The 57,064-nt window shown below is 42.1% G+C and carries 63 protein-coding genes and 5 tRNA genes (2 of these 68 only partly in view); 35 read left to right on the top strand and 33 right to left on the bottom strand.

What is annotated here, in order from left to right; genetic code table 11:
- From rplK to FG28_RS11905, 22 genes are all read right to left on the bottom strand, one after another.
- On the bottom strand, nt 1-264 hold the 5' portion of the coding sequence (gene rplK / locus FG28_RS12010) for a 50S ribosomal protein L11 (protein WP_036383136.1). The gene continues 174 nt to the left of window position 1, outside the view; 264 of the gene's 438 nt are visible here — the first part of the coding sequence; it begins with the start codon at nt 262-264; its stop codon lies off the left edge, out of view.
- Nucleotides 265-408: 144 nt separating this feature from the next.
- On the bottom strand, nt 409-960 hold the full coding sequence (gene nusG / locus FG28_RS12005; protein WP_036383134.1) for a transcription termination/antitermination protein NusG: 552 nt from the start codon (nt 958-960) through the stop codon (nt 409-411).
- Between the two features lie 5 nt (nt 961-965).
- A complete protein-coding gene (secE, locus tag FG28_RS12000; RefSeq protein WP_036386528.1) occupies nt 966-1,154 on the bottom strand; it encodes a preprotein translocase subunit SecE in 189 nt (62 codons plus the stop codon).
- 167 nt (nt 1,155-1,321) lie between these two features.
- Nucleotides 1,322-1,394 (bottom strand) — tRNA-Trp (locus FG28_RS11995).
- A gap of 69 nt (nt 1,395-1,463) precedes the next feature.
- The gene (tuf, locus tag FG28_RS11990) at nt 1,464-2,651 is read right to left on the bottom strand and encodes an elongation factor Tu (protein ID WP_036383132.1); all 1,188 of its coding nucleotides are present in this window, start codon (nt 2,649-2,651) and stop codon (nt 1,464-1,466) included.
- A 48-nt stretch (nt 2,652-2,699) separates the two neighbouring features.
- Nucleotides 2,700-2,771 (bottom strand) — tRNA-Thr (locus tag FG28_RS11985).
- Between the two features lie 87 nt (nt 2,772-2,858).
- Nucleotides 2,859-2,931 (bottom strand) — tRNA-Gly (locus tag FG28_RS11980).
- 81 nt (nt 2,932-3,012) lie between these two features.
- A tRNA-Tyr gene (locus FG28_RS11975) sits at nt 3,013-3,095 on the bottom strand.
- 22 nt (nt 3,096-3,117) lie between these two features.
- Nucleotides 3,118-3,191: transfer RNA gene (locus FG28_RS11970), tRNA-Thr, on the bottom strand.
- A 101-nt stretch (nt 3,192-3,292) separates the two neighbouring features.
- Nucleotides 3,293-3,595: a ribosome hibernation-promoting factor, HPF/YfiA family gene (hpf, locus tag FG28_RS11965; RefSeq protein ID WP_036383130.1), complete on the bottom strand. Its 303-nt coding sequence runs from the start codon at nt 3,593-3,595 to the stop codon at nt 3,293-3,295.
- A 55-nt stretch (nt 3,596-3,650) separates the two neighbouring features.
- Nucleotides 3,651-4,541 carry a tyrosine-type recombinase/integrase gene (locus FG28_RS11960; RefSeq protein WP_036383129.1) on the bottom strand — a complete coding sequence of 297 codons (891 nt, stop codon included), beginning with the start codon at nt 4,539-4,541 and terminating at the stop codon, nt 3,651-3,653.
- A gap of 99 nt (nt 4,542-4,640) precedes the next feature.
- Nucleotides 4,641-4,835 carry a 30S ribosomal protein S21 gene (gene rpsU / locus FG28_RS11955; RefSeq protein ID WP_036383128.1) on the bottom strand — a complete coding sequence of 65 codons (195 nt, stop codon included), beginning with the start codon at nt 4,833-4,835 and terminating at the stop codon, nt 4,641-4,643.
- Nucleotides 4,836-4,905: 70 nt separating this feature from the next.
- Complete coding sequence (locus FG28_RS11950; RefSeq protein WP_036386527.1) at nt 4,906-6,045, bottom strand: acyl-CoA dehydrogenase family protein; 1,140 nt, start codon at nt 6,043-6,045, stop codon at nt 4,906-4,908.
- 35 nt (nt 6,046-6,080) lie between these two features.
- Entirely contained in the window at nt 6,081-6,941 is an 861-nt protein-coding gene (locus FG28_RS11945; protein ID WP_036383125.1) for a ComEA family DNA-binding protein, read from the bottom strand.
- Between the two features lie 12 nt (nt 6,942-6,953).
- Nucleotides 6,954-9,023, bottom strand: a complete 2,070-nt coding sequence (locus FG28_RS11940; RefSeq protein ID WP_036383123.1) for an amino acid carrier protein — start codon at nt 9,021-9,023, stop codon at nt 6,954-6,956.
- 77 nt (nt 9,024-9,100) lie between these two features.
- The gene (locus FG28_RS11935; RefSeq protein ID WP_036383121.1) at nt 9,101-10,108 is read right to left on the bottom strand and encodes a TrkA family potassium uptake protein; all 1,008 of its coding nucleotides are present in this window, start codon (nt 10,106-10,108) and stop codon (nt 9,101-9,103) included.
- Between the two features lie 2 nt (nt 10,109-10,110).
- Complete coding sequence (locus tag FG28_RS11930; protein ID WP_036383119.1) at nt 10,111-10,338, bottom strand: PspC domain-containing protein; 228 nt, start codon at nt 10,336-10,338, stop codon at nt 10,111-10,113.
- An 8-nt stretch (nt 10,339-10,346) separates the two neighbouring features.
- The gene (locus tag FG28_RS11925; RefSeq protein WP_036383118.1) at nt 10,347-11,627 is read right to left on the bottom strand and encodes a DUF2851 family protein; all 1,281 of its coding nucleotides are present in this window, start codon (nt 11,625-11,627) and stop codon (nt 10,347-10,349) included.
- Between the two features lie 21 nt (nt 11,628-11,648).
- Nucleotides 11,649-12,158 carry a DinB family protein gene (locus tag FG28_RS11920; RefSeq protein ID WP_051947294.1) on the bottom strand — a complete coding sequence of 170 codons (510 nt, stop codon included), beginning with the start codon at nt 12,156-12,158 and terminating at the stop codon, nt 11,649-11,651.
- 3 nt (nt 12,159-12,161) lie between these two features.
- Nucleotides 12,162-12,473: a rhodanese-like domain-containing protein gene (locus FG28_RS11915; RefSeq protein WP_036383115.1), complete on the bottom strand. Its 312-nt coding sequence runs from the start codon at nt 12,471-12,473 to the stop codon at nt 12,162-12,164.
- Nucleotides 12,474-12,554: 81 nt separating this feature from the next.
- The gene (locus FG28_RS11910) at nt 12,555-13,172 is read right to left on the bottom strand and encodes a thioredoxin family protein (protein WP_036383113.1); all 618 of its coding nucleotides are present in this window, start codon (nt 13,170-13,172) and stop codon (nt 12,555-12,557) included.
- Nucleotides 13,173-13,178: 6 nt separating this feature from the next.
- Nucleotides 13,179-13,733: a TlpA disulfide reductase family protein gene (locus tag FG28_RS11905; protein WP_036383110.1), complete on the bottom strand. Its 555-nt coding sequence runs from the start codon at nt 13,731-13,733 to the stop codon at nt 13,179-13,181.
- Nucleotides 13,734-13,866: 133 nt separating this feature from the next.
- Between FG28_RS11905 and FG28_RS11900 the strand changes: the two genes are divergently transcribed.
- From FG28_RS11900 to FG28_RS11845, 12 genes are all read left to right on the top strand, one after another.
- A complete protein-coding gene (locus FG28_RS11900) occupies nt 13,867-14,313 on the top strand; it encodes a MarR family winged helix-turn-helix transcriptional regulator (RefSeq protein ID WP_036383108.1) in 447 nt (148 codons plus the stop codon).
- Nucleotides 14,314-14,319: 6 nt separating this feature from the next.
- Nucleotides 14,320-14,952 (top strand): NAD(P)H-dependent oxidoreductase, encoded by a 633-nt coding sequence (locus FG28_RS11895; protein ID WP_036383107.1) that lies wholly within the window; start codon nt 14,320-14,322, stop codon nt 14,950-14,952.
- Between the two features lie 39 nt (nt 14,953-14,991).
- Nucleotides 14,992-15,564: a YceI family protein gene (locus tag FG28_RS11890; protein WP_036383105.1), complete on the top strand. Its 573-nt coding sequence runs from the start codon at nt 14,992-14,994 to the stop codon at nt 15,562-15,564.
- Nucleotides 15,565-15,806: 242 nt separating this feature from the next.
- Nucleotides 15,807-17,204: an anthranilate synthase component I family protein gene (locus FG28_RS11885; protein ID WP_036383102.1), complete on the top strand. Its 1,398-nt coding sequence runs from the start codon at nt 15,807-15,809 to the stop codon at nt 17,202-17,204.
- Nucleotides 17,205-17,206: 2 nt separating this feature from the next.
- A complete protein-coding gene (locus tag FG28_RS11880) occupies nt 17,207-17,776 on the top strand; it encodes an aminodeoxychorismate/anthranilate synthase component II (RefSeq protein WP_036386524.1) in 570 nt (189 codons plus the stop codon).
- 70 nt (nt 17,777-17,846) lie between these two features.
- The gene (gene trpD, locus FG28_RS11875) at nt 17,847-18,839 is read left to right on the top strand and encodes an anthranilate phosphoribosyltransferase (protein WP_036383101.1); all 993 of its coding nucleotides are present in this window, start codon (nt 17,847-17,849) and stop codon (nt 18,837-18,839) included.
- A 71-nt stretch (nt 18,840-18,910) separates the two neighbouring features.
- Nucleotides 18,911-19,249 (top strand): hypothetical protein, encoded by a 339-nt coding sequence (locus tag FG28_RS11870; RefSeq protein WP_231562622.1) that lies wholly within the window; start codon nt 18,911-18,913, stop codon nt 19,247-19,249.
- Nucleotides 19,250-19,251: 2 nt separating this feature from the next.
- Nucleotides 19,252-20,037, top strand: a complete 786-nt coding sequence (trpC, locus tag FG28_RS11865; protein ID WP_036383097.1) for an indole-3-glycerol phosphate synthase TrpC — start codon at nt 19,252-19,254, stop codon at nt 20,035-20,037.
- A 107-nt stretch (nt 20,038-20,144) separates the two neighbouring features.
- Nucleotides 20,145-20,837: a phosphoribosylanthranilate isomerase gene (locus FG28_RS11860; RefSeq protein ID WP_036383095.1), complete on the top strand. Its 693-nt coding sequence runs from the start codon at nt 20,145-20,147 to the stop codon at nt 20,835-20,837.
- Nucleotides 20,838-20,839: 2 nt separating this feature from the next.
- Entirely contained in the window at nt 20,840-22,021 is a 1,182-nt protein-coding gene (gene trpB / locus FG28_RS11855; RefSeq protein WP_036383092.1) for a tryptophan synthase subunit beta, read from the top strand.
- Nucleotides 22,022-22,102: 81 nt separating this feature from the next.
- Nucleotides 22,103-22,864, top strand: coding sequence for a tryptophan synthase subunit alpha (trpA, locus tag FG28_RS11850; RefSeq protein WP_036386523.1), 762 nt, complete (start codon nt 22,103-22,105; stop codon nt 22,862-22,864).
- Nucleotides 22,865-22,894: 30 nt separating this feature from the next.
- Entirely contained in the window at nt 22,895-24,391 is a 1,497-nt protein-coding gene (locus FG28_RS11845; protein ID WP_036383090.1) for a M20/M25/M40 family metallo-hydrolase, read from the top strand.
- A 65-nt stretch (nt 24,392-24,456) separates the two neighbouring features.
- On the opposite strand, the gene FG28_RS11840 is transcribed toward FG28_RS11845, so the two are convergent.
- The 6 genes from FG28_RS11840 to FG28_RS11815 all read right to left on the bottom strand — a co-directional run bounded on the left by FG28_RS11840 (nt 24,457) and on the right by FG28_RS11815 (nt 30,645).
- Entirely contained in the window at nt 24,457-24,645 is a 189-nt protein-coding gene (locus FG28_RS11840; protein WP_036383088.1) for a hypothetical protein, read from the bottom strand.
- Nucleotides 24,646-24,759: 114 nt separating this feature from the next.
- On the bottom strand, nt 24,760-25,428 hold the full coding sequence (locus tag FG28_RS11835) for a uracil-DNA glycosylase family protein (RefSeq protein ID WP_036383086.1): 669 nt from the start codon (nt 25,426-25,428) through the stop codon (nt 24,760-24,762).
- A 22-nt stretch (nt 25,429-25,450) separates the two neighbouring features.
- Entirely contained in the window at nt 25,451-27,997 is a 2,547-nt protein-coding gene (locus tag FG28_RS11830; protein ID WP_036383084.1) for a phosphoenolpyruvate carboxylase, read from the bottom strand.
- Between the two features lie 178 nt (nt 27,998-28,175).
- The gene (gene yaaA / locus FG28_RS11825; protein WP_036383082.1) at nt 28,176-28,937 is read right to left on the bottom strand and encodes a peroxide stress protein YaaA; all 762 of its coding nucleotides are present in this window, start codon (nt 28,935-28,937) and stop codon (nt 28,176-28,178) included.
- Nucleotides 28,938-29,026: 89 nt separating this feature from the next.
- Nucleotides 29,027-30,055, bottom strand: coding sequence for an RluA family pseudouridine synthase (locus FG28_RS11820; RefSeq protein WP_036383079.1), 1,029 nt, complete (start codon nt 30,053-30,055; stop codon nt 29,027-29,029).
- Nucleotides 30,055-30,645: a PASTA domain-containing protein gene (locus FG28_RS11815; RefSeq protein ID WP_036383077.1), complete on the bottom strand. Its 591-nt coding sequence runs from the start codon at nt 30,643-30,645 to the stop codon at nt 30,055-30,057. The genes FG28_RS11820 and FG28_RS11815 overlap by 1 nt, the downstream gene beginning before the upstream one ends.
- A 77-nt stretch (nt 30,646-30,722) precedes the next feature.
- Here FG28_RS11815 and FG28_RS11810 point away from each other — a divergent pair, with 77 nt between their 5' ends.
- The 5 genes from FG28_RS11810 to FG28_RS11790 all read left to right on the top strand — a co-directional run bounded on the left by FG28_RS11810 (nt 30,723) and on the right by FG28_RS11790 (nt 36,469).
- The gene (locus FG28_RS11810; RefSeq protein WP_036386522.1) at nt 30,723-31,697 is read left to right on the top strand and encodes a D-alanine--D-alanine ligase; all 975 of its coding nucleotides are present in this window, start codon (nt 30,723-30,725) and stop codon (nt 31,695-31,697) included.
- Between the two features lie 33 nt (nt 31,698-31,730).
- Entirely contained in the window at nt 31,731-32,189 is a 459-nt protein-coding gene (gene coaD, locus FG28_RS11805) for a pantetheine-phosphate adenylyltransferase (protein ID WP_036383076.1), read from the top strand.
- 196 nt (nt 32,190-32,385) lie between these two features.
- A complete protein-coding gene (locus FG28_RS20170) occupies nt 32,386-34,230 on the top strand; it encodes a PAS domain-containing protein (RefSeq protein ID WP_051947293.1) in 1,845 nt (614 codons plus the stop codon).
- A complete protein-coding gene (locus FG28_RS11795) occupies nt 34,214-34,627 on the top strand; it encodes a response regulator (RefSeq protein WP_036383075.1) in 414 nt (137 codons plus the stop codon). Before FG28_RS20170 ends, FG28_RS11795 begins: the two co-directional genes overlap by 17 nt.
- A 66-nt stretch (nt 34,628-34,693) precedes the next feature.
- Nucleotides 34,694-36,469, top strand: coding sequence for a M14 family metallopeptidase (locus FG28_RS11790; RefSeq protein ID WP_036383073.1), 1,776 nt, complete (start codon nt 34,694-34,696; stop codon nt 36,467-36,469).
- Here the strand turns inward: FG28_RS11790 and FG28_RS11785 are convergent.
- Nucleotides 36,459-37,067: an NUDIX hydrolase gene (locus tag FG28_RS11785; RefSeq protein WP_036383071.1), complete on the bottom strand. Its 609-nt coding sequence runs from the start codon at nt 37,065-37,067 to the stop codon at nt 36,459-36,461. The two genes, FG28_RS11790 and FG28_RS11785, sit on opposite strands and share 11 nt — an antisense overlap.
- 7 nt (nt 37,068-37,074) lie before the next feature.
- Here FG28_RS11785 and pyrE point away from each other — a divergent pair, with 7 nt between their 5' ends.
- Both pyrE and FG28_RS11775 read left to right on the top strand, forming a co-directional pair.
- Entirely contained in the window at nt 37,075-37,713 is a 639-nt protein-coding gene (gene pyrE, locus FG28_RS11780; protein WP_036383069.1) for an orotate phosphoribosyltransferase, read from the top strand.
- 10 nt (nt 37,714-37,723) lie between these two features.
- Nucleotides 37,724-38,122 (top strand): orotate phosphoribosyltransferase, encoded by a 399-nt coding sequence (locus tag FG28_RS11775; RefSeq protein ID WP_036383067.1) that lies wholly within the window; start codon nt 37,724-37,726, stop codon nt 38,120-38,122.
- Here the strand turns inward: FG28_RS11775 and FG28_RS11770 are convergent.
- Entirely contained in the window at nt 38,116-38,859 is a 744-nt protein-coding gene (locus FG28_RS11770; RefSeq protein ID WP_036383064.1) for a biotin--[acetyl-CoA-carboxylase] ligase, read from the bottom strand. The genes FG28_RS11775 and FG28_RS11770 overlap by 7 nt on opposite strands.
- Before the next feature lie 82 nt (nt 38,860-38,941).
- Here FG28_RS11770 and rsfS point away from each other — a divergent pair, with 82 nt between their 5' ends.
- The 6 genes from rsfS (at nt 38,942) to FG28_RS11740 (ending at nt 43,659) form a co-directional block, all read left to right on the top strand.
- The gene (gene rsfS, locus FG28_RS11765) at nt 38,942-39,319 is read left to right on the top strand and encodes a ribosome silencing factor (protein WP_036383061.1); all 378 of its coding nucleotides are present in this window, start codon (nt 38,942-38,944) and stop codon (nt 39,317-39,319) included.
- 4 nt (nt 39,320-39,323) lie between these two features.
- Nucleotides 39,324-41,267 (top strand): ATP-dependent zinc metalloprotease FtsH, encoded by a 1,944-nt coding sequence (gene ftsH, locus FG28_RS11760; RefSeq protein ID WP_036383059.1) that lies wholly within the window; start codon nt 39,324-39,326, stop codon nt 41,265-41,267.
- Nucleotides 41,268-41,328: 61 nt separating this feature from the next.
- Nucleotides 41,329-41,937 (top strand): LUD domain-containing protein, encoded by a 609-nt coding sequence (locus tag FG28_RS11755; RefSeq protein ID WP_036383057.1) that lies wholly within the window; start codon nt 41,329-41,331, stop codon nt 41,935-41,937.
- A 4-nt stretch (nt 41,938-41,941) separates the two neighbouring features.
- Complete coding sequence (locus tag FG28_RS11750) at nt 41,942-42,745, top strand: phosphatidate cytidylyltransferase (RefSeq protein ID WP_036383055.1); 804 nt, start codon at nt 41,942-41,944, stop codon at nt 42,743-42,745.
- Nucleotides 42,735-43,403, top strand: coding sequence for a phosphatidylserine decarboxylase family protein (locus FG28_RS11745; RefSeq protein ID WP_036383053.1), 669 nt, complete (start codon nt 42,735-42,737; stop codon nt 43,401-43,403). The genes FG28_RS11750 and FG28_RS11745 overlap by 11 nt, the downstream gene beginning before the upstream one ends.
- The gene (locus FG28_RS11740) at nt 43,396-43,659 is read left to right on the top strand and encodes an acyl-CoA-binding protein (protein WP_036383051.1); all 264 of its coding nucleotides are present in this window, start codon (nt 43,396-43,398) and stop codon (nt 43,657-43,659) included. Before FG28_RS11745 ends, FG28_RS11740 begins: the two co-directional genes overlap by 8 nt.
- Here the strand turns inward: FG28_RS11740 and FG28_RS11735 are convergent.
- On the bottom strand, nt 43,656-44,924 hold the full coding sequence (locus FG28_RS11735; protein WP_036383049.1) for a sterol desaturase family protein: 1,269 nt from the start codon (nt 44,922-44,924) through the stop codon (nt 43,656-43,658). The genes FG28_RS11740 and FG28_RS11735 overlap by 4 nt on opposite strands.
- Nucleotides 44,925-45,010: 86 nt before the next feature.
- Nucleotides 45,011-47,635 (bottom strand): valine--tRNA ligase, encoded by a 2,625-nt coding sequence (locus tag FG28_RS11730; RefSeq protein WP_036383046.1) that lies wholly within the window; start codon nt 47,633-47,635, stop codon nt 45,011-45,013.
- Between the two features lie 199 nt (nt 47,636-47,834).
- On the opposite strand from FG28_RS11730, the gene FG28_RS11725 reads away from it, so the two are divergent.
- A complete protein-coding gene (locus tag FG28_RS11725) occupies nt 47,835-48,221 on the top strand; it encodes a DUF1573 domain-containing protein (protein ID WP_036386519.1) in 387 nt (128 codons plus the stop codon).
- A gap of 57 nt (nt 48,222-48,278) precedes the next feature.
- On the opposite strand, the gene FG28_RS11720 is transcribed toward FG28_RS11725, so the two are convergent.
- Complete coding sequence (locus FG28_RS11720) at nt 48,279-49,622, bottom strand: aspartyl protease family protein (protein WP_316930861.1); 1,344 nt, start codon at nt 49,620-49,622, stop codon at nt 48,279-48,281.
- Nucleotides 49,623-49,771: 149 nt separating this feature from the next.
- Here FG28_RS11720 and FG28_RS11715 point away from each other — a divergent pair, with 149 nt between their 5' ends.
- From FG28_RS11715 to FG28_RS11675, 9 genes are all read left to right on the top strand, one after another.
- A complete protein-coding gene (locus FG28_RS11715; RefSeq protein WP_036383043.1) occupies nt 49,772-50,968 on the top strand; it encodes a pyridoxal phosphate-dependent aminotransferase in 1,197 nt (398 codons plus the stop codon).
- Nucleotides 50,965-51,981: a UDP-N-acetylmuramate dehydrogenase gene (gene murB, locus FG28_RS11710; RefSeq protein ID WP_036383042.1), complete on the top strand. Its 1,017-nt coding sequence runs from the start codon at nt 50,965-50,967 to the stop codon at nt 51,979-51,981. The genes FG28_RS11715 and murB overlap by 4 nt, the downstream gene beginning before the upstream one ends.
- Nucleotides 51,982-52,180: 199 nt before the next feature.
- Nucleotides 52,181-52,747, top strand: a complete 567-nt coding sequence (locus tag FG28_RS11705) for an RNA polymerase sigma factor (RefSeq protein WP_036383041.1) — start codon at nt 52,181-52,183, stop codon at nt 52,745-52,747.
- Nucleotides 52,744-53,502: an anti-sigma factor gene (locus FG28_RS11700; RefSeq protein ID WP_036383040.1), complete on the top strand. Its 759-nt coding sequence runs from the start codon at nt 52,744-52,746 to the stop codon at nt 53,500-53,502. The genes FG28_RS11705 and FG28_RS11700 overlap by 4 nt, the downstream gene beginning before the upstream one ends.
- A 76-nt stretch (nt 53,503-53,578) precedes the next feature.
- Nucleotides 53,579-53,788, top strand: coding sequence for a hypothetical protein (locus tag FG28_RS11695; RefSeq protein WP_036383038.1), 210 nt, complete (start codon nt 53,579-53,581; stop codon nt 53,786-53,788).
- A gap of 36 nt (nt 53,789-53,824) precedes the next feature.
- On the top strand, nt 53,825-54,385 hold the full coding sequence (locus tag FG28_RS11690) for an RNA polymerase sigma factor (RefSeq protein WP_036383037.1): 561 nt from the start codon (nt 53,825-53,827) through the stop codon (nt 54,383-54,385).
- Between the two features lie 62 nt (nt 54,386-54,447).
- A complete protein-coding gene (lipA, locus tag FG28_RS11685; RefSeq protein ID WP_036383035.1) occupies nt 54,448-55,323 on the top strand; it encodes a lipoyl synthase in 876 nt (291 codons plus the stop codon).
- Nucleotides 55,324-55,347: 24 nt separating this feature from the next.
- Nucleotides 55,348-56,358, top strand: coding sequence for a type I glyceraldehyde-3-phosphate dehydrogenase (gap, locus tag FG28_RS11680; RefSeq protein ID WP_036383032.1), 1,011 nt, complete (start codon nt 55,348-55,350; stop codon nt 56,356-56,358).
- On the top strand, nt 56,355-57,064 hold the 5' end (the start) of the coding sequence (locus tag FG28_RS11675) for a response regulator (protein WP_156102270.1). Its footprint extends 1,519 nt past the window's final position; the window shows 710 of its 2,229 coding nt (coding positions 1-710); it begins with the start codon at nt 56,355-56,357; its stop codon lies beyond the right edge, outside the window. Before gap ends, FG28_RS11675 begins: the two co-directional genes overlap by 4 nt.

Here is a 57,064-nt window from a genome sequence, read left to right as displayed (position 1 = left end):
TCCTTTTTTAATCTTAGCCGCTTCCAACAATTGAACTGCCGCAGGTGGTGTTTTTACAACAAAGTCGAAAGACTTGTCTTTGTAAACGGTGATAACAACAGGCAATACTTTGCCCGGCTTGTCCTGTGTACGCGCATTAAACTGCTTACAGAACTCCATGATGTTAACACCAGCAGCACCTAAGGCGGGTCCAACCGGTGGCGATGGGTTCGCAGCACCTCCCCTAACTTGTAATTTAACTACCTTATCTACTTCTTTTGCCATTGTTTCTAATTAAATTTAAAGTGTGTCAATTGGAAGCAACACAGCTTTATATATGTAACAGCTCTATTTATAGTCTTGAGATTTTAGATTCTAGTATTGAGAAGCAATCAATCTCACATCTCATATCTAGCATCTAATATCTGTTTATACCTTCTCTACCTGCATATAGCTGAGTTCCAATGGTGTCTTTCTTCCGAAAATTTTCACCATCACCTCTAGCTTACGCTTTTCTTCATTGATTTTCTCAACAGTCCCATTGAATCCGTTGAAAGGACCATCAATAACCTTAACCGTTTCTCCCAACACAAATGGAATGGCCACGTTGTCTGTATTGACAGCCAGCTCATCCACTTTCCCTAACATACGGTTCACCTCCGATTTTCTTAAAGGAACGGGGTCACCTCCTTTTACTTCTCCCAAAAATCCAATTACATTGGTGATGGAACGGATGATATGCACCATTTCACCACCTAAATTGGCTTTGATCATGATATATCCTGGAAAGTAAACCCTTTCTTTGTTGATTTTCTTTCCATTTCTGATTTGTACAACTTTTTCGGTAGGCACAAGAACTTCCTCAAGGTAGTCGCCAAAACCTGCACGCTCCACTTCACTTTCAATGTAGCCTTTGATTTTGTTCTCCTGGCCACTTACGGCCCTTACCACATACCATTTTTTCTCCAGAACCTCAGACATACCTACTACCCAATTAATTTATCGAAATACAAGCCGATCAACTTACTAAAAAGTGAATCAACACCCCATGTCGCCAAAGCAAACACGATGGAAAAAACAGCCACAATAACCATAAGATTGGAAGCTTTATCCCTGTCCAACCAGGTAACATTGTTCTTTAACTCCTCAAATGATTCCTTTATGTAAGTGAGCATAGTATTTGTATTTTCTTGCATGCTTCGGCTGCGCTAAGCACAAACCTCGAAGAGACTTTACCATCTCAAACATGCTTTTATCTTTTCCTTTGCACGGGAGGAGAGACTTCCCTCGACTACGCTCGGGATAAACTTCTCGTCTCACTGTGCCTTTATCTTTTCTGTTGCACGGGAGGAGAGACTCGAACTCCCGACACCTGGTTTTGGAGACCAGTGCTCTACCAACTGAGCTACACCCGTTTAATTACGCCGAAAGGTATCCCGACAGAATCGGAACACCCTTTGGCGTACAATTTTTATTGTAAATGATTAATCTAGAATCTCAGTAACCTGACCAGCACCTACTGTTCTACCACCTTCACGGATAGCGAAACGTAAACCTACGCTCAATGCGATAGGTTGAATCAAATCAACAGTGATTGTCAAGTTGTCACCAGGCATAACCATTTCTACTCCATCAGGAAGGTTGATGTTTCCAGTCACGTCAGTTGTACGAACGTAGAACTGAGGACGGTAGTTATTATGGAATGGAGTGTGACGTCCACCTTCTTCTTTTTTAAGGATATACACCTCAGCTTTAAATTTAGCGTGCGGCTTAACAGAACCTGGCTTGCAGATTACCATACCTCTTTTGATATCGGATTTTTCAATACCTCTCAAAAGGATACCTACGTTATCACCAGCTTCACCTCTATCCAAAATCTTACGGAACATCTCTACCCCGGTAATTGTGGAAGAAAGTTTCTCAGCACCCATACCAATAATATCAACAGCATCACCAGTGTTGGCAATTCCAGTTTCGATACGTCCTGTAGCAACAGTACCACGACCAGTAATAGTGAACACGTCTTCGATAGGCATCAAGAAATCTTTATCAACTTCACGTTGAGGCTCCTCAATCCACTCATCAACAGCTTTCATCAACTCCATTACAGTGTCAACCCATTTTTGCTCACCGTTCAATGCACCCAATGCAGAACCAGCAATAACAGGTCCGTTGTCACCATCGTACTCGTAGAAAGAAAGCAATTCCCTTACTTCCATTTCAACAAGCTCCAAAAGCTCCTCATCATCAACCATGTCTACTTTGTTCAAGAAAACAACGATACGTGGAATACCTACTTGGCGACCCAAAAGGATGTGCTCACGAGTTTGTGGCATAGGACCATCAGTTGCAGCAACAACCAAGATGGCACCGTCCATTTGAGCAGCACCAGTAACCATGTTCTTTACGTAATCCGCGTGACCAGGACAGTCAACGTGTGCGTAGTGACGGTTTTCAGTTTGGTACTCAACGTGTGAAGTGTTGATGGTAATACCTCTTTCCTTCTCCTCAGGCGCATTATCAATGGAATCAAAGCTTCTAAGCTCTGACAAACCAGCATTTGCCAATACAGTGGTAATAGCAGCAGTCAATGTTGTTTTACCGTGATCCACGTGTCCAATGGTACCAATATTTAAGTGGGGTTTGGAACGATCAAAAGTTTCCTTTGCCATTTTAAAATAATTTAATTCTTAGTTTATATTAGTGTACAAATCGTTTTGAGCCAATGAGGGGATTTGAACCCCTGACCTCTTCCTTACCAAGGAAACGCTCTACCCCTGAGCTACACCGGCGTAAAGTGTTGAATCAACTACCTTTAAAATTTCCTTATTTAAAGGAAGAGATTCCTGCCTTCGCAGGAATGGCAATAATTGCCTTAGAGCGGGAGACCGGGTTCGAACCGGCGACATTCAGCTTGGAAGGCTGACGCTCTACCAACTGAGCTACTCCCGCATTTTTTATTGGGCACTTGCCCAAAAAGTTATCAACATTTCAAAAAAACCTCTTTTCCCGTTGCTCATCGAACAACTTTTGTGGGGAGAGCAGGATTCGAACCTGCGAAGGTGAAAACCAACAGATTTACAGTCTGTCCTCGTTGGCCGCTTGAGTATCTCCCCGCCTTATTTTCAGTAACTTACGAGCCGATGGAGGGACTCGAACCCACGACCTGCTGATTACAAATCAGCTGCTCTAGCCAGCTGAGCTACATCGGCGTTTTACCGCCTTTCGTCCATAAAAAAAGTCCGCTATTTCTAACGGACTGCAAATGTATAGATTTATTTTTTTAATCAAAATAAAATTTCAAAAATTTTGATCAAACCTTGGCCCTCAGTTTTTCCTTCTTTTTTACCAATTGTCTTTCCAAGGAACTGCAAGCTGAATCAACCGCCTCCTCAAAAGACTTACACTGTTTTTTTACAACAATCTTATCCCTGGGTACCGAGACCATAATTTCCACAATCTTATTCTCTTTAGCACTAGTGTTCTCCACTTTTAAATAAACATCCGAATCTATGACCTTGTCATAGAACAATTCCAATTTATCCATTCGCTTTTGGATAAAATCGAGAAGCTTACCATCAGCTACAAAATTTACCGATTGTGCATTTACTTTCATAAGAAGTAGTTTTAGTACTGCCTAGCGGCAGTGAAGTTAAACAATACAAGAAAATCTATTCCTTGTTTCTTGGATGGGCCTTTTGGTGTACTTTCTTGAGTTCGGCAATGCTGTTGTGCGTGTACACTTGAGTGGATGCCAAACTGGAGTGACCCAATAATTCCTTGACTGAATTCAAATCTGCCCCCCTATTCAGCAAGTGCGTTGCAAAGGTGTGCCTTAAAATATGTGGGCTCTTTTTTACCTTGGGAGACACTAAACTAAAATACTTATTTATAGTACGATATACAAGTGTTTCATAAATTTTAAGACCCCCATTGGTCAGTAAAAGAAAAGCCGCATCCTTCACCTCTTCAAGCTTGGCGCGACTTTCCAAATAGGTTTTTAAATGAACAGTCGTGGAGGGTAGCAACGGAAGGATTCGCTCCTTATTCCGCTTACCCAATACTTTTAGTGTATTCGTGGAAAAATCAATATCAGCCAACTTTAAATTGACCAGTTCCGCCCTTCGCATTCCCGTAGCATACAGTAGTTCTATAATGAGCTTGTCGCGGGTTCCTTCGAAATCATCAGCAAATGGTATTTCCCCAAGTATTTCTTCCATTTCATGTTCGGAGAAGGGCACCTCAACCTTTTTTTGGGTTTTTAGGGCTTTGTGCTTTGCCAATGGAGAAGCAGAAATCTCACCCACCTTCAAAAGAAACCTATAGTAAGCCCGAAGGGAAGATATTTTTCTATTTATGGTCCTATTGGAAACTTCATTGGTGGACAAATGGACAATCCAGTTCCTGACCATCGGATAACCAATATCAATTATGGATACGGCATCGTGGTGCTTAGCGCAAAAACTTGAAAATTCCCGAATATCCATCCCATACGCTTGAATGGTATGTTTGGAGTAGTTTTTCTCCAATTGCAGATAAGATATGAACGCTTGTACGGACATATATCAAAGGTAGCCAAATACAACAATGTGCTATGCCACAAAACAAAAAATCCCGTTCCAAAACTGAAACGGGATATAGTATATGGTGTAAAAAGTCAGTTATACTTCTTCTTGATCTCTCAAGCTCTGGATGTACTGTGCTTTTTGAATTTCAGCTCTGCGCTGTACAGAAGGTTTGGTAAACTGCTGTCTGGTTCTCAACTGACGCATGGTACCGGTCTTATCGAACTTACGCTTGAAACGCTTTAAAGCTCTATCTATATTCTCTCCTTCTTTTACTGGTATTATCAACATGGGCTACAACCTCCTTTCTTTTAGATTTTGGACGGCAAATATACATTTAAAAGTAATTATCAAACAAAAATTACTTCAAAATATTTCTGGAAATCACCAATTTTTGGATTTCGGTAGTGCCCTCTCCAATGGTGCAAAGCTTGGCATCGCGATAGAACTTCTCCACCGGAAAATCCTTGGTATAGCCGTATCCTCCGTGAATCTGCACAGCGTCATTGGCTATCTTAACGCAAACTTCGGAGGCGTACATTTTACACATGGCACTGAACTTGGTCATAGGCCTTCCTTCATTCTTCAAGAAAGCGGCCTTGTGCAACAAGAGTTCCGATGCTTCGATTTCGGTGGCCATATCGGCCAATTTAAAGGACACACCTTGAAACTCACTGATGGGCTTCCCAAACTGCACCCGTTCCTTGGAATATTTCAACGCCGCTTCGTAAGCGCCTTTGGAAACACCGAGGGACAAAGCTCCAATTGAAATTCGCCCTCCATCCAACACCTTCATGGATTGGATAAAACCATCCCCCACTTCGCCCAAACGGTTGGCATCTGGAATTCTACAATCCGTAAAAATCAGTTCTGCGGTTTCGCTGGCCCGCATGCCCAGTTTATCTTCTTTTTTTCCACTGGAAAACCCGGGAGTACCTTTTTCAATGGCAAAAGCGGTCATTCCATGACTGTCACCTTTTTCACCTGTTCTGACAATCACAACAGCGATGTCACCACTAATGCCATGGGTAATAAAGTTCTTGGCTCCATTAAGAATCCAATGGTCACCGTCCTTTACCGCAGTGGTGTTCATCCCTCCTGCATCCGAACCCGTATTGTGCTCCGTCAATCCCCAAGCTCCTATCCACTCCGCAGTGGCCAATTTTGGAATCCAGCGTTGCTTTTGCTCCTCGTTTCCGAAAGACAAAATGTGATTGGTGCACAAGGAATTGTGTGCTGCCACGGACAGTCCGATGGCCGGGTCCACTTTTGAAATTTCTTCCAAAATGGCAATATATTCATGATAGCCCAAACCTGAGCCTCCCAGTTCTTCAGGAACCAAAACACCCATAAAACCAAGTTCCCCGGCCTTTTTAAAGACTTCTACAGGGAAAGTTTGGGATTCATCCCATTCCATAACATGGGGAAATATGTACTGCTGCGCAAACTCCTTGGCAGATTCAGCTACCATCTTCTGGGTCTCTGAATAATCAAAGTTCAATGTGGACAACGTATCCGTAATCATTCATGCAATTTTTATAAAGTCAAATATAGCTTAATTCTCTCAATCCTATCCGCTGGAAACGACTTAAGCCGCTTTAATTCGTCCAATGTGGTAAAAGGCCCATTGGTTTCACGATATGAGACAATTTCCCTCGCCAAATCATAGTCAATATAAACCAACTGGGCCAACTGTTCCACCGTTGCCTTATTTATATTGATTTTCTGAATAGTTGGTGCATCCATTACCCGAAACTGTTCCAGTGCCCTTTTGACCACAGCAGGTTCAAGTCCATATACATCCTGCAATTGTTCGTTGACCAAAAAGCCCCCAAGCCTGTCCCTAAATTTTATGATTCGGTTAGAAAAGGTTTCGCCAATCCCGTTTATTGCTCTAAGCTCCTCAGCAGTTGCCTTGTTCAAGTCCCTAATACCTTTTGGGGTTTCCTTTTGTGATGCCGAAACAAATTCAGATTTATTTTTCTGCTGATTCACCCATTTCGGAAACTTAAAATATGGTGCAATTGTAGCAAGCAGTGAATCTGAAATTAGGGTGACTTGCTGAAACTCTTCAGCTGAATTCACAAACTTATCCGTTGCTCGATAGGCCAATAATCGGTCAACTTCAGTGGCTGACATTCCTAATGCATAACCTTTATAGTCCGTTATGTAATTGGGATTGAAGGGAAAGAGCTTTACTGAATCTTTTGCAGCGACATTCTTAAGGCTATCCAGCCGAGATTGGACCAGGGTATTGACAACAACTTTTGGGTTTCCGCTAAAAGGTTGCGCTTTTACGTAAAAATATATCCCTTGGAAAACAAAAATAATGAGCAGCAAAAAGAAAATCCCACTTCGTTCTTGTTTGTTGAACTTGAAGTGGGATTGTCCTTTCATTCGTATTCTCTATTATTTATCGACAACAGCTTTTTTAAAGAGCTGATTGGATTTTAATTTTTTGAGATAGTTGTTCAAGTCCTCTCTCACCTCTCCAGACATGATGTACAGACCAATTATGTTAGGAAAGGACATGGCCAAAATCATCATATCGGAAAAATCAAGAACTGCTCCCAAACTTACCGAAGCCCCAACCACTACAAATATCAGGAACAACATTTTGTATAACATTTCAGAACGCTTGCTCTTTCCAAAAAGATAGGTCCATGCTCTCATCCCATAGTATGACCAAGAAATCATGGTTGAAAATGCGAAAAGGAACACAGCCACGGCCAACACATAAGGGAACCAAGATATTTGGCTGCCAAAAGCATCAGAGGTCAATTGAGCCCCCGCCATACCTTCCACTTCGTGCATCCCTGTAAAAATAAGCACCAAGGCTGTTAAAGTACACACTACAACGGTATCAATAAAAGGCTCCAACAAGGCTACAAACCCTTCAGATGGGGGGTTGTTGGTTTTTGCGGTACTGTGCGCAATGGCTGCGGAACCAACCCCAGCTTCATTGGAAAATGCAGCACGCTGAAATCCTATGACCAAAACACCCAAAATACCACCTTTTAATGCGGATGGACTGAAAGCGCCGTCCACAATGGCAGAAAATGCGGGTCCTATGTTCTGGATGTTCATTATAATGACGGCCAATGCAGCCACAATGTAGATAGATGCCATAATGGGCACCACTTTTCCAGTTACACGGGCAATACTGTTGATTCCTCCAATGATAACAACCCCAACAAGAATGGCCGTAACCACCCCAAACCAGAAGCCATTACCAGCCAAGGCTGGAAATTGTCCTGCAAGTTGCTCAAAGGATTGATTGGCCTGGAACATGTTTCCTCCCCCAAAGGAAGCACCAATGGCCAATACGGCAAACAAACCGGCCAATACCTTTCCAAAGCCTTTCAAGTTTCGTTTTTCAAGTCCGTAGCGGAGATAGTTCATAGGACCACCGAATACCCTACCATCGGGTAAAATATCCCGATATTTCACTCCAAGGGTACATTCCACAAACTTGGAAGACATCCCCAACAGACCACATACGATCATCCAAAAAGTTGCACCAGCACCCCCCAAGGACACGGCCACGGCCACACCCGCAATGTTTCCAAGCCCAACGGTACCGGATACGGCAGTTGCCAATGCTTGGAAGTGTGTTACTTGCCCGGGTGCATCAGGATCATCGTATTTACCTTTTGCCAAATCAAGGGAGTGTCTAAATCCACGAATATTGATGAAGCCCATTCGAAGGGTGAAAAACAGGGCACCAAAAACAAGCCAGATTACTATAAAGGGAATTCCCTTAACAATGGGATCCCCATTGGGATGCACCATGGCTATGGGCTCATCGTATTCTATCTCGGCAAAATAATGAGCTCCCTGCTCAATAACATGTTCTAGATTTTCAGAATTGTAAATGACTTTTCCTTCATCAACCTTATGAATCAATTTACCCTTTGCCGTGGCTTTAATGGTAATATCTCCCTCATTGTCACTTGTGATGACCGCAATGTCATCTCCAACAGCAACACTTTGTCCTTCACTCTTCAACCATTGTTTAAGTACAAACCGGTCTTGGGTTTCGTTGCTCCAGTCCGGTATTCCTATAAGTTTAACATCAGCATAGGCAACTGGGTCGTAAATACCGATGGCCCCAAAGGGGTCCCAAAACAAAACAGCCCCCAATGCACCTACTGCCGGTGTCATTGTTCCGTTGAAAACTTCAGTGATCGATTCTGTTTCAACCTTATATTCCTGGGTAACGGAATTGCCAGCGGCATCTGTGACCACTACGCTGTAGGGTATTCCCTCGACCAAGCCTTGGGCTCTTTTGGAAGTGAGTGGCGTGCTCTGGTTGCTCCATTTGTAGGAATAGGGTTCAACTCCGCCTTCCACAGAAAGCTCTATGACCCCATCGTTGATATTATCGGACACGTTATAAGTTTTGCCCTTTACCGTCAATTCTTGGGAATAACCCAAAGTCAGTGAAACAAAGGCCAAAAGGGTAAGAAAATATTTCATAAATCGGTATTAGTTAGTTATGGAAGTCGGCAATATCCAAAAAAAAAACAACGCTATCAAATTTTACAATTTTTTAACTACCCTATCTGGAACATTTCATTGAGTTTACGTATTTGTTCAGGTCTCCCGAGCACAATGACCTTTCCTTTGGGTTCCAATTTCTGATCTGCCTCTGGGTTGATGATATATTTTCCATCGGGATCAATATACCCTATTATCGTACATCCTGTTGTGCGGCGAAGATCTAAATCGCGAATGGAACTACAGTCCATCTGATTGGAAATATCCTCAATTTCCACTTCTTCCAAGTTGGTGGTATGCTCTCCTTCCACAGAAAGTTTGTCCATAAAGGTGATCAAGTCGGGCATAACCACTAAAGAAGCCATGTGGTCCCCTCCTATCTTATCGGGCATAATAACTTTATCGGCTCCGGCAAATTGAAGTTTTTTCTGGGAAGTGACTTGGGATGCCCTGCTAATAATGAACAAGTTCTTGTTCAATTGACGGGCTGACAGTACAATGAACAGATTGGCGGCATCATCTGGAACGGCAGTGATCAAATAGTGGGCACGATCAATACCGGCCTGCAACAGCGTTTCGTCTTCATTGGCATCGCCTTCCACAAACAAGACCTCATCTGCATGACGCTCAATGATTTCCTTATTTTTTTCTATGACCACAAAAGGTTTTTTGTAGGCCATCAACTTATCAGCAGCCTGCATACCATTTCTGCCAAAACCGCAAACCACCACATGATTGGAAAGGCTATCTATCTGTTTTTTCACTTTCTTCTTTTTTAGTGCTTCAATCGAATTCCTTGCCAAGATGTACTCCGTCACCACAGAAATGGCAAAACCAAAGATGAAAACACTGGTTACAATTAAAAATACAGTAAAAATCTTTGCATTCGCATCCAAAGGACGTACTTCGGAAAAACCCACCGTGGTAACCGTAATAATGGTCATGTAGAAGGCCTCAATCCAGGTGTAGCCCGCCAGTAATTTATATCCTATCACTCCAAATGTAAGCACCAACACCATCAAGGAAAGGGCCAGTACTATTTTGGAACGTAAGAGTCTGATCATAATTAAAGGTCAAATACAGAGGTTCTCTTGGTATAAATCAAATCTTTGATCCGCAACCAAAATGCAATAAAAAGATATAGAGCAAAACCAAAACCAAGGGTAACAAAAGTCAGATAGATAAAAGTGGTCCTGACCACCCTTGCCCGTATGCCCAACCGTTCGGCTATGCGCCTACAGACCTCAAAGCCCCGTTTTTGGAAATAATATAATGTGTCGTAGAACAAAGCCATGCCTAAAATTATGTATTTCTATTCAATAAATGTGTACCCAAGGCACACCGTAGGCATTTATTTTTCGCGCAATAGTGGGTATAGAGCTGAATCTTAGCTTGACTTTCCATAGCATTCTTGGTTCTGGTTTCCAAGTTATCAAACCCTTTGATAATGGAGTTTTGTTCTTTCTTTATTTCTGATATCAAGGAAATTAGGTCGTCGTTCCAGTCCAAACCAAGATGTCTGGAATAGCAAAACTTTAAGGGGACTATGGTGTTTATGACCAGTAAATCAATAAAACTATTGGAGAGTTTCTTTTTGCTCTTTTTTGATGTTTTACCAAAGGTAAAATGGTCATCCCAATACGAACTTGCACTTATTTCAAAAATTGAATACATATCCCCAATGGTATTTGCTTCCATTAGCTGTGCAAAAAGACGCTGCTCTTTTGCATACAAATGGGCCAATTGTGCTGTTCGGATGGTTGGAAAGTTGGGCGGGCGCAGTCCGAAAAATTCCGGTTTGGATAAAGCTGGTGGCAAATTGAATTTTCTGCCGAGATACCCATATTCCTTTTGAAGCCTCAAAAAATAATGATCGCTGCAATCATCCACTTGCAAAAGCCCAAAGTGACCAAATAACAAGCTTTCCAAATCTTCTAACGAGTCACCAACCTTTCGGATGATGGAAAATTTCAATTGCAAAGCCCTGTCCAAAAAGAAATCGCCATTGACTTTGGAGCCAAAATTTTGTGCCAACATTATAAATAACACACCTTCCCAATCATTGTTTGATTTTTTGAGCAGTTCTTCAATACGATTTGATTTTTGCTCCAATCGTTCAATGTAGAGTCGATGCAGCCAATGTTCCACCAAAAAAGAATCCATTTCTGCAAAATCTTTTTCGCAGTTGATGAACTTGGGTTTGGCATTTTCCAATAAATCCTGATAGTTCTGCAACAACGCTTTGGAAACATAATGCTTGAGCTCAAGCGTGGGAATTAAAGAACCGTCTTTCCTGAACACGGCAACATCATCTTCCCAGACCACATGCAGAATCACATTGTTGTAATTGGAATCCGTTTGATGATTGTGGGCATACCAATCCGAGGATTTCAGATGGATTTCCACATTGCCCACCCATAGTTGCGCATCAATTGCAATTTGGGCATTGAAAAAATCTGGACCTGAATACTGATTTGGGACTCCCGGGGCCTTAATGCTGATGGCTTCGTTGGCAGTTGAGGTAAGTTGTCTTCCATGAAGCTTTTTTTGCCCCCAAATAAAATGGAGCAAGTCTTCCTTCATACCGCCAATATAGAAAAAACCCTACCAATTTCCAGCATACTCCAAGGAATCCCCTGAATTTTGCTTTAAAAAATGGTATTTAATTCCATTGATTTGGCGAATGTGGTGATAGTCGTGCGCAAGCCAGTTATACAGAAAGGAATGTGCCGGCATGGACCCATATTCTGGATGTAGAACGGTATTGTCCCAGTCAAGGTCCGTTGTGGTCCTCAACCAGGCAATGGAAACTTGCCGCTCCTTGTCTAATTGCTGAACTTTTTTCTCGAAGTCCTGTCCACCGTAATCCCTTTTTTGCACCCATCCTGCTGGATCAATGGGTTTAAGTGGTGTTCCGGGTTTACTTAGCGCATGTTCTATACGTGCTCTAAAATCCTCTTTTTCCTCATCTACCAAATGACAGATGATTTCCAAAAGTGACCAATCTTTTGGATTGACCTTCCAACTGATAAGTGCTTGGGGCATATCGGCCAAGGTCGCTGTGAAAACCTTTCGGTTTCGTTCCAATTCTGCTATGACCGATTGAAGTTCCATGGCTTATTCCGCAATTTCGCCTTCCCAGTTCATAAAACCACCTTCCAAATTGTAGGCATTCTCAATACCGATGCTGTTCATGATGGCACAGGCTTGCCCACTTCGGTTTCCCGACCTGCAATAGACATAGTAACTTTTGGACTTATCCAACTTTTCCAGTTCATCAACGAACTCCTGTCCCAAGTATATATCAATGTTAATGGCTCCGGGAATGTATCCTTCCTCAACTTCTTCTTCAGTGCGTACATCCAAAATAACGGCGTTGTCATCATTTTCAAGCTGCTCGGCCCATTCTTCTTGTGATAGATCTGACATTTTTATCGAATTTAAGTTCTGCAAAAATAAAAATCCGAGGATTACCCTCGGATTTAAATCCATTTAATTTTGTGATTTGCGCTATACTTTAATGGTGCATCCAATGGCACGGGTAGTCTTTACTTCAATTTCTTGGCCGGCCAACATGGCATCCACGGCGTCTTCCACAAAAGTATCTTCCACTTTTGAAGCATCTTGATAGTTATCATCAATGGCTCCTATGTACCGTACCACATTGCCCTGAGAAGTTTTTTCCAACAGATACACATGTGGTGTTCTAGTAGCGCCATATTGAGGGAAGACTTCCTGACCTTCATCTAAAAGATAGGGAAATGTAAAGCCTTTATCCGCGGCACGTTGTTTCATTTTTTCAAAACTGTCCCCAGATTGAATTTCTGGGTTATTGGGATTGATGGCAATAACGGGCACTCCCTTTGCTTTATATTCTTTGTCCAAAGCAATGATCCGGTCTTCATAGGCTTTTGCATATGGACATGTATTACAGGTAAAAATGACCAAAAAGCCTTTTGCATTCTCGTAGTCTGAAAGTGAGACCATTTTTCCGTCAATGTTCTTTAGGGAAAAATCTGTGGCAATGTCGCCAATTCTATAACCGTCTGCCATTGGGTCTGGTGTAATGGAAAACGCACCCAAGGAAAGTATCAAAGCTAATAATCCTAAAATTTTAAGTGTTTTCATGTGGTGTCAGTTTAAAAATTTGTTCAACTCAGTGTTTAATTCCTCGTAGGTAAAGCCGCGCTCATAAAAGCTACGCTTATCCTTATTATATATTAAAGTAGCGGGGATACCTCCGCCCCACTCTTCGGCCACCTTCGGAATCCAATCGTTCTGTTTGGGATCATCCAAAATGACCACCTCAGACTGCAATTTTCTATTTTCAACGAAAGGTTCCAATCGAGATTTCCACATACTGGGCATATCCAAACTCACTAGAATAACTTCTACTTTATCACTCTGTTCAGCATTTATTTTTTCAAAATAGGGAAGCTCAGCAATGCAAGGTTTGCACCATGTGGCCCAAAAGTTGACCACGTAAGTTTTATCGTCTTCTTTGTGCAATAAGGGTTCCAAACCTTCAAAATCATAAATGGGAAATTTAACCTTCTCACCTTCTGAAGATTGATTTTGTACAACCTCCACTTCCTTCACGGTACCTTCTTCGGATTTTTTCTTGTTCGTATTGCCGCAACCTATGACTAAAAACAAAGTGGCCATCCCAAGCAATAGTAAGTTCTTCATTCTGTGAATTTTACTCTTTAAAAATAAACAATGGGAATGGCTTCATTTTCCTTTTAACAAAATTTTATCTGTTAAATATTAGGTTGAAACAGGAAAACCGTTTTACATTTGTATATACAAATATTGTTTATACATGAATGTAGAGGAAATCATAAAGACTTCGAAGAAGATGCCGTTGGAAAGCAGGACCCTGATTCATATAACCTTAATACACAACAAGATCTATGAATTGGCCGGGAATGCCCTTAAACCTTTCGAGGTTTCGCTCCAACAATTCAATGTACTTCGCATTCTTAGAGGACAAAAGGGGAAACCCGCCAATCTGTCTACCCTAAATGAGCGCATGGTCACCAAAATGAGCAACACTACCCGATTGGTAGACAAGCTTTTGGCGAAAGGGTATGTTGATCGAAGTGTTTGTCCTTCAAACCGTCGGAAAGTGGAAATTGTAATCACCGAAAAAGGCTCGGAAGCCTTGACACAAATGGACAAGGTGGTCGCCGAAACAGAAAGTCAGATTGTACAACATTTCAGCAAAACTGAACTGGAACAATTAAATCAACTACTAGATAAATTCTAAATAAAAATGAACAACGTTTTAGAACATAGAACATGGCGTTATGCCACCAAAAAATTCGATAGCACCAAAAAAGTTTCGGATAAAGATTTGGAAACCTTGCTAGAAGCCGCACGGTTGAGTGCTTCTTCCTACGGATTGCAACCCTATCATTTATTTGTGATAGCAGACCAAGAGGTAAAGGAACAACTTAAACCCGCTTCTTGGAACCAATCCCAGATTACGGACGCCTCACATATCATAGTTTTTGCAAACACCACCGATTTTGGCGAGGAATTGGTAGATGGGTTCATTGAAAACACCAGCACAACCCGGAACATTCCTTCGGAACAGCTTAAAGGGTATGCTGATTTTATGAAGTCCAAATTATTGGAGCTACCCTCGGAGACCAAAAAAGAATGGGCCGCCAGACAGGTTTACATTGCCTTTGGCAATATGATGCAAGCCGCGGCAGAGCTTAAAATCGATTCGTGCCCCATGGAAGGCTTTGAACCGGAAGAATACAACAAAATTTTGGGACTAAATGAAAAAAACCTAAACGCCACAGTAGTATTGGCAGTTGGGTACAGGTCAGAAGAAGATGCTACCCAGCATCTTCCCAAAGTAAGAAAATCAACAGAAGAATTAGTTACACATATATAAATCAATCATTAACCCTAAAAACAGAAATTAATTATTAGTATGAAAAAGAGAGTTTTAAGTTTAGTATTGACCACGGTAGTTGGATCATCAGCAATCGCTAACGACACCGAAAAGGAAACCAAGCAAGTAAAGGCGAACGAAAGTCAGGTGACTTGGAAAGCCTATAAATTTGGCGGATCGCACACCGGAACTGTAACATTGCAATCCGGTGCCTTGGAATTTGACGGTGAAAAATTGGTAGGCGGAGAGTTTGTAGTAGACATGTCCTCCATTAACACTACCGATTTGGAAGGCGATTACAAGAACAAATTGGATGGTCACCTCAATTCAGAGGATTTCTTTGCAACCGCGGCCAACCCAACATCAACCTTGGTTTTCACCAACGTAAAGTCCACCGGTAAAAATAGCTATGAAGTTACCGGCGACCTTACCATTAAAGGGATTACCAAGCCTGTTACCTTTGATGTGTCTGTTTACGGAAACAAAGCCACCGCAACTTTGAAAGTTGACCGAACTAAATACGACATAAAGTATAGTTCTGGTATCATCGGTACGGCCAAAGACAAATTGATCTATGATGAATTTGATTTGGTAGTTGATTTGCAGATGTAATCAGCTCATGTTAGGTGTTTGGAAATCCCGTTCGAGAAATTCTTGGACGGGATTTTTAATTTTACACAAAACAATGTTTGTCCGTTAAAAATTCCTCCCTATATTTGAACCAATGAACAACAGAATAGTAAATACTTGGTGGTGGATTAACTTACGGAAAATGTCGTGAGCTAAGTCCCCATTATAACCATACAAGAGGCTTGTCATCACGACAGGCCTTTTTTAATTTATAGCAGTAAAAAATGAGTTATACCCTAACTACACACTACAAAAAAATCTTGGCGGACACCATCACCCCGGTGAGTGTTTATCTAAAGATAAGGGACCAATTTCCCAATAGCATCCTTTTGGAAAGTAGTGATTACCATGCCAACGATAACAGCTTTTCCTATATCTGCTGCAATCCCATCGCCTACATCAAAGTGGAGAATGAGACCATAACCCAGCGGTTTCCTGACGGTAAAAAGGATGTGACAGAAATAACCCCTGAGACTGATGTGACCGAGGTCATCCACAACTTTGGACAGCAATTTTCAGTGAGCCAAAACGGATTCAAATTCATTTACAACGGCCTTTTTGGATACATGGCCTACGATGCGGTTCGTTATTTTGAGGATGTGGAGATTTCCAAAAAGGAAGATTCGGTCCGCATTCCGGATATCTACTATGCGGTGTACCAGAACATCATCGCCATCAACCACTTTAAGAACGAAGCGTACCTCTTTGCCCATTGCTACAATACCGAAAGCAATGTGGATGAGATTGAGCAGCTGTTCAACGTTCGGAATTTTGCTTCCTATAATTTTTCAAGGGAAGGTGAGCCGCAATCCAATTTAAAGGATGAGGATTATAAAGAACATGTGGAGTTGGCCAAAAAGCATTGCCAACGAGGTGATGTTTTTCAACTGGTTTTATCCCGAAGGTTCACCCAAAAATTCAAAGGGGATGAATTCAATGTATACCGTGCGCTGCGTTCCATTAACCCCTCCCCTTACCTTTTCTATTTTGATTATGGAAACTTTAAAATATTCGGTAGCTCGCCTGAAGCCCAACTCATTGTAAAAGAAGGCAAGGCTGAAATCCATCCCATTGCCGGGACCTACAAACGGACCGGAAATGACGAAAAAGATGCCGAATTGGCCAAAAAACTGGCCCAGGACGACAAAGAAAACAGCGAGCACGTAATGTTGGTGGACCTCGCCCGAAACGACCTTAGCCGCAATGGAAATACGGTAAATGTGGAAACCTATCGCGAGGTGCAGTATTTCTCACATGTCATCCATTTGGTGTCCAAAGTAACCGGACAAAAGAAAAAGGACATCACCACCATGAAAGTGGTGGCGGATACCTTCCCTGCGGGAACCCTCAGCGGGGCACCCAAGCACATGGCAATGCAACTCATTGAAAAGTATGAAAAAACGAGTCGTGCCTACTATGGCGGGGCCATTGGTTTTATGGATTTTGAGGGAAACTTTAACCATGCCATTATGATTCGCACCTTTTTGAGCAAAAACCATGAGCTCTATTACCAAGCCGGTGCAGGATTGGTAGCCGCCTCCAACCCCGAAGACGAATTACAGGAAACCTACAACAAACTGGGCGCATTGAACAAAGCCTTGGAAATTGCTGAAACAATCTGATGATGGGAAGAAAGATTTTAATGATAGACAATTACGATAGCTTCACCTATAATTTGGTGCACTATCTGGAGGATTTGGATTGCGAGGTGACCGTAAAGCGAAACGACCAGCTTACTCTGGATGAAGTGGAGCCCTTTGAAAACATCGTGCTTTCTCCAGGTCCAGGAATTCCGGATGAAGCGGGCTTGCTCAAGGAAATCATAAAGACCTATGCCCCCACCAAGCGTATTTTTGGGGTGTGCTTGGGATTACAGGCCATTGGTGAGGTGTTTGGCGGAACCTTGGTGAACCTAGATCAGGTATATCACGGAGTGGATACAGAAATTACCGTCACCAAGGATGACCCCATTTTTAAAGGATTGCCCAAAACGCTTCAAGTGGGACGATACCACTCGTGGGTGGTGGATACCGATGTACCCGAGGTATTGGAAGTCACTTCGGTGGATGAAAATGGACAAATCATGTCACTTCGGCACAAAACCTACGATGTGACCGCCGTTCAATTTCACCCCGAATCCGTGCTCACCCCGGAAGGAAAACAAATGCTAAAAAACTGGTTGGATAGCAAATAGATTTGAGATATGAGATTGTAGTAGTGAGAAAAAGCCCAATACTCACTACTAACATCTAAATACTATAAGAATGAAAGAGACATTAAATAAACTTATAAATCACGAAATACTGCCAAAGGAAGAGGCCAAGCAGATTTTGGTGAACATTGCCAAAGGCGATTACAATCCCTCACAAATTGCGGCTTTCCTTACGGTTTACATGATGCGTAGCATCACCATTGAAGAATTGGAAGGTTTCCGGGATGCACTCTTGGAACTCTGTGTGGCTGTGGACTTGTCCGAATATGACCCCATCGACCTTTGTGGAACCGGTGGTGATGGCAAGGACACCTTCAACATTTCCACCTTAGCATCTTTTGTGACGGCTGGCGCAGGTGTAAAAGTGACCAAACACGGTAATTATGGGGTTTCTTCCAAGTGTGGGAGTAGTAATGTGATGGAATTTTTGGGCATCAAATTCAGTAATGAGGCTGATTTTCTGAAAAAGTCCATTGAAGAAGCGGGAATTTGTGTGCTGCATGCACCTTTGTTCCACCCTGCCATGAAAAATGTGGGGCCCATCCGAAGGGAACTGGCCGTAAAGACCTTTTTTAATATGTTGGGTCCTATGGTAAACCCCACTTTTCCAAAAAATCAGATGGTAGGTGTTTTCAATTTGGAGTTGGCCCGAATGTATGGGTACCTCTATCAAAATACCGATAAAAAATTCACAGTGTTGCACGCTTTGGATGGTTATGACGAGATTTCATTGACCGGGGACACCAAAACCATTTCCAACAATTCCGAAGGCATGTTGACCCCTGCGGATTTTGGTGTGGCCAAGATTTCACAAGCTGAAATCACTGGAGGTGAGGACATTGCTGAATCGGCTCAAATATTTTTGGATGTATTGCATGGAAAAGGAACCGAAGCACAAAACAATGTGGTCTGTGCCAATGCAGGAGTGGCTATTGCCACCGTGGAAGGCCTGACTCCAAAAGCTGGTTTTGAAAAAGCGAAAGAGTCTTTGTTGAGTGGAAAAGGGTTGGAAGCATTGAAGAGGTTGCAGAAACTTAGTAATTGAAAGATATGAAACATTTGAAAATAATTATTCTAGCCCTTCTACTAATAACTTCTTGTTCGAACAAGAATAAGTTGGAACAATATGAAAATATAATTGCTCAAGTTGATTCCATACGAATTAGCCATCTTGATCTAAATAAAACATATGTAATCTCAGAAGAACCTGAGTTATCCAATTTGAAAGATATTTTAACTAGAAATATTGAAATTAAAACACCAGTACAGGGAAATTATGAAACAGAAATTTCACTTTTCAAAACGAGAAAACTCGCCGGTAAAATTTTCATTTTGAAAAACGATTCACAAATTCTATTCAAAACCCAAACATTAAATTTTTCTACGGGGTATACATATGGATTGGGTATGTATTTAAGTGATATAAGAAATTTAACATCTTCAAAGTTTCAATAACAATGAACATATTGGACAAAATAGTAGCCGATAAACGCAAGGAGGTCGATTTGAAAAAATCATTGATCACGGTTAAGCAATTGGAACATTCTGTGCTCATGGAGCGCACGTCCATTTCGTTGGCTTCCGAATTAAAAAGTAGTGTAACCGGAATTATCGCGGAGCACAAACGTCGTTCCCCGTCAAAATCGGTCATCAACCAAAGTTTGAACGTGCAGGATGTGGCCAAAGGCTATGCCCAGGCTGGGGTTTGTGGCATGTCCGTCCTTACGGATGGGAAATATTTTGGAGGCTCACTGGATGATTTGGTGCTGGCCCGGGCTTCTGTGAACATTCCGTTGCTTCGAAAAGAGTTCATTATTGATGAATACCAAATTGTGGAGGCCAGAGCCTATGGTGCCGATGTAATTTTGTTGATTGCTGCTATTTTATCCCGTGATGAAATTAAAACGCTATCAGAAACTGCAAAAAGCTTGGGGTTGGATGTACTTCTCGAAGTCCATAATGAAAAGGAACTACAAAAATCCATCATGCCCAGTTTGGACATGTTGGGGGTCAACAACCGAAACCTAAAGACGTTTGAGGTGAGTTTGGAAACCAGTAAATCCCTTTCGGAACAAATTCCGGATGATTTTGTAAAGGTTTCGGAGAGTGGCATCAGTTCCATTGAAGCCATTCAACAACTCAGACCCTACGGGTATCAAGGTTTCTTGATCGGAGAGAATTTTATGAAAACCGACGATCCTGGTGCGAGTGCCAAAACGTTTATTGATGAATTAAAACAATAATGTCATTTCGAACTGTCAGATTGAGCGCAGTCGAAATCAAAGTGAGAAATCCAATGTGAGATTCCTCAATCGCATAGCTCATTTCGAAATGACAAAAAGCAAAAAGAATGAAACTGAAAGTCTGCGGCATGCACCATAACCCTACCGAGGTTGCCCAACTGCAACCTGATTATTTGGGCTTTATTTTTTGGGAGCCTTCCTCTCGCTATTTTGAGGGAGCCATGCCCCAATTGCCCAAATCCATTAAAAAAGTGGGGGTCTTTGTGGATGCTACCGTGGAAGAAGTTTTGGAAAAAGTAGTGAAGTTTCAATTGGATGTGGTTCAACTGCATGGGAAAGAAAGTCCCGAATTTTGTGAGGCGTTGCGTCACCCTGAACTAGTTTCAGCATCACATAAAGATGAGGCCCCAAAACAAGTTCGAGGTGACAAACTGGAAATCATCAAAGTGTTTTCCATCAAAAATGATTTCGATTTTTCCATTTTGAAGCCGTATGAAGAGGTTTGTGACTACTTCCTTTTTGATACCAAAGGAAAATTGCCCGGGGGTAACGGTTATACCTTCGATTGGACCATTTTGGAAAACTATCCCTCCACCAAACCTTTCTTTTTAAGTGGGGGAATTGGACTGGAATCGGTTGAGAAATTGAAAGAATTTATAAAAAGTCCAGCTTCAACATACTGCTACGCTATCGACGTAAACAGCAGATTTGAGACCCAACCTGGACTAAAAAACATAACGTCATTGAAAGCGTTCATCAATGCGCTCACTGACGATTTACAACTTAAAACTGATCACTAATTATGACGTATCACGCTGACGAAAAAGGCTATTATGGTGAGTTTGGTGGAGCTTTTATCCCAGAAATGCTCTATCCCAATTGTGAGGAACTTCGGCAAAACTACCTCCACATTATGGCGGAACCTTCCTTTCAGGATGAGTTTAACCAATTACTGAAAGATTATGTAGGCCGACCTACCCCACTGTATTTTGCCAAACGCCTATCGGAAAAATACAACACCAAAATCTACCTGAAACGGGAAGATTTATGCCATACCGGTGCCCATAAGGTAAACAATACCATAGGACAGATTTTGATGGCCAAAAAGCTGGGTAAAAACCGAATCATTGCCGAGACTGGTGCGGGTCAACATGGAGTGGCCACGGCCACAGTTTGTGCACTTATGGGCATTGAATGCGTGGTCTACATGGGTGAAATTGACATCGCACGCCAAGCCCCGAATGTAGCCCGAATGAAGATGTTGGGAGCCGAAGTACGCCCTGCAAAATCTGGAAGCAAAACTTTAAAAGATGCTACCAACGAAGCCATTCGAGATTGGATCAATAATCCGGTGGACACCCACTACATCATCGGTTCCGTTGTGGGACCACATCCTTATCCCGATATGGTGGCGCGGTTTCAATCTGTGATTTCGGAAGAAATCAAAGCCCAACTATTAGAAAAAGAAGGCCGGGAAAACCCCGACTATGTAGTAGCTTGTGTGGGTGGTGGAAGCAATGCCGCTGGCGCCTACTATCACTTTTTGGATACGCCTGAAGTTGGAATTATTGCGGTGGAGGCGGCCGGAAAAGGGATTCACTCCGGAGAAAGTGCTGCAACTTCGGTTTTGGGCAAAGTGGGGATCATCCACGGGAGCAAAACCTTGTTGATGCAAACCCAAGATGGACAGATTACCGAGCCGTATTCCATTTCCGCAGGATTGGATTACCCCGGAGTTGGTCCCTTGCACGCCCATTTGTACAAATCAGGTAGAGGGGAGTTCATTTCCATTACGGATGATGATGCCATGACCGCTGGACTTGGTTTATGTCAATTGGAAGGTATCATTCCCGCGATTGAATCTTCACATGCCCTTGCCATTTTTGAGGATAGAAAGTTTAAATCTGATGATGTCGTTGTGGTGAACCTCTCAGGCCGGGGTGATAAAGATTTACAGAATTATATTGATTATTTTAAATTATAACTGTCCCCCTGAGGGGACCTTAGGGGTGTTTTCACATACCCCTCACCCCCTTCAAAGGGGGAATAGACACAAAGCATGATGATAAACAGAATCAAACAAAAGCTACAAGAGGATAAAAAGCTCCTCTCCATATATTTCACTGCGGGCTATCCCAAATTGAACGATACGCTTAAAATTATCCAGGATTTGGAGCTAAGCGGGGTGGATTTTATTGAGGTTGGATTGCCCTTTAGTGATCCTTTGGCCGATGGCCCCACCATCCAGGAAAGTTCCACCGCTGCCCTGAAAAATGGAATGCGCACCGAATTGCTTTTTGAACAATTAAAAGACATTCGTAAAACGGTTTCCATCCCTCTGATTTTAATGGGCTATTTTAACCCGGTGCTCCAATATAGTGTTGATGCATTTTGCAAAAAATGCCAAGAAATTGGGATTGATGGCCTTATTCTTCCTGATCTACCCTTGGATGTGTATCGAGAAGAGTATGAATCAACCTTTAAAAAATATGGGCTTATCAATATCTTTTTGATTACCCCGCAGACCAGCGAAGAACGGGTCAGGGCAATCGATGAAGCTTCGGACGGTTTTATCTATATGGTGAGTTCCGCCAGTACAACAGGCGCCAAAGAAGGGTTTGGCGCAGAACAGGCCGCTTATTTTGACCGTATTGCCGGCATGAACCTCAACAACCCCCAGATTGTGGGTTTTGGCATCAGTAATGCTCAAACGTTTCAACAGGCCACGGAAAAAACCAAAGGTGCCATCATAGGCTCCGCCTTTATTAAACACCTGACGCAAAATGGCGTGAACGGTATTAGCGATTTTGTAAATCAAATTCGTTAATTTTCAGCCTTAAAAAACTGAACACCTAAGATGAAAAAAATCGCTTTTTTACTATCCATTCTGATTTTCACCTCAGTTTGGGGCCAAGATGACATGGCCATAAAATCACAAGTGGCCTCGGCCATCACCGAACTTCGGGAATTCATTGCCATCCCCAACGATGCCTTGAATGCTGATGATATTGATGACAATGTATTTTGGTTGAAACGAAAGTTTGGGGAACGGGGTTTTAACACAGCGGTTCTTGACACGGAGAACATGCCCCTCTTTTTTGCGGCCTTGCCTGTGGATGATGCCAAACCAACCATCCTCATTTATATGCACTTTGATGGACAGTCGGTTGATCCTTCCAAATGGAATCAGCCCAATCCGTATGAAGTGGTGCTGAAAGCTCCTGATGGAGATGGGTTCAAAACCGTTTCCTTTGGGGAACTGGATGACGATATCAATTACGACTGGCGACTGTTTGGTCGTTCCACATCGGACGACAAATCACCCATCGTCATGTTGTTGAACACCATTGATCTTTTGAAAAAAGATGGCAAGGAAATTCCGTTCAACGTCAAGGTCATTTTGGACGGTGAGGAAGAAAAAAGCAGCAAACCACTACCCAAGGCAGTGAAGCAATATCGGGAATTACTGGAAGCTGACTTTTTGGTCATTGCTGATGGTCCTGTTCACCCTTCCGGTGACCCAACGGTAGTCTATGGCTGCAGGGGAATCACCACCTTGACATTGACCACTTACGGACCGGTGAAGCCACAACACAGTGGGCATTATGGCAACTACGCACCCAATCCCGGGTTTCAATTGGCCCAATTATTGGCCAGCATGAAAGACAAGGATGGCAAAGTGACCATTCCCGGTTATTATGATGGGATTGCCATTGGTGATGCTGCCATGGAAGTTTTAAAAAGTGTGCCCGATAGCGATGCTGAGATTTCAGATAAACTTCAGTTTAAATCTGCCGAAAAAGTGGGGGGTTTTTATCAAGAAGCCCTACAATATCCTTCCTTGAATATTCGCGGATTGGGTTCTGGTTGGATTGGCGACAAAGCCCGAACCATTGTCCCTGAAAGTGCCACTGCGGAACTGGACCTTCGCTTGGTAGTTGAGACGGATGGGAATCGCTTAAAAAAATTGGTGAAGGACCATATTGCCAAACAGGGGTATACCGTATTTGACCATGTTCCCTCAAAGGAAGAACGTTTGGCCCATGATAAGATAATTACCGTGACCGAAGGTAGCGTTACGGATGCTTTCCGAACTGATTTGGACAATCCCTACGGACAGTTTTTGGTGAAGACCTTGGGAGAAAGTTTTGGAAAAGATGTGATTCAAATCCGCACAACAGGGGGAACGGTGCCCATTGCTCCCTTTATCAACGAATTGAAGATTCCTGCTTTTATTGTTCCCATGGTGAACCCCGATAACAACCAACATAGCCCCAATGAAAATCTAAAGATTGGGCAATTGGCATACGGAATCAAGGCATTTTATGGAATGTTGACTTCAGAATTAAATTAACCATAAGCATCTTTATAAAAAAAACCGCCTCTAGAAATGGAGGCGGTTTTGTTTTTGGTAAGGTGTTACTGGTTATTCCCAGTTATCCTTTTTTTCTGTTGACCGGGAGCATACGCTTTTGCACTTTTGGCCCCAGTTGCTTTTTTTACTTGTCCCGGTGCGGTGCTGCTTCTAACAGTTCCGTGATTTACTTTACAAGAAGCAATCATTATGATTGAACACAGGGCAATGGTAATTCTAAGTAAGTTTTTCATGGTTTTCTTTTTGGGATTTCTTCAAGATATTCATATAAACGAAAAAATTGTCCAAAAATTGACCAATACCCCCAACCATTTGACGAATAATGGATTTTCAAGTGGTTAGTCCAACTATTCAAAAAAATCCCGATACTGCATCACCCTGAAATCAAACGTATTGAATGCTGGGTTTTGGCTTTTCAGGTCCTTGTACAATTGAAGACTGCCCACGGCACGGTTGGCCGCTCCTGAAGGGGCTGTTAGGGAAACCGTTTTTACCATTCTATCACCAATCTCAACTTGATGGATACGGGGTACCTCATCAGAAACCACTTCCAACTGTAACCCGAGCTCCTTTAGTTGCTTTCTAAAAAAATATTCGGGGCCATTTTTGCTGTTTCCTCCAGTAAATAAAAGAGTATCTATGTTTGGGAATTCTTGAAGATATCCCACCAAATCCCTAAGCACCACATTTTGCATTCCCAAATCCGAGGCATCAATCTTTTCCCGTTCTGCACTATGGACAATATCGCAAACACCAATTTTATGCTTCAAGAGGAAATGCTCTCGTTGTGATATAGCCTCCGCTGTATTTTCAAATTTGAGATTCAACCCAAAAATACGGTCCAAAATGGGCCATAACATCCCATTACAGCTTCCATAGCAAAAGTCAACATCTTCCTTTCGCAATTCACCAATGGTAAACCGAGGTGGTGGCAAGGTGCCCACAATCAATTTTGTGGCCTCTGGAAATAGAAAAGGCTCGTAAGGATGTGTATGCAGAAATGGTTTCTTGCTCACAATGCGGAATTAGTGCCCAGTTTTAGGCCGAGTTTCTACTGGCATTAATGTTTCCGTACAGCGAACGGGTCACAATTTTCTCATACAATTCCTTGTATTCCGAATTTTGAGTGATATGGTACAGCGCGTTTTGTTGAATGACCAACAATGGCAGAACAATCTTCTCCCTAATCTTTACCGATTCCCTAGAAACTTCCTCGTCTTCCATCAAAATTTTCAACCCTGAAATCTGTAGGAGCATTTTCTGGGACAATTCAAATTCATCATGTAGAATATTCCAAAACTCCCCAAACTCCGGATCTTCCTTCATGTAACTAGTCAAACCAAAATTGGTCTTCGCCAAAGACATCATACTGTTGTGCATTAAAGCCCTAAAAAAGGGCACATCCTTATATAACTTTTTCACCTCATTGAGCCGTCCTTCTTCCTTGAGCTTGGCAATTGCGGTTCCCAATCCAAAATATCCCGGCACGTTTTGTTTCAACTGGCTCCAAGAACCCACAAATGAAATAGCTCTCAAATCGGAAAGGGTTAATTTTTCTTTGTTACCACGCTTTCCGGGTCTACTTCCGATGTTGGCTTTTGTATAATACTTCAAGGTGCTTCTGTGCTCCAAATAAGGAATGAATTTATCATGTTGCTTTAGCGCATCGTATTTTTCAAAACTGAGGTCGGATAGTTCCTCTATCAGCTTCCGTTGTGGTCCGGAAATCACCAATTCCTTTCCAAAAAGGTTGTTGCTCAACCCAGCGGTAAGCAATTGTTCCGAGTTGTGGATAAACTGTTCCTTAGTACCGTAAGTACTGGTAATGGTCTGCCCTTGGATGGTGAGTTGGATTTCATGATTGGCCACATCTTTGGTCTGGGCCGCATAGAACCTGTGGGTCTTTCCACCTCCCCTTGCCGGTGGTCCTCCCCTTCCGTCAAAGAAAATGGCTTTGATACCGTTTTTCTTGCAGACTTTACTCAAGGTTTCCTTGGTTTTTAGGATGGACCAATTGGCCTTTAAGTAGCCTCCATCCTTGGTACCGTCGGAAAAGCCCAGCATAATGGTATGGGTTTCATTTCTTCGCTCCAAATGTTTACGATAAACTGGTATGTCGAACAAGGTCTGCATGACCTCCTCTGCAGCTTCCATTCCTTTCATGGTCTCGAACAACGGAACAATATCAAAAGTGATGTCCTTTTCATCCCATCCGCACCATCTGAACAATCCAAATACGAACAGAACTGCAAAAATATCCTCAGAATTACTGATGATGTATCTATTGCAACCATCCTCGCCATTCTTGGCTTGAATCTCTCCCAATTGCATAATATTGGTGATGGTGTCTTTTACAATGTCATCGTCAAAATCCTTTGGATCCAATGTTAGGTTTTCTTTCAACAACCATTTAATGAGTTCCTTTTCCTTGAGTTCGGAGATACTTTCCTTGATGGCTCCTTTCTGCTTTAAAATGGTTTCCACCACCAACAAGTGTTTGCTATGATCTTGGCGGATATCCAAAGTGGCAAAATGGGTCTTGAAAATATGAACCTTATCTGTAAACTCGTCCAACAAATCCAAGTACAATTCGTGATAATCCGCAATCAATCTTTCGCGAATGGTTCCCAAATGCTCAATAATCTGTTCGTAGGAAATCGGTGCATTCGGGTCGAACATGGCTTTGTAGAGCTTTCCGCTCAATTCGTTAAGGTGCTCTTGAACCCCTTTGAAGGTTAATTTTTTGCGCAATTCCTTCAATTCATTGTAATAACACTTCATCAATGTAAGTCGAAGTTCATCGGCCACTTCCTTGGTAATATCGGCCGTCACAAAAGGATTGCCATCCCTGTCCCCACCAGGCCAAAATCCAAGTTTAATGATGTTGTAGTTTTCAAAATCGTCGTCCCTAATATTACTTTTCACGTACTGATACAGTTCCCCAACGGCATCATAATACGTATTTCGCAGAATGTAAATGATGTTTTTGGCCTCATCCAACGGAGTAGGTTTCTTGGCATTGACCAAAGAAGTAAGCCCCAATTGCTGCAGGGTCACATCAATATCATAGATACGGTCCTCATCAATCAGTGATTGCAGTTCTGCAATAATATCCAATACGGCGGGGGTATAAAATTGTGTGGGGTGGGCCGTAAGGACAATCCGTGCGCTAAAGGTGGAAAGCTTTTTGGAGACCTTATCCCAGTTTTTGGTCCGGTTCACCAATCCAAAATAGTCCTTGATGGTCAATGAATTGCTGTACTGCTGTAATTTTGAAAATGCTGAGTCTTCAACACTATCATAAAGTACAACTTGCCGTTCTACATACTGAATGATCCGGAACATAAAATCCAATCGCTCCCTTTCATCCATTATATTGGCAAAATTGGCAAAAAACACCTCCAAGATTTCTTGGGGGTCCTTTCCTTCCTTAAGTCCCTTTTCGCATTGATCGAGCAAAAGGGGGATGAGCATCCCCACATTCTCAACATTTTTGTAGGGTAGGCTTAAAAATAGACTGTTGTATATATTGAATTTATTGGTGACCGATTTTTTAAACTCTTCTAATCGTCTGGACTGCTGCATGGATTTTCGGTGTTAGTGTTCTTGTTAATAAATGAGCATCTAAAGATCGGCATAAAAGCCAAATCTTAAGATTAAATTTAGGTGTATCACAATTTAAGACATGTGTTCCACAAACCTAACACCTTGTCTTGTTTTTTGAAAGAAGTCGCCCCTAAATCTTGGGAAGGAATTTCGGTTCTTATCGAATGAAAACAGGTTGGTTTTCCTTTAGGGTGTGCTCGGCACTGAACATATACCCATCAGAATCAAACCCTTTGATGTCATTCAAGGTCTTGGCATCGGTATCTAAAATATATCGAACCATGGAACCCCGTGCTTTTTTGGCAAAAAAGCTGATGATTTTAAGTTTATCGTTCTTCCAATCTTTAAAAATTGGGGTGATCACAGGCACTTTGAGTTTCTTTTCATCAATGGCGCCAAAATATTCGTTACTGGCCAAGTTGATGAACAACTCACCATCTTCCAATTCCTCATTTAGGTGGTCAGTTAGCTGTTTTTGCCAAAATTCGTAGAGGTTCTTTTTTCGACCCACTTTCAATTGGGTCCCCATCTCCAATCGGTAAGGCTGCACCAAATCCAACGGCTTTAAAATTCCATAAAGTCCGGACAAAATCCGAAGCGTATCTTGCAACTTATCCAATTTTTCTTCTGGAATGGTGTAGGCGTCCAAACCTTGGTATACATCTCCGTTGAAAGCATAGACCGCTGGTCTTGCGTTGTCTGCAGTAAAGGGCAATGAAAATTGTTGGTTTCGCTCCCAGTTCAATTCGGCCAATTTGTCTGAAATAGACATGAGCTTGGACAGGGCCTTGGGCTTTTTCTTCTTTAAAATGCCGTTTAACTTTTCGGACTGCTCCAAAAATTGGGATTGACTGTATTTTGATGTGGGCAACTCGGTTTCAAAATCGAGTGATTTTGCCGGTGATACTACAATTTTCATCAGAACTAAATTTTCCGTAAAAATAGCTAGGTTTTTGGTTTTTTAATAGGATACACCAAAGGTGTTTTCAATCTTAAGATTGAAGGAAACTATGATTCGTGATGCTTGGCATATCCACGCCACTTCTCAATACAATTCACCATATCTTCGGGCAATTCGGAGTCAAAACGCATAAACTCACCTGTTTTTGGGTGCTCAAAACCCAAGGTCTTGGCATGCAGTGCCTGTCTGGGCAATACCTTGAAGGCATTTTCCACAAACTGTTTGTATTTGGTAAAGGTAGTGCCCTTTAAAATCTTATCACCACCATAACGCTCGTCGTTGAACAGGGTGTGCCCAATATGTTTCATGTGCACCCGAATCTGATGGGTCCGTCCGGTTTCCAATCGACATGACACCAAGGTCACGTAGCCAAACCGTTCCAAAACCTTGTAATGGGTCACGGCCTCTTTACCTTCATCGCCGTTTGGAAAGACCATCATCTGCAGTCGATTTTTGGGATTACGGCCAATATGCCCCTCTACAGTGCCTTCATCTTCCTCCACATTGCCCCAGACCAAGGCCACATACTCGCGCTCACTGCTCTTTTCAAAAAATTGCTGCGCCAAATGGGTCATGGCCGTTTCGGTTTTGGCTATCACCAAAAGTCCAGAAGTATCTTTGTCAATTCGATGGACCAATCCGGGTCGCTCCGAGCTGTTATTGGGTAAATTGTCGAAATGGTAGACCAAAGCATTGATCAGGGTCCCCGAATAATTTCCATGACCTGGATGTACCACCATGCCTGCGGGTTTATTCACTACCAGTAAAGCGTCATCTTCATAGACAACGTTCAACGGAATATTTTCGGGAGTGAGTAAAAACTCGTAAGGTGGGTGCTCAAACAGCACTTTCACCTCATCTCCTGCCTTTACCTTGTAATTTTGTTTTACGATGGAACCGTTCACCCAAATATGGCCTTCCTTGGCCGCTTGCTGAATCTTGTTCCGGGTAGCGTTTTCTATGAAGTTCATCAAGAACTTGTCCACGCGCAAAGGTTCCTGGCCTTTTGAGGCCACAAATCTATAATGCTCAAAAAGTTCGTCTTGTGAAAGTTCTTGGTTTTCCGAATCGTCCATTACTCTTGGGAATCAGCCTGAACACGTGCACTGCCGGGAATGGTTCCATTGCCACAGATAAGCTCAACCTTTGAAGTTTTGGGCAATTTGTCTCCGGGCTTTACATATTTTCCCTTGTGCCTTAAATTGTAGACCATGTCCTTGCCGAGCTCATCAATATACGTTACCCGTTCCACCTCCAGTCCAACAGCACGCAACATGGATGCGGCATTACGCTGCGTTACTTGGATAATATCTGGCACTGTCACCTTTTTATATCCTGATGGATTTACCGTAAAATAGATTTTTCGGTTGGCCTTTACCTTGCTCCCGGCATGTGGGTTTTGCTCCAAAATGGAAAATCTGGGATAATCGGGATTGTATTCAGATGAATCCAAAACTTGGTAGCGCAGACCGGCGTCCTCTACGGCCTTTCGCATTTCAGACACGGACATTTTGGAGAAATCGGGGACCTCAACAAACTCACCATGATTGGTAGTGCCCTTTAACCATTGCAGGGTCAAAAGTACCAATACCACAACGGCCACAACAGCCAACCCAATTTGGATAAGAAATGTCTTGCTTTTTAAAAAGTTGAAAAATTGTTTCATGCGAAATGCCTTATATGGACAAATATAGGAAAGCCAGTCCTTTTTTCTTTATTTTGGCAGAGCGATTCGACAAGTCAATGAAAAAAAATATTGCCATTGTAATGGGGGGTTATTCCAGCGAGTACGGAATTTCCATAAAGAGCGGTAACGTGGTATATCGTTATTTGGACCGTGAAAAATATAATCCATACCGCATCATCATCACCAAGGAGAAATGGGTGTACCTGAATGATGCGAATGAAGAATTTCCTATGGAAAAATCTGATTTCAGCCTTGAGCTTGGTGGCAAAAAAATCATTTTTGACTGTGTTTTCAACGCCATCCATGGGACACCAGGCGAAGATGGCCTGTTACAGGCTTATTTTGAACTCTTGGACATCCCCCAAACCTCATGCAACCATTATGATGCTGCCCTCACGTTCAACAAAAGGGATCTGTTGAGCACGCTTAAACCGTATGGGGTACACTGTGCCGCTTCCTACTATTTGAACAAGGGAGACACTTTTAACGAGGACGTCATTGTAAATAAAGTGGGCCTTCCCTGTTTTGTTAAGGCAAATAGGGCAGGGAGCAGTTATGGGGTCTCCAAAGTCTACAAAAAAGAAGATTTGAACACTGCCTTGGAGAATGCTTTTTCGGAAGATGACCAGGTCATTATTGAGTCTTTTTTAAACGGTACGGAAGTTTCAGTGGGCGTTATCACCTATAAAAATAAGATTACGGTACTCCCCATTACGGAAATTGTTTCCGACAATGACTTTTTTGATTTTGAGGCCAAGTACGAGGGAAAATCCCAAGAAATCACACCCGCTCGCATTTCCAAAGCACAGGAAGATAATGTTAGGCACTGGGCAGAACTTATTTATAAGACCTTGGGATTGAAGGGTTATACCCGCAGTGAATTCATCTTTATTGGTGACACGCCCCATTTGTTGGAAGTAAATACAACCCCTGGACTTACCGAAGAAAGTATATTGCCCAAGCAAGCCCAAGCAGCCGGGATATCCTTGGAAGAATTATTTGCCAGTGCCATTGAGGAGGCTTTACGATAGAAATTCCGTATTTTTAAAGAAACTTTGCCATCCATGAGACGTGCCATTTTCCCAGGTTCCTTTGATCCCCTTACCTTAGGCCATTACGACATCATTAAAAGAGGCATTACCCTTTTTGATGAGCTCGTTATAGCCATTGGGATAAATGCCGACAAAAAATACATGTTCTCCTTGGAAGAACGGGTCAGGTTCATAAAGGAAGCCTTTAAAGATGAACCCAAGATCAAGGTAGTTACCTATGAAGGGCTTACGGTGGATTTTTGTAAAAAAATCAATGCAGATTTTATTTTAAGGGGCCTTCGTAACCCTGCGGATTTTGAATTTGAAAAAGCCATTGCCCATACCAACAGAAAACTTTCAGAGATTGAAACTGTCTTTTTGTTGACTTCCTCGGGCAAATCCTACATTAGCTCTTCCATTGTTAGGGATGTCATTAGAAATGGCGGCGACTACACAGGTTTGGTCCCCGACACCGTTGTTGTAAAGAATTAATTTTGCTGTTAATTGTAGCCCCTTCTTTTGATTTTGTAGGTTAAATCTGCTATCTTTAAATAGGCCAAACCTTGACATTTGTCAATAAAACAACAATTTTACCCTGTTTCACAACAATTAATAAATAAGAAAAATCAATACCTATACATTGGTCAGAAATTTCTTAATTGTATAAAGTTCCCAAATACCCCATATTTTGAAAGCAGTTGAGAGGATTGCCCAACATTATTTACTGAAACAACTTCCCACAGCGACTGCGCTTGTGGATCCTGACGGTATCCTTATTGATGCTTCGGATTCTTGGTTGCACACTTTTGGTGTTTGTCCAAAAGACGTATTGGGAGCTCCTGTATATAAACTTTTTGCTCAATCTGATATAGAAATCGGTCAAAGAATTGAAAAGTTTCTCGTGGACAAAGCACCTGACACGGTTCAACATAAAAATACAGTCGGTGAAAGTGAAGTTTGGTTGGAAAGTACTTTTACCCCCTGGTTCGACGAAAAGGAAAATGTAATAGGCTCCATCATTCACACAAAAGACATCACTGCAGAAATTGAAAAAGAACAGGAACTGGAGCGTTTAAAAACGGTTCTGAAAACAAAATCTGAGGTCTCCCAGGTTGGGTACTGGGAATATGAAATTGCAACGGAAAAGCTTTTCTGGTGTGATGAAACCAAAAAAATTCACAAGGTCTCCATGTCCTATTCACCTAAGGTAAATGAGGCCATTTCCTTTTACAAGCAAGGTTATAATAGAAACAAAATATCCATGTTGTTCCATACAGCATTGGAACAAGGGATTTCATTCAGTGAAAGACTAGTAATAGTAACGGGCACAGGTGAGGAAAGATGGGTAAGGGCCAGCGGCAAGCCCATTGAAGTAAATGGAAAAATTGTAAAGGTCTTCGGTACATTTCAAGATATTCACGATCAGGTTTTGGCCGAAATACAGACCAAGGAAAGCCAACAACTCTTGACCACCCTCATAGACAATATACCCTTAAACGTATTCATCAAGGATAAAGATTCCAGAAAAATTTTGGTCAATAGGGCAGAATGCGAGTATTTGGAAAAAAGCCAAGAGGAGTTAATCGGAACAACCGATTTTGACCTTTATAGTAAAGAAAGTGCCAGAATCTCACGGAATGAAGACCTGGAAGTGATGCGATCCCAGAAACCTATGCTGGGAAAAGAAACGCTCTGTATCCGAAAAAATGGAAAAACCACTCATTTTTTGACATCAAAAATCCCTCTCTTTGATTTAGATGGCAAGGTAAATGGGCTTATTGGTATCAGTATGGATATTTCTGGGCTAAAAAAGAAGGAAGATCAGTTGAGGAACCTCATAAATGTTACTTCGCTCCAAAACAAGAAGCTGATTAACTTTGCGCATATTGTTTCGCATAACCTCAGATCTCACTCCGCCAACTTCTCAATGCTTTTGGGATTTTTGACCAAGGAAGAAGACGAGGCTGAAAAAGAACAAATTATGACCATGTTGTCACGTGCTTCGGACAACTTAATGGAAACTTTGGAAAACCTAAACCAGATCATCGACATCAACACTAACGTTAATCTGGATAAAAAACCTGTAAACCTTTATCAAAGTATTATAAAGGTCCAAACCAACCTATCTGCTTTTATGGGCAAACATCAAGCGGAAGTCCAGAATAATGTTCCCAAAGATTTGGAAGTACAAAGCGTTCCTGCCTATTTGGACAGTATGATTCTTAACCTTATGACCAATGCGGTCAAATACAGTAGTCCGGACAGAAAACCCATCATTAGCATAAATGCAAGCAAACGAAAGAATACCACAATTTTCAGTTTTTCCGATAATGGATTGGGAATAGATTTGGAAAAATATGGCAGTAAAATATTTGGAATGTATAAAACGTTCCATAACAATAAAGAGGCCCGGGGGCTTGGTCTTTATATTATAAAGAACCAGATAGAAGCCATGGGCGGAAGTATAACAGTCAGTAGTGAAGTAGATAAAGGTACTACATTCAATGTGTATTTTAATGAAGAAGATCAGTAGCATATTTATTGTGGATGATGATCCCATAACCGTATTCGGAATACGGAAAATGTTGAAGCCCGTTGTCCTTTGTGACGATGTCCAAATCTTTCAAAATGGAAAAGAGGCCCTGGATGCCCTAATCCGTAGAAAGAACGAGGGAGATGGTATCCCAGAGGTCATCTTTTTGGACATAAATATGCCCATTATGGACGGTTGGGATTTTTTGGAGGAAATTATGACCTTGGAGCTTAAGCAGAAGATGATCATCAACATGATCACATCATCCATAGACCCGTTGGACTATCAAAAATGGAACGAGGCAAAGGCCAAATGTCTGCATATTCTCAATTTTAAGAACAAACCGATCTTTAAAATTGAACCATCGGATTTGGATTGCATCCACCTTGCCTCCTGATCATAATATTCCGTATTTTTAAGCTTTAAACGAATTTTTATAATTCAAAAAAGAGCTTTTATTATCTTGAAACACCTATTCTTTGTCGCCATTGTGTTGCTGCTTGTATCCTGTGAAACAAAAACAGAGGATAAAGTGGCTTCGTATCAAACCTTTTTCGAGACGTCCAATGGTATGGAAACCCCAACCTATGAGGAAACCATTGCCTTCTATATAAATTTGGCACGGGATTTTCCGGAGATCAACATCCGTACCATAGGCAAAACAGATAGCGGATACCCCTTGCACTTGGTGACTTTTAATCCCGATGGTGATTTTAATTTTGAAAATGTTAGAAAGGAAAAGTCCATCATCTTGATCAATAATGGCATCCACCCAGGAGAAAGTGATGGTATTGATGCTACCATGTTACTATACCGGGATTTGGCAACGGAAAAATTGCAATCTCCCGAAAAAACCGTCTTGGTCACCATTCCCATTTACAATATTGGTGGGGCACTCAATAGAAATTCAACCACCCGGGCCAACCAGAATGGACCTCTGGAATACGGGTTTAGAGGCAATGCCCAAAATTACGACCTCAATAGGGATTTCATTAAAATGGATACCCAGAACGCAAAGAGTTTTGCAGAAATATTCCACTTGGTAAAACCCGACGTGTTTATAGACAACCACGTGAGCAACGGAGCAGATTACCAGTACACCTTGACCCATTTATTTACGCAGCACAATAAATTGGGTGGAAAATTGGGCTCATTTCTCCATGAAGAACTTATGCCCAGTCTTGAAAACTCCTTGGCAGAAAAGGACTGGGACATCACTCCATACGTGAATGTGTTCAATGTGCCACCGGAATTTGGGTTCAATCAGTTCATGGACCACCCAAGATATTCCACGGGCTACACCACCTTATGGAACACTTTGGGACTGATGGTGGAGACCCACATGTTAAAACCTTACAAGCAACGGGTGGAGGGCACCTACCAGCTTATGGAAAGTTTGATCAATGTTGTTGAAAAAGACCATGACACCGTAAAATCCCTTCGCAAGGAAGCCTTGGAGACCAACCCAACCCGTTCTGAATATTATTTTAATTGGCAGGTAGACACCACCCAGAGCTCCACCCTCAATTTTAAAGGATTTGAAGCGGATCGCCTGCAGAGTGAAATCACTGGATTGCCTCGATTAAAGTATGACCGGGACAAACCTTTTACCAAAGAAACTGTGTACCACAACTATTTTTATCCTGCAGATACGGTTAGTGTTCCTGCAGCCTACATTCTGAAACAGGGATGGCAGAAGGTCATTGATAGATTGGATGCCAACAAAATCAATTATTTTAAGCTGGAAAAAGACACCACGCTCACTATTGAAGCCTATAAGATTTCTGACTACCAAACCAGAAATATGCCGTACGAAGGACATTACCTCCACTACGATACCCAGGTTGAAAAGCATACCAAAAAAGTGCACTTTAGAGCTGGTGACGTTATAATTCCCGCTCAGCAAACAGGGATTCGATATATTTTGGAAACCTTGGAACCCCATGGCGTGGATTCCTTCTTCAATTGGAATTTTTTTGATACCGTGCTTCAACAAAAAGAAGGATTTTCACCCTATGTCTTTGAGGACATTGCCTTGGAAATGCTTCAAAAGGATTCCGTGCTTCACCAGAATTTTATGCTCAAAAAAGAACTGGACCAACAATTTGCCGAAAACTGGTATGCCCAATTGGATTGGCTCTTCCATCAGTCCAAGTATTTGGAGGATGCTTATCTTAACTACCCAGTGTACCGTATTGCCAAGAACAGTGAAGCTGCCGGTATCTTGCCTAGACAATAGGTTTGGTGGGGTTATCCTCGAACAGCACTTTAATGTTATGGTAGGATTTTTTTAGGGCCTTTGCCGTTTTTTTGGGACCTTTCCATTTAACCTTTTTAATCCCTTCAGAATTGTCACCAACCAATTTACCTTTGTAGTTTGTGGACATGGCAAACCAGTGCACCTCCTTTAATTGGTACTCCCCTCCTCGCTTAAAAATATGGTAGGTTGTCCGCAAGAATTTCTCTATGACCAAACCAGTTACCCCCGTCTCTTCCTCAACTTCACGAATGGCCGCATCCTCTATGGATTCCCCTTTGTCAACCTTCCCTTTGGGAAGATCCCATTTTTTGTTTCTATAAATAAAGAGCACCTTCCCTTTTTTGTTGGTCACAAAACCGCCACCGGCAACCACAACAGGCAATTTGTGCCTAAACATTTTCAGCAATTTTAAAATATCTGGATGATAGAAATAAGCTTTGTCCAGTTTTCCTTTTGCCAACAATTCTATGACTTCTATGACAGAATCACCCTCTAAGGAAAAGAGGTTTCCATTGGACTCTTTTGGGCGCTTGTTTGTTAAAATCAGTGGAGATTCATTAACAAAAACTTCATACATTTGCGCAATGGTTTTAGATAAGGGAATTGCTAAAAAAACAGCAGAGCTGCTTTTACAAATTAATGCAATTAAGTTGGAACCCGAAAATCCATTTACATGGGCTTCGGGATGGAAATCCCCAATTTATTGCGATAACAGGATAATGCTCTCCTACCCGGAAATCCGAAATTTTGTCAGAGAAGAAATGGCCAAACAGGTAGAAAATCTGTATGGCAAACCCGATGTCATTGCCGGAGTGGCCACAGGAGCCATTGGAATTGGTATTTTGGTGGCCGAAGCACTAGGATTGCCATTTATTTATGTGCGACCCGAACCCAAATCCCACGGAAGACAGAACCAGATTGAAGGCAGTTTGGAATCGGGTCAAAGCGTTGTGGTCATTGAAGACCTCATCAGTACCGGAAAAAGTAGTCTCAATGCCGTTCGGGCCTTGAAAGATAGTGGTGCCAATGTAAAAGGCATGTTGGCCATCTTTACCTATGGATTTCCCGTGGCAACCACCAATTTTGAGAAAGAAGAAGTGGAACTGCATACCCTTTCGGACTATGAGCACCTGATTGAGCAGGCTTCTGAAACCCATTACATCAAAGAATCACAATTAAAAACCCTTTTGCAGTGGAAATCCAACCCACAGCAATGGAAATAATCCTTCAAACATGCACATTGAAGTACCTAAAAAGAAAGTAGCCAAAAGCGATAAGGAGGTTTTTGAGTTTCTGACCGATATCAAAAATTTTGAAACCCTAATGCCTGCCAATATTGACAAATTTGAGGTTTTGGATGATAAAACGTTCAAGTTTGCCCTAAAGGGCATGCCGGAAATTACCTTACGGCTCAAAGAACAGATTCCGCATGAAAAAGTGGTTTTGGGTGCGGCCAGCGATAAACTTCCATTTACCTTAACGGGCAATATTACAGCATTGGGTGAAAACGAAAGTGAAGTTGCACTGAGTTTTGAAGGTGAGTTCAATGCCATGATGGCCATGATGATCAAGTCCCCGATCACCAATTTCATGGAGACACTTTCTGCCAATATGGGTAAGATGGGTCAATAAAGTAGGGAGACTTCTTTCAGGTCGAACTCTTTAAAAATTTGGTCTTCCAGTTCCAAAACCAATTTGCCCGAACTGGATATTTTTCGGATAAACCCCATAAACATTTCGCCGTGGGCATCCGTAAAGGTGGAGGGTTTGTCCTTTCTAAACAAAAGGCGTTCATAGGAAGGCAAAAGTTGGGTAACTGTTTTTCCCTCAATCCCTTGAAAACGATATTCCAATTTTGCCAGAATCTTATCCAAAAGCGCATCCAAATCAAAAATACGGTCAGTTACGGAAGCCAATGAGCCTGCTTTGTCCAAATTTTCAAAGGAAGTTTGGTTCACATTAAGTCCAATCCCTATAATGGAATGTTGTACCCACTGCCCTTTCATGATATTTTCTATTAATATGCCACATATTTTTTGTGGGCCTGACATAATGTCGTTGGGCCATTTTACACTGACATTGGGTATGGAAAGTTCTTGGAGCACATCGGAAACAGCCAAGGAAACGCAAATGTTTAAATTGAATTGATGGGTGGCATGCAATGCATTAAACTTTTTTAAAATACTGAATGTTAGATTTTTACCATCTTCAGATTCCCAAGTAGATCCCATTTGGCCCCGTCCCTTCAACTGCTTTTTGGCCACCACCACGGTGTTGTTCAAAACATTTTTGTCCCGTAAAAGATCTTTTAAATACAGATTTGTGGAGTCCGTGGCATCAAGTTTGATTATTTGTGGTAGCTTTCCCAATGTGGTATGCCTTTATGATATGTTAAAATCTAGGGCTAAGAAAGCAAAAAAAATATAACTTTGTAAAAACTAAAATTTTTGGATGCAGAAAACGAAAGCTAGCGCAGATGAACTGATTGCCTTAATTTTACATGGGATTGAAGAGGTTAAAGGAGTGGACATAAATCTACTTGATCTTAGGGAAATCGAAAATACTGTTTGCGACTACTTCATAATCTGTAATGGTACTTCCAACACGCATGTAAACGCAATTGTCTCCTCCATTCAAAAGACCGTGAGCAAGGCCATACATGATAAGCCTTGGCACATTGAGGGTTCTGAGAACGCAGAATGGGTCTTGATGGATTATGTTAACGTTGTTGTACATGTATTTCAAAAACACATCAGGGAATTCTACGACATAGAGGGACTTTGGGGAGATGCCAAAGTAACCATGGTGGAGAGCAGCTACAATTCTTAAAAAAATGGCAAAAGAGAATAATCCAAATACCCCCCCTAAGAAACCGCGTTTTAGTTCGTGGTGGATATATGGTGTGGTAATCGCTTTAATTATCGGTTTCCAATTCTTTGGAGGCAGTACCTTTACAAATACTGAAAAGACTACAACTTCAGAACTTCAGGAGTTCTTGCGCAACGGTGATATTGACAAAATAATCATCATTACCAATACGCGCCAGGCCAAGGTCTTTTTAACCGATGAGGCCCTAAAAAAGGATGTGCACAAAGGAGTGGCCGAAAAACCATTGCTTCCATCCACAAGTTTGGTGCCCCAATATGTCCTGGACTATGGTGACCTACAGATATTTCAAAACGAAATTACCGAGATAAAAAAGGAGAACAACCTGGATACCATCATTGAGTTTGATACGGAATCCAATGTATTGGGTGAACTATTGCTCTCCCTGCTCCCATTTGCCCTGATCATAGGCATATGGATTTACCTGATGCGAAGAATGTCAGGCGGTGCCGGTGGTGGTGCCGGTGGTCAGATTTTCAATATTGGAAAATCAAAAGCCAAGCTTTTTGACGAAAAAACAGACACCCGAACCTCATTTAAAGATGTGGCCGGATTGGAAGGTGCCAAAGAAGAGGTCCAAGAAATTGTGGAGTTCCTTAAAAATCCTGACAAGTATACTTCACTAGGAGGTAAAATTCCTAAAGGAGCCTTGTTGGTAGGCCCTCCAGGAACAGGTAAGACCCTGTTGGCCAAGGCCGTGGCAGGAGAAGCCAAAGTGCCCTTTTTCTCACTGTCAGGTTCTGACTTTGTGGAAATGTTTGTGGGTGTAGGTGCATCTCGGGTTCGAGATCTTTTCAAACAAGCCAAGGACAAATCACCCGCTATTATTTTTATCGATGAGATTGACGCTATTGGTCGGGCCAGGGGTAAAAACAACTTCACCGGTTCCAATGACGAACGTGAAAATACATTGAACCAATTATTGACCGAAATGGACGGTTTCGGAACCAATACCAACGTAATTGTATTGGCAGCCACCAACCGAGCCGATGTTTTGGACAAGGCCTTGATGCGTGCCGGACGATTTGACCGTCAGATTTATGTAGACCTTCCCGATCTTAGGGAAAGAAAAGAAATTTTTGAGGTGCACTTGCGGCCCATCAAAACCGCAGAGACCTTGGATTTGGACTTTTTGGCCAAACAAACCCCTGGATTCTCTGGGGCTGATATTGCCAATGTCTGCAACGAGGCCGCCCTTATCGCTGCACGAAAAGAGAAAAAAGCGGTTACCAAGCAAGATTTCTTGGATGCGGTGGATCGAATTGTGGGTGGATTGGAAAAGAAGAACAAAATTATTACCCCAGAAGAGAAAAAGACCATTGCCTACCATGAGGCGGGCCATGCCACGGTAAGCTGGATGTTGGAACACGCCGCTCCTTTGGTGAAAGTGACCATTGTGCCCCGAGGACAATCCTTGGGAGCTGCATGGTACCTTCCTGAAGAACGTTTGATTGTACGCCCCGAGCAAATGTTGGATGAAATGTGTGCCACTATGGGAGGAAGGGCTGCTGAAAAGGTTATGTTCGATAAAATTTCCACAGGAGCATTGAGCGACTTGGAAAAAGTGACCAAACAGGCCAGGGCCATGGTCACCATTTATGGTCTTAATGAAACACTGGGGAATATTACCTATTACGATTCCTCTGGACAGAACGAATACGGTTTCACCAAGCCGTACAGCGAGGAAACCGCCCAAAAAATAGACTTGGAAATATCCAAGATGATCGAGGCCCAGTACCAACGTGCCATAAAATTATTGGCCGACAATAAGGACAAGCTTACGGAACTTGCCGAAAGACTCTTGGAAAAAGAAGTTATCTTTAAGGACGATTTGGAAAAGATTTTTGGCAGAAGACCATTCGAGAAAGAAGAATTGGAAACAGCAAAATAAGATTCAGGTTCAATTAAAAGAGTTTTAATTTGACATTGATAAAAAGTACTTGATACCATAAATGGGAGTTTTTAGCAAGCTTTTTGGAGGAGGAAAAAAGGTTTCTAAGGAAACTTTGGAAACCCGTGGAGAGCACATGCCAGATTTAAAAATTCCCGTGGATGAAAAGTTTACCATCTACTTTAAAAAAAATGGCGGCAAGTTTATTTATTGTGAGGACTTCTCTGAAGTGTCCGAAGCTCTAAAGAACATTATTTCAGAGAATGATTGGCAAAATCATCTCTTCTACTCCATGAACCCGCAGTTGGAAACACGGTTTGCCTCAGAAAAAATAGAGTTTACCCATAACAGGCAAGAAAGCGATATTTTCTTTACCACTTGCGAGCACTTGGTGGCCCATAATGGCTCCATTTTAGTATGCTCCAACCAAATCAAGGAAAAAAAGTTGAATGAACTCCCTTCAAACCTTATTGTCTTTGCCACAACAAGCCAATTGGTGGATTCAATCAGCGAGGCTTTAAAAATTATAAAGGAACGTTATCAGAAAAATATACCCAATAATATTACCACTCTAAAACACTTTCAACCTACACCGGAAAACAAAGATGATTTCCTTTCCTACGGAAGTGCTTCAAAAAATGTATATCTTTTACTCTTAGAAGATTATTGATTACATGAAAGAAATTCTTAGGCGCTCCATTACAGGGGTCATCTATGTGGTGCTTCTTTTGGGGTCTGTTTTTTTAAGCTCGGACGCCTTCGATTTTCTGTTTATGGCCTTTGGCCTGGCATGCCTTTACGAGTTTAAGCGGATTGTCCGCTTAAAGGGATATTACATTTTTGCCGCCTATTTGACACTTTGGTGGATTTTCATCTATTTAGTGCAGGAAGACACGGTGGTCACTATTTTAATGCTTCTTACCCTAACGGTGGATTTGGCTTTGCTCATGTTCCTATTTTCCAAAAGGCCCAAAAAGTTTACGGACTTTCAAAAGTTTGTGATTGCCGTCTTTTATATTGGTGGTGGATTTATTTTCTTGACCATGATTCCCTATAAAGAAGATAATTTTGCCCAATTTCTCATCATGGGCATATTTATCCTTATTTGGGTCAACGATACCTTTGCCTATTTGGTGGGCCGAACTTTGGGCCGAACAAAATTATATCCTGAAGTTTCTCCAAAAAAAACCATTGAAGGTTCTTTGGGAGGTCTTATTTTTGCATTGGCGAGCGCATACATCATGTCGTGCTATGAAACCAGATTATCCTTAACGGAATGGATGATATTGGCCACTGTAATAGTGATAGCAGGTAGTTTGGGGGATTTATTGGAATCCAAATTCAAACGAATGGCGGGTGTAAAAGACAGTGGGGCAATTTTACCGGGACATGGTGGAATCTGGGACCGATTGGACAGTTTGGTTTTTGCTGCACCATTCGCCTATTTAGTACTTAATCTATTTTCGTATGTTTCATAAAGAGGGGCAAAAAATAATCATCTTCACTTTTTTTATTGTGGTGGCAGCCATTCTTGCTGCACAGTTCTATATTGAGGTGGAATGGATTCGGTTTGCGGTACAGATTGCCGCTTTTGTGCTTCTCATTGCTATTTTACAGTTCTTCAGGAACCCCAGAAGATTGGTTACCCCAAATTTTGATGAGATTTTGGCTCCTGTGGATGGAAAAGTGGTGGTTATTGAAGAAGTGGACGAGCCTGAGTATTTTAAGGACAGGCGTCGGCAAGTATCCATATTCATGTCGCCCGTAAATGTACATGTTACCCGTTACCCAGCCAGTGGCACCGTAACCTATTCACAATACCATCCCGGTAAATATTTAGTGGCTTGGCACCCCAAGTCGAGCACGGAAAATGAACGAACCACAGTGGTGCTGCACACCCCAAAATTTGGTGAAATAGGCTATCGGCAAATAGCTGGGGCCATGGCACGGCGAATTGTAAATTATGCCGAAGAGGGTGAGCAAGTGACCCAAGGCCAAGATGCAGGGTTCATTAAATTTGGGTCCCGGGTGGATTTATTGTTGCCCCTAAACTGTAATATTACCGTTAAATTGGGCCAAAAAGTAACAGGCGCCAAAACATGTATCGCTTCTTTTAGAAAAGATGATGATGATTGACGAAGAACTACATAAGCAGTTTAATGATGCGGTGGCCTTTGTAAATGGGTATACCGAGCCGCTTCCTGCCGATCTTTTACTGAAACTCTACGCCTACTTTAAGATTGCCAACAAGAACTATGAAAATCCTGGGAGCAGAACTCCACTTATAAATGCTTTCAAGGCGAACGCTTTGTTCCAAGCAAAGAATATTAGCGTTAAGGAGGCTATGAAAAAATATATTGACTTGGTCAATTCTGAGGTGAGAAATCTTTAGGACACCAATTTGGGCGTTGCGAAGGATTTTTCATAATAGGTAAAATAGATGCCTCCAAAAATGGTGATGACAAAGTAGAGTGCCACAAAATAAACGCCTATGGACCAGTAGGCATTCAACCCAAACCAGTCATCTGTCATAAAAATCAATACCAAACCGGCCATTCCCCTTAAAATTTCAATCCAAGCCGCATATTTGGCTCTATCCATTAAGGTGGTATACCCGTACACACCCAAAAAGACAAAGGCGCCAAACAATAACAGTCCACTGACACCAATTTCTGAATAGCTGTAGAACATAAATAGCATCATGGCTGTGGTGACCACCAATTGAAAAATGGAATACCCTTTCAATGCTTTAGAAGATTCAGGCATGTATTTTTTAAAATTATAGACATCTTCAATAATCTGCACAGGATATTTTTCCTTCACATCGGCTGGGCGCCAACCTGTGGGCATAAACCAAATTCTGAGTTTGTCCCAATAACTATTTGTTCGCCAGGCATCTTTTATCAATCGCCATATATGCTGAAAATTGATAACGATGGGATTCCAGGTTTGTGCCGGTTTCAATACACCGTATTGAGGCGGTACTTCATCCAATTCTTCTTGGAACGTACCGAACATTCGGTCCCAAACACAAAAAATCTGCCCTAAATTCTTATCAATATATTCCGCATTGATGGCATGATGAACGCGATGCTGTGAGGGCGTCACAATAACATATTCCAACCAACCCATCTTCCCAATATGCTGGGTATGGTACCAGAACTGGGCAAATAAGTGGATGGGTGCCAAAACAGCAATGACTTGGTGGGGAACACCCAAAAGTGCTGCCGGAATGAGCAAAAGCGCAAAATACCCCAAAAGATTGGAAATGGGTTGCCGTAAGGCACAAGCCAAATTAAATTCCTCACTGCTGTGGTGGATTACGTGTTGGTTCCAGAAAAAGTTGACATGGTGACTCAACCGATGATTCCAATACCCTGCAAAATCCAATGCAATGAAGGCAACCACCCATACCAACCAAGTGGCCTTGATTTCGGTAAGGGCCAAATGCTCCAACAAAAAGGGGTAGGATACCAAAATGACCACAAGCCCCAATGAATCTTTTACCACATTGGTGAGCCCGGAGCTAAGGCTGCTCACCGTATCCATAATGTTGTGTTTCTGGTTCTTGACAAAATGGCCATACGCTATTTCAAAAAGAACCAACCCCAGAAAAAAAGGGGTAGCATACAACAAAGCCGTGGCGTAGGTTTCCATATTCTTAAATATATAAAAAAGAAGAATATACAAACAACTCCAATTGACAAAACCCAAGGGTCAATCAACAAAAAGACCAAGGAAATCTATTGCAAACTTGCCAAGCTTTTCTCCAAGGTCTCTATCTTGGCCACGGCATCGGCGGCTTTCTTTCGTTCCATCTTCACTACTTGCTCTGGGGCGTTGTTCACAAAACGCTCGTTGCTCAATTTTTTCTGCACCGATTTTAAAAAGCCTTTGGTGTACTTGAGCTCTTCCGTAATTTTTTGGATTTCCTCCTCCACATCGATGGCCCCGCTTATGGGAATAAAGTATTCGTTGCTCTTTACCCTAAAACTCAATGCCCCATCCAAGCTGGAATCCACTGTTTCCAATTTGGATAGATTGGCCAACTTCGTAATGATGGCATCCATTTGACTACCTACTTTTTCAGCATTCAGCATAAAAAGTTTCAAGGTTTCTTTCTGTGGAATGTTCTTTTCTTTTCGGATGGTTCGCACTCCTGAAATCACCTCAGCAGCAAAATCAAAATCGGAAATCAGTGATTTGTTAGCCTGTCCCGCTTTGGGCCAATTGGAAACAATCAACGCATTTTCTGGGGTTCGCTCCGTTATGTGCTGCCAAACCTCTTCGGTTAAGAAGGGCATAAAAGGGTGCAACAGTTTCAGGTTTTCCTCAAACAGCTGGATAACCGCATCAAAGGTGGTTTGGTCAATGGGCTGCTGATAGGCCGGCTTAACAATTTCCAACAACCACGAACAGAAATCGTCCCATACCAACTTGTAAATGGACATCAAGGCATCGGAAATTCGATATTTTGAAAAGTGGTCATCAATCTCAGCCAAAGTCTGATTCAATTTGGAGGTATACCATTCAATTCCCTTTTTTGCTGCTTTGGGTTGTGGAATAGCTGCAACCTCCCACCCTTTAATCAAACGGAAAGCATTCCAAATCTTATTGGCAAAGTTGGCCCCTTGCTGACAGAGTGCTTCATCGAACAAAAGGTCGTTGCCTGCTGCCGAACTCAACAAAAGTCCCACACGAACACCATCTGCACCAAAATCCTCTATCAATTTTAGGGCATCCGGAGAATTCCCCAACGATTTGGACATTTTTCGGCGTTGCTTGTCCCTAACCAAACCCGTTAAATACACATTATGAAATGGTTTTTCATCGCGGTATTCATATCCGGCCATAATCATTCGAGCTACCCAAAAGAACAGGATGTCAGGTCCCGTAACCAAATCATTCGTTGGGTAATAGTAGCTTACCTCCTCATTGTCAGGTTCTAAAATTCCCCCAAAAACACTGATTGGCCATAACCAAGAAGAGAACCAAGTATCCAGCACATCAGGGTCTTGGCGCAGGTCGGAGGCTTGGATATTGGGATTCCTGGATTGTGCCAATTTTAAGGCCTCTTCCAGAGTTTCAGCCACTACAAAATCATCCTCGCCATCTCCATAATAATAGGCAGGAATCTGCTGTCCCCACCATAATTGCCGGGAAATGTTCCAATCCCGGATATTTTCCATCCAATGACGGTAGGTATTATCGAATTTTGAAGGGTATAATTTAATATCCCCAGTTTTAAGAACGCCTTCAAGGGCCGGCTTGGCCATTTCTTCCATTTTTAAGAACCACTGGTCAGACAATCTGGGTTCTATCACGGCTTTCGTGCGTTCCGAAGTACCTACTTTGTTCAAATGCTGTTCCGTTTTCACCAAAAAGCCCTTTTCCTCCAATTCTTTTGAGATCTCTTTCCGCACCACAAAGCGGTCCTTCCCCTCATAATGTAGCCCAAAGGAATTTAGCGTTGCATCCTCATTGAAGATGTCAACAACATCCAAATGGTGTTTATCCCCAAGGTTTTTATCATTTTCATCATGGGCAGGAGTCACTTTTAAGCAGCCCGTACCAAACTCAATATCCACATATTCATCCTCAATGATAGGAATTACCCTGTTACAAATGGGAACAATGGCCTTTTTTCCCTTCAAATGACGGTAACGTTCGTCATTGGGATTAATGCAGATGGCAGTATCTCCTAAAATGGTCTCTGGTCGGGTGGTAGCTATGATCACTTTTTCATCCAAACCTTCTATGGCATAGGATAAATAGTACAGGTTTCCCTGCCGTTCCTCATAAATTACTTCCTCATCGGATAGGGTGGTTTTGGCCTCAGGGTCCCAATTCACCATTCTGTACCCCCTGTAAATCAGTCCTTTATTGTACAAATCCACAAAAACTTTGATCACGGAGGCTGACATATCGTCATCCATGGTAAATTTTGTGCGGTCCCAATCACAAGAGCAGCCCAACTTTTTCAATTGCTGAAGGATAACGCCTCCATATTCATTGGTCCAGTCCCAAGCGTGTTTTAAAAAGTCTTCACGGGAAAGATTGGCCTTGTTGATGCCCTCTTCCTTTAGTTTGGCCACCACTTTGGCCTCCGTGGCAATGGAAGCATGGTCCATACCAGGTACCCAACACGCATTCTTTCCCAAGAGTCGTGCCCTACGGATAAGGACATCTTGAATGGTATTGTTGAGCATGTGCCCCATATGGAGCACTCCGGTTACGTTTGGTGGGGGAATTACTATGGTGTAGGGTTCCCTGTCATCGGGTTTGGAGCTAAAAAAATTGTGCTTCATCCAATAGGCATACCACTGCCCCTCCACCCTATTGGGCTCATATTTTGATGGAATTTCCATTATTTCGGTATAGTTTTTGTTTAAAGGATACGGATTGGTTTATTGAAAGGAAAGCGTAATGTTAAATTAATGCTATTCTTCGGCTATAGGCCAATCCAGAAATACGAAACAAAAATAAGTAACGTTATTACATAACAAAAGAATTTTGGATGCAGGTGATAAAACATCTACATTTGAAGTTCACCCAAAAACCAAAAAAATGAAAAAAACTGTACTTATGTTGTTTGTTGGGTTGCTTTCCCTAGGAATCTACGCCCAAGACACGACTGCTAAAATTGAGTTTAAGAGTGAAACCATTGACTATGGTGAAATAGCCAAAGGCAGTGATGGAGTTCGGGTATTTGAATTCACCAATACCGGAACAGCCCCTTTGGTCATCAGCAATGTTAAATCTAGCTGTGGATGCACCATTCCCAAAAAACCTGAAGAGCCTATTTTACCAGGCAAAACAGGTCAGATTGAGGTAAAATATGACACCAACAGAGTTGGCCCTATCAGAAAAGCCATCACTGTAACTTCCAATGCCGATACACCTACCAAGGTTCTTAAGATAAAAGGAACGGTCAAGGCGGAAGGAGCCAAATAAGTGGAAAGAAAATTATTTTGAATAAAGAAGCCCTGAAAATTTCAGGGCTTTTTCTTTTTAATCATCGTCGAAGACCTTTTTCAGTACAAAGGTGAACAATAGGTCCTTGTTATAGCGCTCTATGAGCACTTTGATGCGCTTTCCTTCTTTTTCATTCAACATTTTAAGGACTTCCTGAAGTTTATAGCGGTGAATGCTTCTACCGTTCACAGCCAATATTACATCACCTTCCCGCAATCCCGCCTCAGCGGCTGGACTTCCTGCCCTGATACCTGAAACAACAATCTCTGGAACCAGACTCAAACGGGTTTTGTTTTCCAAGAGAATCTGCACATTACCAAAGGAGGAGTTATTATCTTCCCGTACTACCCCATCTAAACCTGCAATACTTTCGGCAATGTACCGTAATCCATTGTGCTGAAGGTCTATTCCTGCTAAATTATATTGAAAAGGAGTCCTAAAATTGCCATTCTTTTTTAGGGTGACCAGACCTCCCCTGTAATCGAAGGTAATATTGAACCGTTTCAAAATCTCACCACCAACACTTCCGTTTCGGTCACCCAAATTTTCTATAAATCCGAAAGATTCACGATATGGAAAAGCAGCTTTGGCGTCTTTGAGCTCAAAATCCCCAATTTTAACACCGTTTACTTTGGTGCGCTTCCCAAAAATATCCCCACTGAGACCTCGCCCCAAATAGTCCTCATAGTTCTTTTCAGGGATTTCCAACCCTTTTTCAGGTTGATGGAAAAGCCAAAGTGCATCGCTACTGCCGGTATCAACCAACAATTTGACAGGTATATTTTCGGAATCCTTCATCAGCACCGTTCCCTCCACATAGGCCTTTCTCTTTTCCACTGACAAAGGCAATGTTTGTGATTTTCTGTGCCGTTTATGTTCATAAAGTCGTGGGTTGTGAAGTTTAATGTTTTGGGAATTATAGTTGATCTCTACCACAAAATCCCTAAAAATTTCATAGCCCAAAATACCATGTACCGGTACGCCGAGGGAAGTGGAAAAGTTGATGCCTTTGTCCAAAACCACATACAAATCCTGTGAATAGTTTTTGGCTTTTCCCAACTTGAATGCATTTCCAGATGAACTCAAAGCCTTCATGGGCTCACCGCCACCCAGCCCCCTAACGGTAACTTCAGAAACATTGTTGATCGGAATTGAATCTTGATCGGAAAGATTGAAAAGAATAGGCTTGCTCACCCCGGAATCCAACACAAACTTAAGCTCCGTACCGTTGATATTGATCGGGATAATGATAATGTTGTTGATCAGCTCAAATTTTATTTTTTGGAATTTCTGGCCTTCGGGCAATTTGAATCCTTGCGCCGAAGCCATTAGGGGCGCCAACATTAAAAGAAGCACAAAAAAAGGCCAATTTTTTTTCAATTTACTTGCTTCTAAGTGGTTATGTCTACTAAATGTACAAAATAAACAAAGACCCTGTTCTTAATTTAACATTCCTAAAAGGATATAAATAATAGTGCAATGTGTTGTTTTCAACTGTTGGTTTTCCCATTTTTGCCTAAAATTTGTACATGCCACGTATTTCCAACAAGGGGAGGCAAATGCCTGCTTCTCCCATCCGCAAACTGGTTCCTTATGCTGAAGACGCTAAAAAGCGCGGAATCCATGTTATTCATCTCAATATTGGTCAACCCGATATAAAAACCCCTGAAGTTGCATTGAATGCGGTTAGGAACCACAACATTGAGGTGTTGGCGTACAGTATGACGGAGGGTTCTGAGGCCTATCGGGAGAAAATTGCCCACTATTATGCCAAAAAGGACATCCATGTTACGGCCAAGGACATTATTGTGACCACAGGTGGGTCCGAAGCACTCTCTTTTGCCATGGGCACTATTATGGATGCGGACGATGAAATCATCATCCCTGAGCCCTTTTATGCCAATTACAATGGGTTTGCTACGGCATCTGGGGTGAAAGTGGTTCCCATTGCATCATCCATCGAAAACAATTTTGCCCTTCCCCCTATTGCAGATTTTGAAAAGCTCATCACCCCAAAAACAAAGGCCATTCTTATCTGTAACCCTGGAAATCCAACGGGATACCTATATAGCAAAGAGGAAATCCAACAATTGGCCACTTTGGTCAAAAAACATGACTTGTTCCTGATTGCCGATGAAGTTTATCGGGAGTTCACTTATGATAACAAGTACCATTACTCCATTTTACAGGAAGATGGACTTGAGGCCAATGCCATAGTGGTGGATTCGGTTTCCAAAAGATATAGCATGTGCGGCGCCCGTATTGGGTGTTTGGTGTCCAAAAACAAGGATGTGATTCAAACTGCACTCAAGTTCGCCCAAGCGCGATTATCGCCTCCAACCTTTGCACAAATAGCCAGCGAAGCGGCTTTGGAGACCCCGCAATCTTATTTTGACAATGTTATTGAGGAATATGTAGCCAGAAGGAACATTTTGGTTTCAGAACTCCAAAAACTGGATGGCGTAAAAGTGGCCGTTCCCCAAGGAGCATTTTACTGTGTGGTGGAGTTGCCCATTGACGATGCCGATGATTTTGCCCAGTGGCTTCTGGAAAGCTTTGAAATTGATGGCAGCACCGTGATGGTGGCCCCGGCAGCTGGGTTCTATGCCACACCTGGTTTGGGAAAAAATCAGATCAGGATTGCCTATGTGCTGAAAAAAAGCCAACTTGTAAAGGCCGTACACATTCTGGGCAAGGCCTTAACATTGTACAATACCATTAAGTGAACCTGCATGAAAACATATCCTTAAAGCAATACAATACCTTTGGTATTGATGTGAAGGCCCGGTATTTTGTGGAAATTACTGGATTGGCACAATTGCAGAAAATTCTGGAACTGGAGGCTTATCCGAAGAAATTCATCATAAGTGGCGGCAGCAATATGTTACTTACCAAAGATATTGATGCCCTTGTGATGCACATCAACCTAAAAGGCATTAGCGTTGTTGATGAAAATGAAGATGATGTGGAAATCAAGGTCATGGCGGGTGAAAATTGGCATGAGCTGGTTTTGTGGAGCTTGGACAAAGGGTATGGCGGTTTGGAAAACCTATCGCTCATCCCTGGAAATGTGGGAACCGCACCGATTCAAAATATTGGGGCCTACGGTGTTGAATTGAAAGATGTCTTTGTGAGTTGCTCCGCTATGGAAATTGAGACCGGTGAACTAGTGGCGTTTGGCCATGATGCCTGCGAATTTGGCTACCGCGATTCCATTTTTAAAAATGAGGCGAAGGGGAAATATATCATCACTTCCGTAAACTTAAAATTGACAAAAAAGAACCATACCCTTTATACGGGATATGGCACCATAGAATCAGAACTCAAGGAAAAGGGAATTGTACACCCAACCATTAGGGATATTTCCAACGCCGTGATTGCTATTCGACAGAGCAAACTGCCCGATCCAAAAGAACTGGGAAATAGTGGAAGTTTTTTTAAAAATCCCGTTATTTCACAGAAAGCATACACAAAATTCATCAAAAAAAATCCCGAGGCGCCTTCCTATGAAGTGGACGGGGAACAGTATAAAATCCCGGCAGGGTGGCTCATTGAGCAATGTGGATTCAAGGGAAAACGATTCGGAGACGCTGGCGTGCATGAAAAACAGGCCTTGGTCTTGGTGAATTATGGAAATGCAACGGGAATGGAAATATGGAAATTGGCCCAACAAATCCAGAAAGAAGTGGCCGAAAAGTTCAAGATCAAAATTCAACCAGAAGTGAATATCATAAAATAACCCCCGCATTGAAACAATAACGGGGGTTATACCAAACCAAACTAACCAAAATCATTTATGTTGTATGAGCTCCAAGGCTCTTTCTTTTCAATTTCCAAGCCGGCAAATAAAGCTTTTTCTACCTTAGCTTTGTTCTATATACGATATAAATCCTATTTTAGATTTTAGCCCCTTAAAATTTTATCATATTGCACCCTAAATGAGCACACTGATCGAGAGACATATTGTTTCACTACTGGCTGAAAAGGACGATAAAGCCATATCCTTATTGTATGAAAACTACGGGGATACACTCTTTGGTGTGGCCTATAAGGTGGTAAAAGATGAAGATTTGGCCCAAGATGTGCTTCAGGAAAGTTTCATCAAAATCTGGAAAAAAGCCGATACGTATGATGCTTCCAAGGCCAAACTTTTCACCTGGTTGTTCCGAATTACCCGCAACACCGCCATCGATAAATTAAGAAGTGTAAATAATAAATCGGACAAGGAAGTCCAAATAGACGTTTCAGACGTATATAATCTAGGAGTGAGTGGAATAAGTCCCGAACATCTCGATGTCCAGGAAAACTTGCACAAAATAGAGGAAAAGTACAGAATTGTTCTCGAAGCTCTGTTTTTTGAAGGAATGACGCAGCAAGAGGCAAGTGATGAACTGGATATTCCCTTGGGGACCATAAAATCTAGATTGAAGATTGGTCTTCGGGAACTTGGAAAGATTTACGGTACAACCATGACACTATTGTTATTGCTAAACTTATTGCCATGAAAGAAAAAGTTAAATTATTTTTAGATTCGGACATACTTGAAAAATATTTGGTTGGAGATGCTTCTAAAGAAGAAACGCTTCAAGCAGAACGGTATATTGCCATGTATCCCGAGGTAAGGGACGCCTATAATGAGCTTCAAGACAATTTGGAGACCTTTGCAAAGATGTATGCCAAGAAAACCCCTGAGGGCCTCAAGGAAATCATCATTTCCAGTGCCAAACAAGAAAAGGCCGTCTTCAAGAGGTTCTATAAATATGCGATTGCCGCAAGTGTGGCCATTATGATCTTTGCCGGGTCATCCTATTTCTTTTGGAGCCAAAACCAAAGTCTTCAAGAAGAAAACACCTTGGTCAATAACAAAATCAAGTATTTGGAAGACAATATGAAGGACCAACTGGAAGACATGCGGAACCAGTTTATCGTCCTGAACAATCCAGATACCCGAAAATATCAGGTGAAAGGCCAGCGTGAAGGAAAAGAGCTCAAGGCCATCGCCTATATCAACCCCGTTAAAAAATTATCGTACATCAATGTGAGCAATGTGCCCCAACTACCGGAGAACAAATGCTTTCAAATGTGGGCTGAGGTCAATGGCGAGTTGGTAAACTTGGGTGTCATCAAACAATTTGATGATAAAGGGAAACTTCTTGCCCTACCCTATGCAGACAAGGCTGTAAGCTATATTACCATTGAGCCCGAAGGTGGAAACACCTCCCCATCAGTGGAAAATATCGTGGCCAATATCAACTATTAGGCCATTCGCCTGAAAGTATTCCCGAAGGGGACCGACTTTAGATGGGTATTTTATACCTTTGCATAAAAGTTGGATTATGAAGTTAGCATTGTTGACCATAGGTCTATTGGCATTGGCATTCGCCGGAATAGCCATTAAAATCTGGGGTAAAAAAGACGGAAAGTTTGCTGGCACTTGTGCGAGCCAAAACCCCTACTTGAACAAAGATGGGGAAGCTTGTGGTTTCTGCGGAAAGCAACCGGATGAACAAGAGTGCAAAAGAGACAGCATGCCGGAACTTCAGTAACCCTCCTTTTGCAATCCGTACCGCAAAATCACATTTTTGGAGAAAACCGAACAATCCATTAAGGAAAACATTCAAAAGGCCAAACAAGGCAATCAGATTGCCTTTAGCACGCTTTTGGACACTTTTTGGAACGATGTTTATGGGTTTCAGTTACTGCGGACCAAAAATGAGAACGATGCCGAGGACATCACCATCCGCACCTTTTCCAGGGCTTTTGACAAAATAGATACTTACGATGACACCTACGAGTTCAAAACTTGGCTCATCACAATTTCAAAAAACTTGCATGTGGACCTCATCCGTAAAAGAAAGCGAAGCTTTCTGGATGAAATGGAGTCCAAAGGAGACGAGGTGAAAAAAGTGCTCGATGAAACCCCAACAGTTGAAGATAGGCTCATCACAGAACAGAATCTTGCCAATTTGTTACAGGACATCAAAAAATTGAAGCCCCATTATCAAAAAGTCATCAACCTTAGGTATTTCAATGAATTGAGCTATGCCGATATCGCCAAAGAACTCAATGAACCCGTGAACAACATCAAGGTAAAGCTCCTGCGTGCCAAAAAGCTTTTGGCCGAAATCATCAAAAAAAAGTGAGCCGTTTCAACGGTATAAGTTTCCTTCCCAGTTTCGTATCTTTGTAAACCAAATTTTGTTGTATGAGCACAAGCGTAGCGGAAAGCGTACATCCTCCAAAAGGAAAACCAAAATGGCTCAGGGTTAAGCTCCCCACCGGAAAGAAATACACCCAGTTGCGGGGTCTGGTGGACAAGTATGACCTGCATACCATCTGTACTTCGGGAAGTTGCCCCAATATGGGTGAGTGCTGGGGCGAAGGCACCGCTACCTTTATGATTCTGGGAAACGTTTGTACCCGTTCCTGCGGCTTCTGTGGTGTAAAGACGGGCCGGCCGGAGAGTGTGGACTGGGCAGAACCCGAAAAAGTGGCACGTTCCATAAAGATCATGAACATTAAACACGCCGTCCTCACTTCAGTGGATAGGGACGACCTAAAGGATATGGGCTCCATTATCTGGGCCGAAACGGTAAAAGCGGTTCGGAGAATGAACCCGGAAACCACCATGGAAACCCTTATACCCGATTTTCAGGGTATAGAATCCCATTTGGACCGGATTTTGGAAGTGGCACCCGAAGTGATTTCCCATAATATGGAAACCGTGAGAAGGCTTACCCGTGAAGTTCGGATTCAGGCTAAATACGACCGAAGCTTGGAAGTATTGAACTATTTGAAAAAAAATGGGGCCAACCGAACCAAATCAGGAATCATGTTGGGCTTGGGTGAAGAAGAAGATGAGGTCATTGCCACCATGGAAGACCTGAGAAAAGTAGATGTTGATGTGGTCACCATTGGACAATATCTCCAACCTTCCAAAAAACACCTCCCTGTAAAACAGTTCATTTTGCCGGAACAGTTCAAAAAATATGAGGAAATCGGATTGGAAATGGGGTTTCGACATGTAGAAAGTGGTGCGCTGGTTCGCTCTTCCTACAAAGCCCATAAACATATACAGTAGGTCGTCTGACCTGCCCACCTTATCATGAAAAAAATTGTAATCGGCATTAATGGCTTTGGCCGAATTGGAAGGACGCTTTTTAGACTACTACAAGACCATCCAAATATTACTGTGGCCGCCATTAACGATGTGGCCGATGCCAAAACGCTGGCCCATCTCCTGAAATATGACAGCATTCATGGTTCACTACCTGCTGATGTTGTTTCTAATGGCAATTACATTATTGTAAATGGAGAAAAAGTCAGTGTGCTTAATCATCAGCATCCCAAAGACATCGACTGGAAAGCTCATGGGGTTGACCTTGTGGTGGAGTCCACTGGAAAATTCAAGAAAAGACAGGATTTGGAGTTTCACCTGAAAAATGGAGCCCAAAAAGTGATTCTTTCCGTGCCACCAGAGGATGAATCCATACAAATGGTGGTTTTGGGCGTAAATGAAGGGATTCTATCCAATGAGGACGACATCATTTCAAACGCTTCATGTACCACCAACAATGCGGCTCCCATGATTAAGGTGGTAAATGAACTGTGTGGAATTGAACAGGCCTATATTACCACGGTGCATTCCTACACTTCGGACCAAAGACTGCATGACGGCCCGCATCGCGACCTGAGAAGATCTCGGGCGGCCGCGCAATCCATTATTCCAACCACAACGGGAGCTGCCAAAGCCTTGACAAAAATTTTTCCTGATTTATCAGATGTCATTGGAGGATGTGGCATTCGGGTTCCCGTGCCCAATGGTTCCCTTACCGACATCACTTTTAATGTTAAAAAGGAGACTTCCATTGAAGAAATAAATGCTACCTTTAAGAGATATGCTGAAAATGGATTGAAAAACATCCTTCATTATACGGAAGACCCCATTGTTTCCATCGATATAAACAATAGTTATCATTCTTGTACGTTTGATTCTTTGATGACATCCGTTATTGGAAAAATGGTGAAGATTATCGGATGGTATGACAATGAAACTGGATATTGTTCCAGAATTATTGATTTAATAGCTTTGCTTATAAAGAAAGAATACGTTTGACCTCGAACTTACTACACAAATGGATTGGCGCTAAGACGCTGTTTCTGCTGTGCATGTTAATGTGCACCCAAGCTTTCTATGGTCAAAATCAAAAAGATATAAGTTCCACGGCCAAAGTACAGGCCATCTTTGACGAATTCACCGAATACAGGCATCAAAATAAGTTGGACAAGGCCCTTGAAACCTTGGATGAAGCCGCCAATATTGCCGAAAATAATGAGGATGTAAAGCTTTTGCTGGACACCTACCACCAATATGCCCGTTTATTTTTGGAAGAAGGTGATAGGGAAACCGCTATTTTTTATTGGGATCGAGCCAGCATTCTACTAAAGGATATCAGTTATTCCTATGGCCAAGCTTTTCATTTGTATTTGGATGCCGCTCTGCGTTTTGAGGAGGGCAATAACTTTCAATCCCTAAAATCTTTGGAAGAATCCAGAATGCTGAGCAACAACAGGAATCTCAGCAACAATATCCTTCTCCTGGAAGCCTATATTTTTACGAACATCGAAAAATATGACGATGCCATAAAAAACCTGCATGCCCTTATTGTTAACTCAGACGATAAAGAACGAGCTTATCTAGCTACAAAAGCAAACCTTCAATTGGCCAAAATCAGTATGGAACTGAATGATACCGAAGAGGGGATTGTGCACTCAAAAGCTGCACTGGAATTGGCAGAAAAGCATGGGTTTTCCAAAGAAAT

Source organism: Muricauda sp. MAR_2010_75 (assembly GCF_000745185.1).
In the GTDB taxonomy this organism is placed as follows: domain Bacteria; phylum Bacteroidota; class Bacteroidia; order Flavobacteriales; family Flavobacteriaceae; genus Flagellimonas.
This window is presented reverse-complemented; position numbering and strand designations above follow the sequence as displayed.

Excerpts from the sequence above, each read along its gene's own strand:
- FG28_RS11840 (WP_036383088.1), bottom strand. The coding sequence starts at position 24,645 with ATGAAAAACTTACTTAGAATTACCATTGCCCTGTGTTCAATCATAATG.
- tuf (WP_036383132.1), bottom strand. The coding sequence starts at position 2,651 with ATGGCAAAGGAAACTTTTGATCGTTCCAAACCCCACTTAAATATTGGT.
- FG28_RS11945 (WP_036383125.1), bottom strand. The coding sequence starts at position 6,941 with ATGAAAGGACAATCCCACTTCAAGTTCAACAAACAAGAACGAAGTGGG.
- FG28_RS11750 (WP_036383055.1), top strand. The coding sequence starts at position 41,942 with ATGAAAGAAATTCTTAGGCGCTCCATTACAGGGGTCATCTATGTGGTG.
- FG28_RS11730 (WP_036383046.1), bottom strand. The coding sequence starts at position 47,635 with ATGGAAATTCCATCAAAATATGAGCCCAATAGGGTGGAGGGGCAGTGG.
- FG28_RS11930 (WP_036383119.1), bottom strand. The coding sequence starts at position 10,338 with ATGGCTTTGTTCTACGACACATTATATTATTTCCAAAAACGGGGCTTT.
- FG28_RS11895 (WP_036383107.1), top strand. The coding sequence starts at position 14,320 with ATGAACAACGTTTTAGAACATAGAACATGGCGTTATGCCACCAAAAAA.
- trpD (WP_036383101.1), top strand. The coding sequence starts at position 17,847 with ATGAAAGAGACATTAAATAAACTTATAAATCACGAAATACTGCCAAAG.
- FG28_RS11695 (WP_036383038.1), top strand. The coding sequence starts at position 53,579 with ATGAAGTTAGCATTGTTGACCATAGGTCTATTGGCATTGGCATTCGCC.
- FG28_RS11880 (WP_036386524.1), top strand. The coding sequence starts at position 17,207 with ATGGGAAGAAAGATTTTAATGATAGACAATTACGATAGCTTCACCTAT.
- FG28_RS11820 (WP_036383079.1), bottom strand. The coding sequence starts at position 30,055 with ATGGACGATTCGGAAAACCAAGAACTTTCACAAGACGAACTTTTTGAG.
- FG28_RS11705 (WP_036383041.1), top strand. The coding sequence starts at position 52,181 with ATGAGCACACTGATCGAGAGACATATTGTTTCACTACTGGCTGAAAAG.
- FG28_RS11745 (WP_036383053.1), top strand. The coding sequence starts at position 42,735 with ATGTTTCATAAAGAGGGGCAAAAAATAATCATCTTCACTTTTTTTATT.
- FG28_RS11830 (WP_036383084.1), bottom strand. The coding sequence starts at position 27,997 with ATGCAGCAGTCCAGACGATTAGAAGAGTTTAAAAAATCGGTCACCAAT.
- gap (WP_036383032.1), top strand. The coding sequence starts at position 55,348 with ATGAAAAAAATTGTAATCGGCATTAATGGCTTTGGCCGAATTGGAAGG.
- pyrE (WP_036383069.1), top strand. The coding sequence starts at position 37,075 with ATGGTTTTAGATAAGGGAATTGCTAAAAAAACAGCAGAGCTGCTTTTA.
- lipA (WP_036383035.1), top strand. The coding sequence starts at position 54,448 with ATGAGCACAAGCGTAGCGGAAAGCGTACATCCTCCAAAAGGAAAACCA.
- coaD (WP_036383076.1), top strand. The coding sequence starts at position 31,731 with ATGAGACGTGCCATTTTCCCAGGTTCCTTTGATCCCCTTACCTTAGGC.
- trpB (WP_036383092.1), top strand. The coding sequence starts at position 20,840 with ATGACGTATCACGCTGACGAAAAAGGCTATTATGGTGAGTTTGGTGGA.
- FG28_RS11740 (WP_036383051.1), top strand. The coding sequence starts at position 43,396 with ATGATTGACGAAGAACTACATAAGCAGTTTAATGATGCGGTGGCCTTT.
- FG28_RS11785 (WP_036383071.1), bottom strand. The coding sequence starts at position 37,067 with ATGTATGAAGTTTTTGTTAATGAATCTCCACTGATTTTAACAAACAAG.
- secE (WP_036386528.1), bottom strand. The coding sequence starts at position 1,154 with ATGCTCACTTACATAAAGGAATCATTTGAGGAGTTAAAGAACAATGTT.
- FG28_RS11860 (WP_036383095.1), top strand. The coding sequence starts at position 20,145 with ATGAAACTGAAAGTCTGCGGCATGCACCATAACCCTACCGAGGTTGCC.
- FG28_RS11810 (WP_036386522.1), top strand. The coding sequence starts at position 30,723 with ATGAAAAAAAATATTGCCATTGTAATGGGGGGTTATTCCAGCGAGTAC.
- FG28_RS11935 (WP_036383121.1), bottom strand. The coding sequence starts at position 10,108 with ATGATCAGACTCTTACGTTCCAAAATAGTACTGGCCCTTTCCTTGATG.
- nusG (WP_036383134.1), bottom strand. The coding sequence starts at position 960 with ATGTCTGAGGTTCTGGAGAAAAAATGGTATGTGGTAAGGGCCGTAAGT.
- FG28_RS11885 (WP_036383102.1), top strand. The coding sequence starts at position 15,807 with ATGAGTTATACCCTAACTACACACTACAAAAAAATCTTGGCGGACACC.
- FG28_RS11845 (WP_036383090.1), top strand. The coding sequence starts at position 22,895 with ATGAAAAAAATCGCTTTTTTACTATCCATTCTGATTTTCACCTCAGTT.
- FG28_RS11905 (WP_036383110.1), bottom strand. The coding sequence starts at position 13,733 with ATGAAGAACTTACTATTGCTTGGGATGGCCACTTTGTTTTTAGTCATA.
- FG28_RS11755 (WP_036383057.1), top strand. The coding sequence starts at position 41,329 with ATGGGAGTTTTTAGCAAGCTTTTTGGAGGAGGAAAAAAGGTTTCTAAG.
- FG28_RS11735 (WP_036383049.1), bottom strand. The coding sequence starts at position 44,924 with ATGGAAACCTACGCCACGGCTTTGTTGTATGCTACCCCTTTTTTTCTG.
- FG28_RS11960 (WP_036383129.1), bottom strand. The coding sequence starts at position 4,541 with ATGTCCGTACAAGCGTTCATATCTTATCTGCAATTGGAGAAAAACTAC.
- FG28_RS11775 (WP_036383067.1), top strand. The coding sequence starts at position 37,724 with ATGCACATTGAAGTACCTAAAAAGAAAGTAGCCAAAAGCGATAAGGAG.
- FG28_RS11795 (WP_036383075.1), top strand. The coding sequence starts at position 34,214 with ATGAAGAAGATCAGTAGCATATTTATTGTGGATGATGATCCCATAACC.
- FG28_RS11915 (WP_036383115.1), bottom strand. The coding sequence starts at position 12,473 with ATGTCAGATCTATCACAAGAAGAATGGGCCGAGCAGCTTGAAAATGAT.
- rpsU (WP_036383128.1), bottom strand. The coding sequence starts at position 4,835 with ATGTTGATAATACCAGTAAAAGAAGGAGAGAATATAGATAGAGCTTTA.
- FG28_RS11715 (WP_036383043.1), top strand. The coding sequence starts at position 49,772 with ATGCCACGTATTTCCAACAAGGGGAGGCAAATGCCTGCTTCTCCCATC.
- FG28_RS11920 (WP_051947294.1), bottom strand. The coding sequence starts at position 12,158 with ATGGAACTTCAATCGGTCATAGCAGAATTGGAACGAAACCGAAAGGTT.
- trpC (WP_036383097.1), top strand. The coding sequence starts at position 19,252 with ATGAACATATTGGACAAAATAGTAGCCGATAAACGCAAGGAGGTCGAT.
- FG28_RS11700 (WP_036383040.1), top strand. The coding sequence starts at position 52,744 with ATGAAAGAAAAAGTTAAATTATTTTTAGATTCGGACATACTTGAAAAA.
- FG28_RS11725 (WP_036386519.1), top strand. The coding sequence starts at position 47,835 with ATGAAAAAAACTGTACTTATGTTGTTTGTTGGGTTGCTTTCCCTAGGA.
- FG28_RS11940 (WP_036383123.1), bottom strand. The coding sequence starts at position 9,023 with ATGAAATATTTTCTTACCCTTTTGGCCTTTGTTTCACTGACTTTGGGT.
- yaaA (WP_036383082.1), bottom strand. The coding sequence starts at position 28,937 with ATGAAAATTGTAGTATCACCGGCAAAATCACTCGATTTTGAAACCGAG.
- FG28_RS11900 (WP_036383108.1), top strand. The coding sequence starts at position 13,867 with ATGAATGTAGAGGAAATCATAAAGACTTCGAAGAAGATGCCGTTGGAA.
- hpf (WP_036383130.1), bottom strand. The coding sequence starts at position 3,595 with ATGAAAGTAAATGCACAATCGGTAAATTTTGTAGCTGATGGTAAGCTT.
- ftsH (WP_036383059.1), top strand. The coding sequence starts at position 39,324 with ATGGCAAAAGAGAATAATCCAAATACCCCCCCTAAGAAACCGCGTTTT.
- FG28_RS11815 (WP_036383077.1), bottom strand. The coding sequence starts at position 30,645 with ATGAAACAATTTTTCAACTTTTTAAAAAGCAAGACATTTCTTATCCAA.
- rsfS (WP_036383061.1), top strand. The coding sequence starts at position 38,942 with ATGCAGAAAACGAAAGCTAGCGCAGATGAACTGATTGCCTTAATTTTA.
- FG28_RS11910 (WP_036383113.1), bottom strand. The coding sequence starts at position 13,172 with ATGAAAACACTTAAAATTTTAGGATTATTAGCTTTGATACTTTCCTTG.
- FG28_RS11925 (WP_036383118.1), bottom strand. The coding sequence starts at position 11,627 with ATGAAGGAAGACTTGCTCCATTTTATTTGGGGGCAAAAAAAGCTTCAT.
- FG28_RS11890 (WP_036383105.1), top strand. The coding sequence starts at position 14,992 with ATGAAAAAGAGAGTTTTAAGTTTAGTATTGACCACGGTAGTTGGATCA.